The following is a 55,286-nucleotide window of genomic DNA, read 5'->3' as shown; positions in this document are numbered from 1 at the left end:
CATCGTTCACACGCTGCAGGACGTGAACGACCAGCTGGCACGCGGACGGCCGTTCTTTATCGACCTCATCCGCGACGGCATCATGCTCTACGAGAAGGAAGGCCATCCCTTCGTGGCACCGAAGCCGCTGGATCAGGAAGATGCGAAGATAGAAGCAAGGGGATATTTCGATCATTGGTATCCAAGTGCGGACGCTTTTAAAGCATCGGCAGAATTTTTACTGCAAAGAGGCAATGTGAATGAGGCCACCTTCAATTTCCACCAAGCCGCTGAACGCCTCTATCACTGCGCGCTACTTGTCCTGACCCTCTACTCGCCTAAGTCGCATCGCCTGAAATTCCTACGCTCTTCGGCCGAGCGGATCGACCCGCGACTGATCGAGGCATGGCCGCGAGACACCAAATTCGCCCGCCGCTGTTTCGAACGGCTCGATCGCGCCTACGTAGCTGCGCGATATTCGCCGCATTTCGAGATAACAGAAGAAGAGCTTTGCTGGATCATCGAACGCATAGAGGTGCTTCAAAAATTGGTTCGCCTCATCTGCGAAGAACGTCTCGCAAGGCATTCATGATCTGCCAGATCCGCGGAAAGTCCGACGCCAGCCTCTCGCGGCGTCCGCAGTGCATGCGTAATCGGCCGGTGAGATTCCTATCATCGGCTGGCCGCTATGCCACGCCTAGTTCCCTTAAAACGCAGAGAGCCGCCGTTCGGTCGTCAAGAGCCGCTCGAAGGCGGCCTCGTGTTTTTCGACGGGCGGAGGATTGCAGTGCTTTTGAGCGAACGTTCCATCGATGCGCGGTTTTGCGACCCCATCGCCTTCGCGCTCTCGGAGCGGTCATTGGTACCGTTAATGCCAGAGCCCGAGAATGGTACGTCTTTAATTGTATATTAATCGTGTAGCGATCGTTTCTGGCGGGTTGCTCTCCGCTCATTGCCGCGAGCAAATCGGCATGTTTATTAAATTTTTAGCAACGGCATTCTTCGCCCATTCCAGACTATTGCGTTAAATGGATTTCCTCAATGATTTCCTTTGTCGTTCGATTGAAGAGGCGCGCTCATTTTATAGTGAGGCGGCGGGACGCCGAAGGACGCGGAGAATTCATTGGCACCGGTGTCCGCCGGAGGAGGCAGGCACGTCAGCGACTGGGGATTTTGATCGCAGGTTTTTCGGTCGTCTTCTTCCTCATTGGCGCTCGGCTTGTCCAATATGGTATCGCTGATCCCCCAACCACCAGTTCGCTCGGCAGCCCTACTGTGGTTGCATCACGCCCCGACATAGTCGATCGCAACGGCGCACTTCTGGCGACTGACGTCAACATGGTGTCGCTTTATGCGGACCCGCGGCGCATCGTCGATGCGGACGAGGTCGTGGAGAAGCTCGCGCAGGTTATTCCGAACCTGGATTGGGGCGAAACACACAAACGGCTGCGTTCGGGGACTGCCTTCCAGTGGTTGAAGCGGCAGCTGACGCCTCGGCAACAGGCGGCTGTTCTCGCGCTCGGCATTCCCGGCGTCGGTTTTCGTCCGGAGAAGCGGCGCTTTTACCCCGGCGGTGCTACCGCATCGCATATCGTGGGCCATGTGAACGTTGACAATCAAGGTCTCGCCGGAATGGAGCGTCACCTGGACCAGCAAGGCTTGTCGGATCTCCGCGCGGCCGGAATGACAGGCGATACGCCGCTGGAGCCCGTTAGACTTTCGATCGACATTCGTGTCCAGAACATCGTGCGTGAGGTGGTCGCAACTGCGATGACCACCTACAAGGCCGAAGCCGCCGGTGCGGTCATTCTCGATGTCGACACGGGTGAAGTGCTCGCGATGGCCTCGGTGCCCGACTACGATCCGAACGAACCGTCGCGAACGCTTCCTGATGGAAACGTGGACAAGGAATACGAAAAGGGCTGGTTCAATCGGGTGAGCAATGCGACCTATGAGATGGGCTCGACATTCAAGAGCTTCACTTTGGCGATGGGACTAGACGAAGAGAAGATAACCTTGAATTCCGTTGTCGACGCATCCCGACCGATCCGAATGGGCGGCTTCACGATCAGGGATTTCAAGGGCAAGAACCGGGCACTGACAATCCCGGAAGTCTTCCAGTATTCATCAAACATCGGTACGGCCGCAATTGCCGATATGGTCGGCATCGAAGGGCATCAGCAATTTCTGGCAAAGCTCGGGCTCCTGTCAAAGATGGAAACCGAAATGCCTGGTGTCGCAACGCCGACCCAGCCGCGCACATGGAAGAAAATCAACTCCGTGACGATCTCGTTCGGCCATGGCGTGGCGACCACGCCGTTGCAGACGGCGGTCGCCGCCGCTTCATTGATCAACGGCGGAAGTCTTGTCCCTCCGACATTTCTTCGCCGCAGTCGCGAGCAGGCGAAACTGCTGTCGCGTACCGTCATAAAGGACAAAACCAGTGCGGACATGCGTCATCTTTACACCTGGAATGGCCTGAAAGGCTCCGGCCGGAGCGCCCAAGTCGAAGGATTCAACGTGGGCGGCAAAACGGGCACCGCCGACAAGGTGATCAACGGGCGGTACGCGAACGATATCAACTTCAATGCATTCGTCGCAGCATTTCCGATGGACAGGCCGAAATATGTGGTGCTTTCGATCATCGACGCTCCGAAGACAGGTGAACATGGCGGCCGAACGGCAGCATCCACCGCCGCGCCTATGATCAAGTCGATTATCAGCCGCGCTGCGCCTCTTCTCGGCGTGCAGCCTCGTTTTGGTTCCCCAAACGCAAGATACTCTTTGTCGGACTACTGAATTCTTTAATCCTACAACGGAAGATTTGCTCCGACATGACGAGTGTCCACTTATAGCCCCGTACGGCGGTCGGTAATGCCCCCTTTTCGGTGACAGAGGCAGGTGTTCGCCTGCCGAAGCAGACATCGCGTTGGTTTTGAGGCGATGGCATCTGTGGGCCAGTTGTCAGGTCCGGCACGTTGGCCGTTGGCGGCATTCTGCCCTTCCCAGTCTGAATTGTGTCGTTTGCGCATCACCTTCCGCCAGGTTGTGGTGACCGCTTGGCAATACCGAATTGCTCGGGTATAAACCGCTCACCGCTTAGGATCGAACAAAGGGAGGCGTTGGAATGACAGTATCGATCGTCGAAAACCTCCCGTGCGGAATGACCCGACACTAGGTCATTTCCATTCGCGGCCCTCCTCGGGCGCGACCAGCGGTTTTCTCTTTTGTCACAGCCCGATTGATTTCACGGGATTATTTCGTCTCCCGCATGGGCTGTGTACCTCTCAACTCTCGATTTGAGGACCGGCGCCGACACGGGCCGGGCTGAAGTCAATGACTCGCAAGAAGCTCGATTTTCGTGCCGACGCCTATCGCCAGGTGCTCGGCTTTGTTTTTCATCATTGGAGCTATCGACCTGTTTTCGTGGGCGCCATCATCGTGTTGGTGATCGCAAGCACGCTGACCGAAGTCATGGTGCCAGTATTTTCCGGCCAGATCGTCGATGCCATTGCCGGCGGCAATGGAGCCGATCGTGCGCTCAGCGCCTTCGTCATCGTTGTCGTGCTGGGCCTGACCAGCGTGGCGCTGCGCTGGTTAATCTTCATCGGCATTATCCGGCTGACGTTGCGCACCATGGCAGATGTGGTCAACAACGGCTTTTACAGGGTGCAGCGGTTCTCGACCGACTGGCACGCCAACAGCTTTGCCGGCTCGACAGTTCGCAAGATCACCCGCGGCATGTGGGCGCTCGACTCGCTTAACGATCTGCTGCTGGTCGCCCTGCTGCCGTCCATCGTCATGCTGGTCGGCGCGAGTATCGTACTCGGCAGCTATTGGCCGATCATGGGTCTGGTCGTGGGGGCGGGCTCGTTCATCTATGTCGGCGTCACCGTGGCGCTTTCCATGGGGTTCGTTTCGCCGGCCGCAAGACTTGCCAACGCCTGGGACACCAAGCTCGGCGGTGCGCTGGCGGACGCCATCAGCTGCAATGCGGTGGTCAAGGCCTTCGGCGCCGAGAAGCGCGAAGAGACGCGGCTGAGCCAGGTGCTGGCCAGATGGGACAGTCGCACACGGCGGACATGGAAGCGCGGCACTACGAGCGGCACGATCCAGGGTTTAATGATGGTCACAATGCAGGCGGGCATTTTGGGAACGGGCCTGATCATGTGGCGGCAGGGGCTGGCCACACCCGGTGACATCACGTTCGTGCTGGCAATGTTCTTCGTTCTGCAGGGTTATCTTCGCAATGTCGGTCAGGACATCCGTAACCTGCAGCGGGCCGTCAACGACATGGAAGAACTGGTGCTGCTCGACAAGATGCCGCTCGGCATTGAGGACAAGCCACACGCCGTGCCGATCGAGATTGGCGCGGGCGAGATTGTCTTCGATCGCGTCACCTTTCAATACGGCGCTCATCCCAACCCTCTATACGAGGACTTTTCCGTCACCATCAAACCGGGCGAGCGCGTCGGTCTGGTGGGGCATTCGGGCTCGGGTAAGACAACCTTCGTCAAGCTCATTCAGCGTCTCTATGACGTGAACTCGGGCTCGATTCGTATCGATGGACAGGATGTCGCCGAGGTCTTGCAATCGAGTCTGCGCGGGCAGATCGCCATCGTGCAGCAGGAGCCCATCCTGTTCCACCGGACGCTGGCGGAAAACATCGCCTATGGCAGGCCGAATGCTTCGCGGCGCGAAATCGAAAAGGCTGCGAAACAGGCCAATGCGCACGAGTTCATTATGGACCTTCCCAAGGGCTATGAGACGATGGTCGGCGAACGTGGCGTCAAGCTATCGGGCGGCGAGCGTCAGCGTGTCGCCATCGCCCGCGCCTTCCTGGCCGACGCACCGGTGCTGATCCTGGACGAGGCGACCTCGAGCCTTGATAGCGAGAGCGAGGTGCAGATCCAGCAGGCCATGGAACGTCTGATGGACGGCCGCACAACGCTGGTAATCGCCCATCGTCTCTCCACGGTGCGGGCGCTGGACCGGCTGCTGGTCTTCGATAAAGGCAAGATTGTCGAAGAAGGCGACCATCAGGCACTGATCCGGCTCAACAAGGGGATCTATCGCCGGTTGTTCGAGCGGCAGGCGCTGGAACTGACCAAGGGGTTGGTGGCGTAGGCCGACATCTCAACAAACGAAACGCCAGGGCCGACTCATCTGGCGTTTCCAACGCGCGACGGCAGGATTGCGCCCTCTGAGCGGACGACACTCCCCTCAACCACTTTAGGTCTACCTCAGCCGGAAACGCCCGCTTTCCACTGCCTGACGGATGGAATCGCAAGTTTCGTCAGCGCTCATGCCTGCGACCGACAGCGAATGGCCTTCCAATACGCCCAAATTCGCGAACTGCTGGTGGAGCGCGGAAATTGGAATGGGATCAGAAAGGGAGGCGCCGCCTCGTTGGCGGCATCGTCTGATTGCCTCCTCCAGATCCGGACGAAGGACGATATAGTGCAGGACCGCTCCGATATTTCGGAACGCGTCTAAAAACCAGGGCCCAATGATGCCATCCACCAGCACGAAGTAGCCGCCCTTCGCATAGCGGGCGGCCGCCCCGGCCAGCACATCGATCACTGTTGCATTCTGGGCATGGGCCTCGGGATGCCACGGTGGAATCGAGCCTGCCTTGATGAAATGCCAGAAGTCGTCCGAATGCAGGTGGACCTTCGGGCTGCCGGGCAGTTGCGCGATGCTGTTTGCCGCGGTCGTTTTGCCTGAACCAGGTGTTCCAGTCAGGATAAGAATTTCTCCGGATATGAACATCTCACGCTCGTGGTCTGGTCTTTTAGCAGCATGGGACGGCTTTGTACGCGAACATGCCGCTGCGCCCGACTTTACCATGCAAAGAGACTCGCAGAGAATTATTCCCGTTGACAAATTTTAAGCCTAAAGGATTATACCGCAATAAACATGTCCAGTGGGTGAACCTGTTATGATCGGCGCTCGGTTCAGAGCGGCGCTGAGTGGAGTTATGGCGTTCGCCGGGGCGATCGCAGCACTCTGCTTCGGCTTGCTCGCTCTTTCAGTTATCCTAGACGTTCTCGGACGCAATCTCGGCCTTTTGAGTTGGCCGTGGCTTAACGAGGTCACCGAATATCTCATCACAGTCGGCACCTTCGCGGGAGCGCCCTGGGTGCTGCATCACAGTGGGCATGTGAATGTGGACGTCCTGCTGCGGGTCGTGAGCAAGGACACAGCGTCGGCGATGGTCAAGATCTGCTTCGTAGTCGGAATCGTCATCTCGCTCGGCCTCACCTGGCTCGCCGTCGCCACTCTTCTCGACAGTTATAAGGCCGGCGCCTTGGTCTTCAAAACCCTCGTTTTCCCGGAATGGTATCTCATGCTGCCGGTGATTTGGTGCTTTGGCCTCTGCGGTCTGGAGTTCCTTGCGAAGCTGCTGCAAGCAGGAGAAACCGCATGATCTGGTGGCAGACACTTCTTCTACTGATTGGCCTACTTGCTCTACAATTTGCCATCGGTACACCGGTTGCATTCGCATTTCTCGGCGCAAACCTCGTGGGTGCATGGATATTCCTGGGCGGCGAAGCCGGCCTGATGCAATTGACGCGCAATGCCTCGCTCGCAGTGAACTCCTTTGCGCTTGCCCCGATTCCACTCTTCATTTTGATGGGCGAGCTGCTTTTCCATACGGGTCTTGCCTATAGGGCGATCGATGCGGTGGAGAAGCTACTCGTCAGACTTCCCGCGCGTTTGTCTTGCGTCTCCGTCGTGGGCGGAACGGCATTCGCTGCACTTTCCGGTTCTTCGATTGCCAATACAGCGATGCTGGGCGGTACGCTGTCGCAGGAAATGATCAAGCGCGGCTATTCGACCACGCTTGCCCTCGGGCCGACGATGGCAGTGGGCGGTATCGCCGTCCTTATTCCGCCGTCGGCGCTCGCGGTCATGCTAGGATCGCTCTCGGGCATTTCCATATCCCAATTGCTGATCGGTGGGATCATGCCCGGCCTCCTGATGGCGGTGTCGTTCCTGGCCTTCGTCATCATCGTGGCACAGATGGTCCCATCTTCGGCGCCGCGCGAAGATGTCAGAACGATCCCTCCGCTTAAAGAGCGGATCATGCCGTTCGTGCGTGATGTCCTGCCGCTCTCGGGCATTTTCATTGCCGTTGTAGGCGGAATGCTTGCCGGTATCGCAACGCCCACGGAATCGGCGGCGCTGGGCTCGGCGGCCGCCTTGATCGCTACGATGGGCTATCGCACCCTGACCCCGGCGAACTTCATCAAGTCGATGGTCGAAACGGCCAAGGTTTCCATCTCGATCCTGTTCATCATCGTGGCGTCGACGACGTTCTCGCAGATTCTATCCTTTTCTGGGGCAACCACCGGCTTCATCGGGCTGATCGAAGCTTTCGACCCAAGCCCCGCCATTTTAGTGGCGATGATGCTGCTCATCATCCTGATCCTTGGCTGCTTCATAGACCAGATCTCGATCATGATGATTACGCTTCCTTTCTTCATGCCGCTGGCGCAAGCGGCGGGCGTCGAGCCGGTCTGGCTCGGCTTGATGATGCTGGTGGCCATTGAGCTTGGATTGCTGACGCCACCATTCGGCATTCTGCTGATGGTGATGCAGGGCGTTAGCCGCGATACGGCGCTCCCCAAGATCTACCGTGCTGCCGCTCCTTTTATCCTTATCGAACTCGTCATTCTGGCACTTATGTTCATGGCGCCGGACCTGACGCTTTTGCTGCCCAATCTCCTCAAATAGAAAACAAGGGAACCCTCCATGAGAAAACGCGCACTGTCCGCTCTCTTTGCAATGATGGCCACTCTGAGCGCCGCCGTGCCCGCCGCGGCAGACGAGGTCGTGCTCCGTGCTATCTCCGCTTTTCAGAAGGGCACGACTTTTTTCACGCCTTTCGACGCCTTTGTTAAGAGCGTGAATGAGAACGGGAAGGGCAAAGTTCGCATCAACCTGGTTGGCGGTCCGGATGCCATGCCTCCCTTCGAGGTTGGCAACGCGCTTCGCGGCGGCGTAATCGACCTTGCCAACACGACTGCCGTCTATCACGCAAATCTGGTTCCGGAAGGTCTGGCGATGACGCTGACGGATCTGTCCATGGCCGACTTGCGTTCAAACGGCGGCTACGCCCTGCTGGACGAGATCCATATGAAAAAGGCCAATATCCACTGGTTGGGCCGGCTGGTTCAGAACATGAACTACCATATCTACATGTCGAAATATCCTGACAATCTGGAGTTCAAGGGTCTGAAGATCCGCTCGGCGCCGACCTACAAAGCCTTCTTTGATGGCCTTGGGATCGCTCCGATGCAAACGGCGGCCGGCGAAGTCTTCACCGCACTGGAGCGCGGCACGATTGATGGTTACGCTTGGCCGTCCGTCGGCGTGTTCGATCTCGGCTGGCAGGAGAAGACAGCAGCGCGTATTGATCCGGGCTTCTATCAGGTCGAGACGGGTATCTATATCAGCGGCAACACATGGAAGAAGCTGACCGCTGAGCAGAGGGCAGTTCTTGAGGAGGAAATGCTCAAGGCGGAAGCCGCGTCCGCTGCATACAGGGATATGGCGAAGGAAGAATTCAAGCGCCAAGAAAAGGCTGGAATTCGCACGTTCGCGCTCGACGAAACCAAAGCCAAAGCTTTCACCGACATGGCTCAGGAAGAGGGGTGGAAGCCCGTCGTCGCCGCCAGCCCCGTTGAGGGCGCCAAGCTGCGTGAGTTGTTCGCCAAGTAAGCGAACGCCCAGAAAAAAGGACGAGACATCGTTAATGCTCTCGTCCGGTAGCTGGATTGCTTTGAAAGGCAAGCCTCAGCTTCTCGGAAACACCGCCAGGCATAGGAAGGCAAGGGCTGCCGCGAGGCAGCTTGCCATAGCGAGCGGCCACCAACCCAAACTGAGGAAGGAGGCTGTGGCAGCGGTACCCGCTGCCGTGAAACCGAGAATCGCCGCCACGACCAATGCGGCGCCGCGAGAATGATCGCCCTTCGAGGCAAGGATGGCTTGATGGAAGCCGATCGGCCCCCGGATACCAAATGCCCCGTTCGTCAAAATCCACAGGGGCACAAGTACGATGAGACCGCCTCCGCCGATTCCAACATAGGCAAGGATCAGCAGGAAGCCCACGAGAAGCGCCGCCGTCCCAATAAAGATCATGCGCTCTGTTCCGAACTTGCTGGCAAGCGTGCTTGACAGGTTCGACGCCAGGATGAAGGTCGTAATGCCGCAAATCTGCAAGAGAATGAAATCTCTGATGTCTCCGCCCAGAACTTCCGTCATCACCGCCGGTGCGCCAAAGACAAAGATAAGGATTCCGGCCAGCGAGAAGGCCTGACTTAAGGCGTGCCGAAGGAAGTCGGCGTTGCGCACGATGGATAGATAGCTACGGTGCGTTTTGAAGGTATCCTGCCGGTCCGGGAGCAATTGGGCGTAGACGCCGCTGCCAACGGCACAGAAGACGGCGAGGCCTCCGAGCACGAGGAAGGATGTTTCCCAGCCCCCCAGCTGCAGGAGGAAGGCTCCAGCGATCGGGGCAAATGCGGGTGTCAGGGACTCAATCGAACCGAGCCGTCCGAACATGGCGGCCGCTTTGTCACCAGAGTAGAGGCCATGAATGAAACCGGGCGCAAATACCGCGGGACCGGAGCCAAAGGCCCCTTGGGCGAACCTGAAAGCGACAAGCCACTCCAGTGTAGGCGAGAATGCTGCCAGAATGGAAATGAAAGCAAACAGGCCCAAAGACCAGATCAGCAGTTTGCGAGGCGAGTATCTGGCGCCGAGTTCACCGAAAGTCAGCAGCCCCACAAGCGTGCCTGCGGCATAGGCCGCAAGAACCATCTGCGCCAGAGCTGGTGTGCCACCCAACTCGTTCGGCATCGTCGGGACAGCAGGGAGCACCAGATCGGTGCCTGCGATCCCAAGGATTGTACCGAACGCAATGAGCGGAAACATGAAGGTGGGGGATGCAGATAGGGTCATGGCCGCGAGTATCACGCCCGCATATTCGGACCTAGCGCCCTACGCTTATGGCACTTAACAATTTTGTTGATGTTTTTGTCGGACGACAGGATAGTAAAGGCACTACCACCGCATTTGTCTGCGTAACGGCAAGCCCGGTTTGGGGCCGACTGCGGTCGACGGCTGTCATGGCGCAGAAGCGCTTCCATGTCGGTCATGGAGGCAGTTATCGCGCATGCCTGAACGCAGACATGGTCTTCGCAGCGGCGTCGGGTCCTTTGTGCGCCATAAGGCCAGATTGCTGCCGCCGGAAACCTGGTTGATCATACCGATTCCCCTTCTGAACGGGAAAACGGGCGGCGAAGACCTCCTTGGCTGCAAACAGCCCGTTGAGAGCCGCAGGAAAGCCGGCATAAACCGCCATCTGTATGATGACTTCGGTGATTTCGTCCCTGGTCAACCCTACATTCAGACCCGCCTCAATATGGATTTTCAATTGTGGGGTCGCTGTTCCCATCGCCGTCAGTGCCGCGATGGTCGCAATCTCACGGGCGCGCAGATCAAGGCCGGGGCGGCTGTAAATGTCGCCAAACGAAAACTCGAACACGTAGTTTGCGAAGTCGGGGGCAATGTCAGCCAGAGCGGCAATTACATTGTGGCCGGCGTCGCCGTCGATTTCAGCGAGTGCCCGCTTGCCGCGTTCCAGCCGGCTTTCGCCGACGTTCGTGGATTGGCGCGTCATTGTCTTTCATCCTTTGTTCCTTGCCGGCATATCCGGCAATCTTGGTGTCGAGGACTTCAAGGCAGGCTTTTAGTTTGGCCACGTGCGCACGTACACGCTCGCGGTGCTGTTCGAGCAACACGCCGCGCTCCGCTTCCGTATCGACGCCGCGCTCCCGCAAGGCCGCGTAACGCAGCATTTCCCTAATAGGCATTCCGGTCGTTTTGAGACGATCGATAAATTCTATCCAGGTCAGGATTGATGCGTCGTAGTCACGTTGGCCCGATTGGTCTCTGTCGGCATGGGGAAGCAGACCGATCCGTTCATAGTAACGGATAGTGTAGGCAGTCAGTCCCGAACGCTTCGCCAACTCGCCAATCTTCATCAACGCCATTCTTTCGTCACGACGCCCAGAAAGCTACGGGTTAGAGTGTGCTCTAAGTCAATAGGGAAATGACGCGTTTTCGTGTCGCGAAAATGCAACCTTTCACGACCGCGTTTTCCGAGATATCTGATGCCCGTTTGGGGCCGACAGGCGCAATCCGCTTCGCGCCCCCATGCCGGTCGTTCACACCACCCGCATTAGTTCCTGGAAGCTGTCGGCCTGCTGTTCGAGCGGTCTCCGGAACGCGGCCGATAGGTGATTTCGACAATGATAGAACGCCCAACAATGAGCCTCAGACAGCCTCAATAGCCTCGCAAGCATCCGTAGGACGAGCGTTTCCAGCGAACTCGTTTCGATTTCGGCGCGCCGATCTCCAACGGCCTCGGCATTTCGCTGCATTGTAGGAACAACAGCGACCGACTTCACGTTTTGAAATGAACGGTCACCGAAAATGAGTTCCCATTCTGTGCCGGTGCGGTCATGTCTTTGTGAAAGCTCGTATGAGCCATCGCTCGACGAGACACGAATCAAAGAGCTGACAGCATGGAAAATCCGGTTGCACTGAATCGTCTTTCCGAGAACACGGTCTTCCGTAAAGGCGATGTTTTCGTACTCTTCGGCGAACTGTTCGGCCGCGGATACGCCACCGGCTTGCTCGAGGAAGCCAGACGCGCTGGAATGGAGATTGTGGGGATCACCGTCGGGCGACGCGACGAGAACAATGCGCTGCGGCCGCTCGATGCCGAGGAACTGTCTTCGGCGGAGGCTCACCTGGGCGGCAGGATCATCAACATACCTCTTATGGCGGGTTTCGATCTCGATGCGCCCGCAGACGGCCCAACTCCCACCGATCTCCTGGCAAAGATGACGCTTGAGAGCTGGGAACACGATAAGCTCGACTGGGACTATGTCGGGCAATGCCGCGACATCGCCACTGCGCGTTTTACGGAGTCGCTTTCAAAAGTCATGACCGTTCTCGACGGAATGATCGCCGCTGGCCGCAACGTTTTCTTCGCCCACACAATGGCCGGGGGCATCCCGAAGGCGAAGGTATTCTTGGTCGTCGCCAATCGAATCTACAAGGGGACCGGAACCCGCCACATGTCGTCGCAGACCTTGCTCGACAGTGACCTGGGAAAACTCGTCCTGCAGAATTTTGACGACGTCTCCGCAAACACCTTTCGCCATCTCATTGATTTCAGCGCTGCGATCCGCGAGCGCGTGGAAGCTTCGGGCGGTCAAATACGATATACGGCCTATGGTTACCACGGATCGGCGGTCCTCATTGACGGAAGCTATCGTTGGCAGACCTACACCAACTACACCCAGGGTTATGCGAAGATGCGGCTCGAAGGCATTGCAGAGGAAGCCTGGGCGACAGGGATCAAGGCAACTGTCTATAACTGTCCCGAAATCCGGACCAATTCGTCCGATGTGTTCACGGGTATCGAGCTGCCCCTGATACCGCTGCTGCTTGCGTTGAAGAAAGAAAACGGTGGCCAATGGGCAGACGAACAGTGGCAGGCCTGCCAGCAGCGTCTGGCCGACGGCTTAACCATGAAGGATGTTTTCCGGAAGATCACCGACATGCAGGCCAGCGAGGTCATGCGTCCGTTCTATGACTTTTCGGCATGGCCCATGGCAAACAGCCAGGCACAGGCCGATTTGACCATCGGCACGTCCAATGAGATCACCCAGATGCATCGGGATAGCAAGTTGATGATCAGCGACCTCCTGAGCGGTCTCGTTGTGAAGGCAACCGGGCAGCTAATTTTTGGCGAATCTTCCGAACCCTCCGGTCCCGTCCTGTGGCTCAACCACGATATCGTGGCTCGGCGACTTAACGCTTCCCACCCGCATTCGAAGTCTCCCGCGCCGCTTATCGCGCGGGGAATGGAATCCTCGCACCTTGAGATGGCGTGAAGGCTTCCTAGCTTAGCTTGGAAGCTGGGTGTTTTGGCCATGAAACGACGAATCTTGCGACAGGAATGCGCCCCTATTCCGGTCGTAGGGCCGGCGATGGCGTCTTCCCGAAAGCAGACGTCGATCAAGCTAAGCTTCGACGACATCAATACGCCATGGGCGGCAGTCGCCTAGACCGCTCGAACTTCGGCAAGTCGCTGTTTCGCGTATTCGTCATCCCAACAGACGGCGGCTTCCCATGCGGCCGATGCTTGCGCGGCGATGTCATACGCCCCGGCTTCCAGATCGGCAGCATTATGGGGCAAGACGAGGTCAAGGTCGTGCACGTCGATATGCGACTCATCCCAGTCGATCAGAGACGAAACTTTATCACCAGATGCGCCACGATGGCCGCTATGGTGCCGTGCCCAACTCTTTGAACAATACACGTGCGTAGAAATCCACGCATTCTCCAACCCGTGCGGTGACCTCCTCATCGCTGTCGTTCCACGGTGTTTCAAGGCCGATAGCGGCCCTGCGCAAGGGCTCAGCAACAAGAGCGGCAAGGATCATCCGGGCAGATCGGTTGACATCAAATGATGGGACATCGGCTTGGTACTCGCGCAGCCAGGTCGCCACGGCCAGCACTCCTCGCTCGACCCCGTTTCGATTATAAATTTCTGCGAGCCGTTCTCGACCTTCTTTGTCAGCGCAGATGAGACGGAAAAGGGCTACAGCTTCCTTGGATAGGGCGATTCGGTAAATCCTACTCAATAGCGCCCGCAAGCTCTCCGGATCAGGACGCGGCTCGCCCGGCCGGTGATCTCCACTGGTTTGGAGTTGCTCAGTCCAGGACGCTACGATTTTCCCGACCAGTTCCTCACGGTTGGCCGCCATAGCGTAAACAGTCTTTTTGGCAACTCCTGCGCTACGCGACACCGCTTCGATGCTGAACTTGGTAAAACCCTGGTCAAAGAGAAGCTGTGTTGAGGCTTGGAGAATTTTGCGTTCCACCTCAAGCCGATTACGGGCCGGGCGCCCTCTCGCTCGCTTTTCCAAATCTTGATCTCCTTGACCAACGTCGTACGAAGGGTATACCCATCATATTTAGGAAACGTAGATAGTTTCCTAAATATAGGAGATTGGAAATGCAACATGATTTGGAAGCAGCAATCCCTGTCGCACTGCTGCACGCCGACCCAATTAGACTCGAAATGGGGATCGAGCGCTTCGGCTCCGGCACCCTCACGGTCGCCTGCAGAACGATAATGCCAGGGTGCAATGGAGCGATGCTGGAATGGTGGTTTAAGTATTTTGAAACCGACGAGCATCTTCGCTGGTGGCATCCGATTGACCACAAGCGCCATTTCGGTTGGGACGAGCTTTGGAAAAAAGGTGAGAACTACATCGGCGCGACAATCAGGGCGACGGAGTCGCTAGGAGAGGTTCCTCCGGTCAAAGCAACCATCAAATTCCTAAGCCCAGCCGCATACTTCAGTGCCACGGACATCGATGCCGCAAAGCAGGTGGGCGGCGTATCCGCACTTTTCTACGCCGGAATTGGCTTTGGCGATGATGTTGAGATTGACGAGCATGGAATTCCAATAGGCGGCCGGATGATGCACGTCACACGGGACACGCCCGATGGCCTCGTTCTGCGAAGCAGATTCGTTCTTGGTCTCGATAGCGACAAGGGCGGCCACGCTGTCCCGGACGAGATCGGACTGGGGCTGATGCGCCATTGCCATTCGGAGTTCTCGTTCCTCGCGAAGGCACTTCCGTCTGCATATTATGGTGATCTCGCAAATTCTAGACCTGCCGACAACTGGTAGCTTCGCCCGACTGGAATAACACAAGATACCTGACCAGCACGTTGACCGTCATTGTCAACGGTCACAAGCAAAGTCGGATTAAAGAACTCCTACCGTGGAAGTATGCGGCAACGTAATCTGCGCCAATCGGAACGCTATCCCCCGACCCAATATGGGCATCGGGCCGGGGAGCCTTTTCAACTATCGAGGAGAGCCGTGCCGTAGGAATTGTCTACAGCGCATAACCAGTTCCCAGGCGAGTCTCTACGAAAGACATAGGTGGCACGTCGTACCGTCGATGTCCCAATGCCGCTTTCGTCGACGGCATCCAACCAGGTTTCCATGATGGCCAACGCTGTGTCCCCGCCCTCGATCACCTCCATCCTCCCTTGGCGGACTTTCAATTTGCCTTGGAAATGAGCAGAGATTGCTTCGAACGCTTTCCTGATCTGGTCTTTGCCTTTGGCGTACATGCCTGCCTTGACCACCAAGGTGGCATCATGGGTGTAAAATCGCATCAAGCCGTCGAAGTCTTTGGCCGATATGGAACGGTCTGCAGATTCGATAAGGGCTTTCAAGGGATGGTCGGACATTCTGGACTCCAAAATGGCCGCGAGCGGAAAAACAAAACCCGCCTCGCGGCGGGTTGCTTTGTCTGGAAATATGACGTGCTTAACCCACCACTCGATGAATGGTGATAATAATCAAAGTGAAAGCGCGTACAAATTCCATAGTGCGTCTTTATCACCAGCATTAGCGGCTGGCAAATGATCACGTCCAATTTTGAGCAAGCTAGTCAAGGTGCCAGCGGCACACCGTTTACGATGAACGAACCCATTTCAGACCTTCAAACTTGGCCAACCCCAACGCGGATGCTCATTTCACGGTAATTAACGGCATCAAAAGCTCTTTGGTCCAACATGGACTGATGAATTCGGGTAATCTTCGAGAAAAACTTCGGGCGGCTTTTCTGCTTCTTTTGATGCTGGCGTACTTCAACGCCGGATCGACCAACGCGGCGGATTCTAGTGGCATTCGCAGTTCCTGCTTGGCGTCTGGCAGCATGTCGGAAGATGTGATGACGATAGCTCGGAAGGCAGAGCGATGGTCTTGTGCCGACCCGAAATTCTCAATTGACGCCGAGCGAGTGCTGCTTCGCTTCGACATCAGCCCGAACGATGTCCTTCCCCGATATCTGCTCTCAAGGCGGAGCGCACTCGAGGTGGTGCATCTGCTCGCAATCGATCACGACGGCGCGGTTCGGCGCTCCTCCATCCCTGGCACAGCCTTGGCCAGTTCGATGGCGGGCGGGTACTTTAAGGCTTCTCTGCCGGACGTGACGGATGCGACCCGACAGATCATCGCCGCGATTGACCTGCCGAGCCATGAAATGACCCTGGAGAGGGCATATTTGGCACCCACGGACGCGACTGACGGCGACATGCGGTGGCTGCTCATTCTGGCCGGGCTTGCGGGCATGCTCGTCACGCCCATGATCCTCAATACGGCGTTCTATCGGGCGCTTCGTGAACCATTCGTTCTCTGGCACTCGGCTCTGACATTTTCGCTGCTGATGACTATCCTGGTTTCATCCAGCCTATCGGTCATGCTTTTCAACCCTCCAGCAATGACGCTCAGCTGGATGACGACATTGATCTTCGGGATGACGGTCGGGGCAGGAACGATGTTTACCTACAGCTTCATCGAGCCGGGACTGATGCACCCGCTTCTACGGCGCCTGCTGCCCTATTGCGCGGCGTGGGCAGTGTTCCTGAGTGCGTTTCATGCGGCGTTCCCATTCGTTGCACGGCCTATACAATCGAGCGCTTACACGGCGGCGTTTGCGCCGGTCCTTGTCGTCTTCATATTGTCGATGTTCGACTCATTGCGTCGCGGAAGCCGTGCCGCAAAGTTCCAGGCAGTTGGATATTCGCCAATGGTCCTTGTCGGCTTGATCCGACTGGTCACCGGCGTAGCTCCGTGGTTATACAGCGTCGACGCCATGTTCCTGTTCTATGTCGGCTGTATGTGTGAAGTCTTCTTTACGACGCTTGGCGTGGCAGACCGCTTCGTAAGCATGAAGCGCGAGCGAGACCGCGCCCGCAACGAGGCCGATCTACTCGAACGGCTGTCCGAAACAGACCCATTGACCGGGTTGCTCAACAGGCGTGCGATCGAGCGGCAGTTCGAGCAGCTTCGAAACGAAGGCTTCGCCACACTGGCTATCCTTGACATAGACCACTTCAAGGCGATCAATGACATTCACGGGCATACCGTCGGAGATGCGGTGCTCAAGGCTGTGGCCAATGTCCTCCAGGCTGCCCCGAGCGTTCGCGCATTCCGTCTTGGTGGCGAAGAATTCCTGCTTCTCTTGCGCGGCGACGACGCTGATGGACAGGCCGAGATCCGGCGGCAGGCGATCCCCACAATTGTCGCCAATACGGTTTCCGGTCTTGGACGACCCGTTACTGCCAGCATGGGTGTGACGGATCTCTTCGGGAATGAGGGTTTCGCAAAACCCTATGAGCGAGCCGACAAGCTGCTTTACGAAGCCAAGACCGCTGGGCGGAATCGAACCCGGAGAGCAGTCAAGGCGGCGCCGACGCCAGAGGTCTTTTCCCGCGACCGGGCGATCATCGCATAGATCAGACGAGGCTTGTTTGCATGGTCCCGGCCGCCGACAGATAGGCGGGCCAGGATTCGCCGTTACAATTTTGGCGATGATCCGGAAAAATGATGCGAACGACTGTTCCGGGTCGTATCATGCAAGAATAATTAAGTAGTTGAAAAACAACAAGGAAGTGACGCTGGCTGGGAAACGTTTATTCTCACATGATTTCAATGGCTTAGCGGAAAAGCCTTGAAATGCCCTTTGTTTCCCCTCGCGAGCGACCGTGGATGCCATCTTTGTGCCCTGGCCTTGAGCATCAGTCAACAGGACGGGCGAGCGGCAATAATTTCCGCTTTCGGACCTCACGTTTGCGGTGCCGCAGCGCTGAAGCGCCCGGCAGCTTTGCGCCTGCATGTCGGTCATGGGGGACGTCATAATGCTTGCCTAAAGCAGACATCGCCCCGCAGCCGTGTCACGTTGCCTGCGCACAGATAGGAGACAATCCTCCGCTGCCAATGAAGATCGTATTCCAGCCCCATCGCGAACCTGCAGTGGATCTTCAGCGCTCGTCAAAATCCGACGGACATGCGTGTGTTCCAAGCCGATAGGCTCCCCGAATGTCAATCCTGTGCGGTCGGGCGCACCACGATGCTGCCGATTTCGACGTCGCTGGGTTGTTCGATCGCGAAGGCTATCGCCCGTGCAATCGCTGTCGGGGAAATGGCGAGCTCGTCCTTGCGCTTTAAAATAGCCGCTCTGATGTCAGGATCGGCTATGCCGGCATCCGCAAAGGTCGTGTCGACGAAGCCTGGCGATATCTCCGTCACGCGCAGGTTTTTGCCCGACTCCTGTCGCAGGGCTTCGGTCGCTGTCCGCAGTGCATTCTTGGTCGCTGCGTAGACGCCCATCGTCGGCACGATCTTGAGGCCAGCGGTTGATACAACGTTGATGACGTGCCCGGTGTCCTGGCGCGTAAACACGGGCAGAGCCGCAGCGATGCCGTAGAGCGCGCCCTTCAGATTCACGTTAATCATGGCTTCCCAGTCATCGACCTTCAGCGCGTCGAAACGCGAGAGCGGCCCGATGCCCGCATTGTTGATGATGACATCAAGCCGCCCGAAACGCTCGCAAGCAAGTTTCACCAAGCCTTCCCAATCCGCACGTCTGGTAACGTCGATGGCCCGATAGACGGCTCCGCCACCCGCCGCCTCGATCTCTCCTGCTACAGCGGCGATTTCCGCTTCGCTTCGTGCACCGAGCACAAGACGCGCGCCTCGCGCGGCAAGGTGAATAGCGGTGGCCCGGCCAATGCCGCGCCCGGCTCCGGTGATGGCGACGATCCTGTTCTCTATAGTCACGATATTGGCTCCATTTTTTGCATGAAAAGACAGACCTATGCGACGCGGGCCGGATGATCTATGCTCGATTGGTCATGTCTTTGTCGCGATCCGCCGAAATCACCCCCGATCCGTTCTCCGAGGTTCTTGCCGCGCTCGGCGCGCGAAGCGTTCGCGGGACCGGCCTCGAAGCGGCGGGAGAGTGGGCACTTTCCTTCGATGGGCGAACACGATTGAAGTTCGTCGCCGTCACGAAAGGCCGATGCTGGCTTCTGCTTCCGGATCATTCCCCGACTGTGCTTGTGAAAGGCGATGTCGTTCTCATCAGCAACACGCGCTATACGGTGGCGAGTGACCCGGCGGTCGAACCGGTCGATGGCATGCCGCTCTACGCTTTGCCAGGACACGACATGGTACGCCTAGGCGATGCAACCGAGACGGCCCTGATCGGCGGCGGCAGTGGCTTTGCGGATGGCAGCGCCGCGTTTGTTCTGGATGCGCTTCCGAGCTTTCTGCGTGTCGACCGGACCTCGTCCACCGCCGAGGCTGTCGCAAGGACGCTGAAATTCCTGAGATCGGAGGTCTCTAGTGCGGAACTTGGCGGATTGCTCATGGCCGAGCGACTGGCGGAAATCCTGGTCATCGCAGCCGTCCGGGCTTTCGTGGCCACCAGCCCGACGACCAGTGTCGGCTGGATCACCGCGCTGGCGGACCCACGGATCGGCAAGGCCCTCAGACTGCTGCACGCCGATGTCGCTTACCGTTGGACAGTTCCAATGCTGGCGTCGGAGGTCGGCATGTCACGCTCGGCCTTCACGCAGCGCTTCACCGAGCGTGTTGGCCGCCCACCTCTCGACTACCTGACCCGCTGGCGCATGGTTCTGGCGCAGCGAAAGCTGAACGCGGGCCAGACCGTCGCGGCAGTTGCCGCCGCAGTAGGTTACAACTCGCAAAGCGCCTTTTCTCATGCCTTCAAGCGAACCTTTGGGCGTACGCCACGGTCGGATGGTTGTTGATTGGCTTTGCGATTGTTGTCGGGGCCATGGCTAATGTCCGACGTCGTCGGTCGTGGGTCAGGAAATCTTTGCCCCGCTTGAGTGCGACTGCTTTCATCGTCCTCACCCTGCAAGCGGCGCACTGTTTTCCACCCCATCTCAGTCATGGTGGGGCACTCCTTCAATGACCCCTTCGGGCCGAACTCGGACCACACCGCCAGATGTTTGGATGTCGGCTATCGCCTCTTGGTACCCCAACATCGGACTGCCCCCTCGCGGCCCCAAAAGCGGAGCTCAGGCTGGCAATTCTTATTTCCGTCCAATCTTCTATCGAAGCAGCCATCGAGCAGGGAAGATAGCGTGTTGTGTTGGTCGTGGGCGATGCGATCGGCCACCACGCCGCTTGCGATCTGGTCGCAACGAATTTTTAGGCGGCCAACTTTTGCTTGCCGCCGGCAGACGTTGTCTACGCGCTGCTACCGAAGTCGGTGGCGTGGTCCTGGCGATCGACGCCAAAAATGATCGGGTGGCTGGTTGGTACAAGACACTCGGCGCGCTTCCGCTTCTCGACACGCCACGCTCGCTGCTGCTTCTGCTTACCACGATCGCGGCGGCGCTAAAGGCTGCCGGCCACACATTGTGATCGTTAACTATTCTGCTGCTTCCGACTGTAATCGTCGATGCTATTGTCGAACGGGACGGAGAATGCCATGACGCGGCAAGTTTTCCCGAGGAGAGCCGCGAAACTCAGCTGTGACGTATCTGGAAACTCGTCGCTGTCGGCAAATAATTGCGTTATTCCGCATCAAGATGTCAAAAGTAGCGGAATTCCGCTTGTGAAGCTGAAAATTAAGGTATAGCGATATTCCGCATGTTAATTGGGAAATGATCGGAATGCCGCATGCCAGAGACAATCTTCAATATCTTGGGTACTCAGCTTCGGGCCGCCCGGATGCGACGTGGTTTGAGCCAGCCGGAAATCGCTGCCCGGCTTGGCCGTAACAGGGCGCGCATCTCCGAACTCGAACGCGATCTGGCCAGCAATCGATGGGGTCGCGACCGCTTGACCCTTTTCGCCGAGATCTGTGATGCTCTCGATTTGATACCCGTCTTGGTTCCCCGCTCGCGGATTGCCGAAGTTCGCCGATTGATCGAGGAAACCAGTTCGGAGAAGCGGCAATCGAAGCAGACGCCCTCAGCCTTCGACGAGTTGTTCATCGATCTCGGCGAAGAGGATGAGGAGGATAACTGATGGCGAAGGCCTCCGCTATCCTCGGTGTCTATCTTCTCGATCGTGCGTTCGGCACGGTGAGGGTAGGGACGTTGACACGTGATGCCGACGGCGGCATCGCGTTTGTCGTCGCGGAAACCTATCTTAGAGAGTCTGAGCGTCCAATTCTAAGCCTCGGCTGGTATGACCCTGAAAACGATGAGGGCACGCGCGACCGGCTTTCGAACAGGGGGGACAAGATCGGTCTGCACGGGACATTGCCACCTTGGTTTTCCGGCTTGTTGCCGGAAGGTGCTCTTCGAGAGCTGGTCTTGGCCGAAATGGGGCCTGGCGATCACGACGAGTTCGACGTGCTGACCAGGCTCGGCGCGGATCTTCCGGGTGCCGTTCTGATCGTGCCGGAAACCGGGGTGCCATCGTCCGCAGGTCCGCTTACTCTGGAGAATGTCCAGGGCTTCCAGGCACCGCTGCCGGAAGGGGCCGTCAAATTCTCGCTTGCCGGCATTCAGCTGAAATTCACGGTCAATCCGGATGGCGAACGTTTGACCATGCCTGGACGCGGCGATACCGGCCGTTGCATAGTAAAAGTGGCAAGCGAGCGCTTCCCCGGCCTTCCCGAGGCGGAATATGGCGCGATGCGTCTAGCCGAGATGATCGGAGTCCGGACCGCCAAGTGCCGACTCGTCGCGCGTGACGCGATAGAAGGTGTGCCTGCCGAGTTTCTGGTGCACGGTGAAAACGTCCTTGTCGTCGATCGGTTTGATCGCACAGCCGATGGGCAGCGCGTTCATATCGAGGATGCAGGGCAGATCATCGGGGCAGTTGGCGATCGCAAATATACCATGGCTACCACCGAGACGATCATCAATATGGTTCGGCGCTTCAGCACCGATCATCGCGCTGATCTATCGGAGGCTATTCGCCGCGTGGTCGCGGATGTCCTGCTGGGAAATGGCGACAATCACCTCAAGAACTGGTCTTTTTGCTTCCCGCAGCCGGGCGAAATCCATCTCTCGCCGGCTTACGACATCGTGCCCACAGTGCTTTACATGCCAAGCGACACGATGGCCCTGAGGTTCGTCAAAACACACAGTTTCGAAAGCGTAAATCTACATCGCTTTGAGCGGGTGGCGAGTTTTCTCCAGGTCGATCCGAAATGGATCGTTCGTGAAGTGACGTTAGCCGTGGAACGCGCGTTGGAGCTATGGCCGTCAGCGGCTCCCGAATTGCTTGGTGAGGAGCGGGCAAAACGGATCATCGACAGGCTTAAGACGCTAACGCTGGTCAACGAGGTAATGGGCTGAGCTTTCGGAGTGAATTCAGGCTGGACAGGGGCCAAGGGAAATCGTCATCCATTCAGGCGACGCATCATGATCACCTCCTCAATTTCTTTACCGTCATCCAGGAAACCGCCGGGGATCCGGCCAACTTCGGCAAATCCCTGCCGTTGGTAGAAACGCATCGCCGCCGGATTCTCGACGCTGACCGCCAGCTCAAGCTGCAGAACTCTGACGCTTGTTGCATAATCCGCAATCGCTTTCAGCAGGTTTGCGGCGATCCCCGTTCCACGTTGACTCTTGCGCACATAGACGCCGATGAGGGTAGCACGATGTGCCATTTTGCTCGGACGCTGACGCAATATCCCCATCATGCCGACAGGCTGGTCATTCAGGAAGGCGACGAAGACAGGATTATTCAGCCGTTGACGCCATTCCTCGTCGGGCAGATAGGCCCAATCCTCAAATCTGCTTGCAAATGAGGATGGCTCGCGGGAAAGCGCTTCAAGGCGAATGCTGCGGAAGACGTCAATCTCGTCCGCTGAGAGGCGTTTGATCAGGACCCCCTCCTTGTTCGTTGACACATTCACCTCCGATAAGTTTCGTAGAGTCACTGCGCTTGAGCGTGAGGACTTATGCGCCTTCACGAATTGGCCGGGTTTCTATGAGAGTTGCGCCCATTGCCATTCGGGCGACCGGGAATGAATGGTCCCATTGCCGATGCACGTCGACAGCTCTGCCCAGACCGGATCGCTCGTGAAGCTGGCGAGGTCCCCGCACGCCTGTGCCAACGGTTGCTCACCGTAGTTCGACAGCAGATCCAGGACGCTTCCGTTCTTTTCGATCTCCAAGAACGGATATCCGTGACTCGGCTTCAGAACACGATGCCCCCATACCCCGGGACGGATATCGGCGCCGAGAGCGTTCAACAGGTCGCGTTCTCCCAATCTTTCCAGTGCGGTGGCAACAACGTAGCGCATGAGGGGGTAATAGACCGTCTGCCGGCACCCGCCGAGGACGCGCACGCCCGGCAAGATGGATGTCACCAGAAACGTCGTGAGCAGGCTGGGAACGATTTCCCTCCGACGAAGCGCGGCAGCGATGCTCACGGGCTCGAACCCGACTGCGAATTGTGATCCATATCCACCCGAAAGAACTTTGTCCCGCAATCGCAAGGGAAAGATCTTTCCCTCTACCAGCTCCCAGAAGAGATCAGTCGTGCGGCGGATCCATCCCGCCCATGGACCGGCATTGAGATTATCGATTTCCTCGAAAATGCAGTGAGCAAACAAACCGTCGCCGACGAATCGCGTCGAAAACCACGATCCTGGATCCTCAAGATGGTCGGCCACAAGATCTGCGACATCGATATCGTCGAGTTGGAGAAGCCGGACCTGCGGCGGAAATGCCTTCCCCCAGAGTGCCTGGTTGCCGGCCTTGATTGCGTTTGCGGCCGACGCGAATTCGGTGTTCGGCAGGATCGCCTTGAGCCTTGCGGCAGCCTCGTTCGCGGGCTCCCCGCACTTCTGACCCGACAGCATGAAGCGATAGGGGCCATTGAAGCCGCAAATGTTGTAGGAGTCCATCCGGCTTCGGGGAAGTCCGAAAACATTGACCACTTCGCCTTCAAGGTGAAGCCAGCCAGGCCCCTTTTTCGTTCTTTCTATGAACTTCACAGTCGAGGCGCTGTAGCAGACATGCCACCGGAGCCCGTGCGCGCGAAGGCCGAGCAGGCTGAACAGATGCGTATAAAAGGCGTCCGGTTCGATCAGCAGATGGCAATGCGGCCCGCTTTGAATGATCGGCGAGGCGGCCAATTGACTTGCGGCCTGCTGAGCCTCCTGCTGGTCCGCTCCCGATCGAAGGGCAGCTCGTTCGACACATTTCTGCAGGAGGGACATGGCCTCGCTGCGAGCGGTATAGCCATCTCGGTAGCTTTCGACATCATGGATGGCGCATGCATAGTCCTTGAGCGGGCTTGTCCAGAACCGCCCGAGATGCGGCATGAGATGTGACAAGGTGTTTTTTACGTCGCCCGCAGCGCTCAGATGACTGCAGTTGTCACCGGTTTCCGCATCGAGCTGGTGGCTGTCCATCGAACCGTTTCCTCCACGCCTGGACCCGAACGCTACATTGTCCGATCTCATCATTCAGGTTCCGGAGCTACCGATCGTGGAGCCCGCCACGTCCAGTTTGCCTGCGCCGGCGGCATTCCTTCGCGTACGAAAATGCGTGGCAGTAGCTCATAACAGTAGTCTGGCGGTATAGCCGGCTTCACCATGGACGTGACGAAATCCCGCAAGGAGGCGAATGAGTTGGAGGAGATGATCGTGTAAAAATTGCCGCTATTCCACGTAATGGCGGAATAGTCGAAATACGATCCAAGGGCGGAAACGGAACTCTCCAGATCGACCTGGAAATCCGCCATCGTGTCGAGAACATCGCGTTTCTTGGCGACAATTTGCGACTTCGAAAAGTACCGTGACTTGAACTGTTCGTCCTTTTGACGTTCGCGTTCAAGGTACGTTTCGACATTCGGGTTCGAGATTTTTTGCACCTGTATCAGAAGACCTCCAGCCCGAATGCGAGGTGCTATGACGGCGAGCTGACTATTCCTGTCCGGGCTATACATTTGGAAGGTCGTATCCTCCAGCACCACATCGTATCCGTCCCGGAATGCCTGAAGATTTTCATCGGTGGCATAACGTTCGTCGTCCAGTTCGAAAAACGGGCCATGATGGAAATACGCGTCCTCGCTTCCTCGCCGGGCGAAAAAACTTATACGATTGCCGTCTGTAGGGCTGCAGTTCAGGGTCTTGAGCCGGCCATCGCCAAGCCTTGCCAGTGCTCTAGCCAGCGTACCCGCTCCAGCCCCGAGCGTATAGATTGTTGCGGCTTGCCCGCTGCGTCCCCATGCTGCCAGTCCAAACGAGAGTATCGCCGCGGCTAAGCGGCATTCCTCTTCAAGCCGGTAGGGGATGCTTGCAAAATAGTGGTTGTCAAAATGGCCCCACAGACGCCAATGAGTGTCCCAGAATGTCATGCAATCGAGATCGAACCCCAGCAGGCTCAGTTCTGTCGCAGAGGAAACAGGAGCGTTGGTCCTGGTCCTTTCAAATGCAAGCCTCACACCGAATGACGGGTCTCACGTTCTGATCCTATCAAAAGCTTAAGTTGTTTTAGGCCTACCTTGCGTGTGAGACAGCAGTCATTCAGGAGGTGCGGCGTTTCAACCAGGCAGGCGGATGCCCGTGAAAGCCGCCATCCAATGCCGTGCGGCAATTGCAGTTTCGTTCGCCGATCAGGCCGGAGATAGCGTCGATGAGGGTTTTCTCGATGAGATCGTGGAGACCTTCCTTATAGTAGATTTCGTTCATGCTACCCGGTCCGAAATGCACCACGGCCGGGGCCATGCCGGCGCCGAAATTGATGACCGGCGCGATGGAGGCGAAGCACATTTCCGCCTCGCGGGCGAAGATCACTTCGGGGACCAGCGGCGTGCCGACAATATCGCCGCCTTCATGCGCATAGGCGCGGATTTCCGCCGGCGTCTCGAAGCGCGGGCCTTCGGTACAAACGAAGGTGCCACGTTCGATCACGCGGTTGCTGTGCCGGTTGGCGGCAGCGATCAGGTCGGCGCGCAGGCGCGGGCAGAAGGGGTCGGTGAAATCGACACGCACCCAGCATTCGCTTTCATCGAACAGCGACTGGGCGCGGGATTTCGTCTTGTCGAGGAAATCGTCGGAAACGACGATATCGCCCGGCCGGATCGCCGGGTTGACCGAGCCGATGGCGTTCTGGGAGATGATCGATTCTACGCCGAGCTCGCGCAGCGCCCAGATATTGGCGTGATAGTTGATCTTGTGGCTCGGCAGCGTCAGCTTCTCGCCGTAGCGCAGGATGACGGCGGATTGCCGTCCGCCGATATCGCCGATCAGCACTGGGGCGTCGCCCCAAGGGGTCGAGACCATTTCCAGCCGGCGGTCTTTCAGAAGGTTGTCGGAGGCGGCGCTGGTGATGAGCCCGACAGGTGCGTCCGTCATGGTCCTGATCCTTTATTATGCTTGATGTCTGTAATGTTCGTGAATGGATCGGCGGATGGCCGGTTCGTCGACATTGAGAAGCCGCCCGTCCTCGAAGATCATGCGGCCGGCCACCATGACGCCGCACACATGCTGCGGCCCGGCATGGTAGACGATATCGGAGAGCACGCGTTCGGCCGTCAGCCCGAGCGGATGGCTGACGTCGAGAACGACGAGGTCCGCTTCCTTGCCCGTTTCGATGCTGCCGATTTCCGCATCCCAGTTGAGAACGCGGGCGCCTTCGAGCGTCGCCATGGTAAAGGCGTCCCGCGCGCCCATGATCCGGCCGTCGAGGCTCGTCGCGCGCTGCAGGAGCACCGAGAGCTTCATTTCCTGGAAAAGATCAAGGCAGTTGTTGCTGAGCGTGCTGTCCGTGCCGAGCCCGACCGGCACGCCGCACCTGCGCAATTCCGGCACCGGCGCAATGCCGCTCGCAAGCTTCGCATTGCTCGCCGGGTTGTGGGCGACGCCCGCACCGGTTCTGGCAAGGATGTCCATGTCGTTTTCGTCCACCCATACGCAATGGGCGAGCACCGCGCGGCTGTCCAGGACGCCGAGGCCGTTCAGCCAGGCGGTCGGCGACTGGCCGTATTGCTCCATCACAATCTCGTTCTCGCGGCGGTTTTCCGCGACATGGATGACGAAGGGCAGGTCGAGGCGATCGGCCTCGCGCTTAACGTCCTTCAAAAGGGAAGGGGTGCAGCTATAGGGGGAATGGCCGCCGAGATAGAAGCGGGCAAGGCCGTTGCCCCGGTGCATCTCGATCGCTTCCATGGTCTCCTCCAGGGCGAGCGGCCAGTTCGGCCGGCCGTTGCGGCGCAGTTCCGGCGAGTTGGCGAGCGCGCCGCTCAGCGACCGCATGCCGATCTCGCTCGCGACCGAGGCGAAGACGCCGGCGCCGTAGCGGGTGCAGTCGCAGGCGGTGGTGATGCCGTTCCTCACCATGTCCATAATCGCGAGATAACAGCCGCGCTGGTTGTCCTCGACGGTAAGGTGGGAGGTTTGGGGTGCCAGCGCCGCGGCCCATTCGAAGAGGTTGCCCTCGTCGCAGCAGCCGCGATGGGTCGAAAGACCGCCATGCGCATGGGTATTGATCAGGCCGGGGATGACGACGCGTCCGCCGAGATCCCGTCTTGCGATGTGCTCCGCCTGCGGTGGCATCTCCGCCAGCGGGCCGGCCCAGACGACCTTGCTGCGGTGGATCAGGACGGCACCGTCCGGATGGAAACCGCCGGGCAGCCCGGTGCAGAGAAAGGCGTTGTACAGAAGTGTCAACATTCTCAGACCTCCAGCAGGAAACGTCGGCCATCCAGCGTCAGGCTGACCTCGGCGCAAACGGAAGGGGCTGCGGCGACACGGCCGTTTTCGATGGTCAGCGGACCGTCGTGACCAGGAACGACGATATCGGCCATGCCTACGATGCGGCGGATGCTGGCGCGGGCCATTTCCTCGTCGAAGGCGCCGGCGGGGGCGCCGGTTTCAATCTCGCCGCGATGTTTGATCGCGTCCTGGGCGAGGACCACACGTTTGCCGTCGACGGTCATCACCAGCGAGACATGGCCGCCGCTGTGTCCCGGCGTCGAAATCATCCTCACCCCCGGCAGCACTTCGAGTTCGCCGGAGACGAGGGTGAGTTGCGGGCTCCGCAACAGACTCTCGACCTGGAAGCGGGAGATGGCCGGGTCATCGAACCTGTGGTCCTGGACATAGGCGAATTCGCTTTCGTGAAGCACGATCTCCGCCTTCGGGAAACATTCGACATTTGCGATGTGGTCGAAATGGAGATGCGACAGGATGACGGTGCGGATATCGTGGCGGTCGATGCCACGCTCGGCGAGTGCCGCCATCAGGCCCGGGCGGTCGCCGCTGCCGCCGGTATCGAACAGCGCGTGACCTTCGTACGTCTTCAGGAGAAGGATCGTGCTCCAGCCGAGGAAACCGCGCGAACTGCGCCCCGGAAAGCCGGGCATCAGAATGTCGTAGGAAGCAGGGTTCGGCATCGATCAGCCCTCCATCTGCCTGAGCCGCGGATCGAGCAGGTCGCGCAGCCGGTCGCCGACGAGATTGGTGCCGACCACGGTGAAGAAGATGGCGAAGCCGGGAATGGTCGCGACCCACCAGGCATTGCCGATATAGTTGCGGCCTTCGGAGATCATCGTGCCCCAGGTCGGCGTTTCGGGCGGGACGCCGAGGCCGAGGAAGCTCAGCGAGGATTCGAACAGAATCATCTTGGCGACCAGCAGGCTGGAAATGACGATGACTGAGGACATCACATTGGGCAGCAGATGGCGCGTCAGGATGTGGGGAGAGGAAATCCCCATCATATACGCCGCCTGGATGAATTCCCGCTCACGCAGCACCAGGCATTCGGCGCGCACGACGCGCGCATATTGTACCCAGTTCGTCAGGCCGAGGATGGCGATGATGTTCCACAGGCTCGGTCCGACGACTGCGGCGACGGCGAGCGCCAGCACTAGGAAGGGAATGGCGAGCTGGATATCCGTCAGCATCATCAGCACGCGGCCGGCATATTTGTCCTCGTAGCCGGCGATCAGCCCGAAGGTGACGCCGACGGCACCGGAGATAACGACCGAGCTGACGCCGACCAGCATGGAGACGCGGGCGCCGACGACGATGCGGCTGAAGATGTCGCGGCCGAGCGCGTCGGTGCCGAACAGGTGGATGCCTTCGGAACCCTGCCAAAGCGGTGGCTTGAGGCGCTGAAGGATGTCCTGTGCGCTCGGATCGTAAGGTACGAACCAGGGGCCGAAGAGGGCCGCGAACAGCGCGACCAGAAGGACCGCCAGGCCGAAGGCGGCGAGATGGCTCGTCAGGTAACGTTTGAGAAATGCGCTCATTTGCCCGTCCTCAGACGCGGATCGAGCAGGCCGTAGGAGAGGTCGACTAGGAGATTGATGACGACGATGACGGCGGCCATGAACAGAACGAAGGCCTGCACCACGGTGAAATCGCGATTGGCGATCGCCTGGATCGCCAGCCGGCCAATGCCAGGATAGGCAAACACCTCCTCCGTGATCACCGCACCTCCGAGCAGCGCGCCAACCTGAAGCCCGATAACGGTCAGTGTCGGGATCGCAGCATTGCGCAGGGCGTGGGAAAGGAGGATGCGGCTTTCGCGCACGCCCTTTCCGCGGGCGGTGCGGACATAATCCGATTGCAGCACCTCGATCAGCGAGGAACGCAGCAGGCGGGTTATGATCGCCGTCGAATAGGTGGCGAGCACGATCGCCGGCATAACGAGGTTCTGCCAGCTTCCGCGGCCGGAAGGCGGCAGCATATGGAATGTTTCGGAAAAGAGCAGGATCAGCATGATTGCCAACCAGAAGGCCGGAAAGCTCTGGCCGATCAGCGAGATCAACAGGCTTGCGCGATCGATAATCGAGCCGCGATTGGCGGCGGCCAGAATGGCGAGCGGAACGGCGAGCACGATCGACAGCACGAAGGCGGCCCCGCCAAGCTGTAGCGTCGCCGGCACGCGTTCCAGCACGAGCTGCATCGCCGGCTGCTCGTATCGCAGCGACATGCCGAAATCGCCCCTGGTCGCGCGGCTGAGAAAATCCCAGTACTGGATGACCAGCGGCCGGTCGAAGCCCATCAGGTGACGGAAACGCTGGATGTCCTCGATCGAGGCCTCTGGCGGCAGGAAAAGCGCCGACGGATCGCCGCCGATCCGAATCAAGAAAAACACGGCGACCGATACGCCGAGCAGCACGATGGCCGCGTAGAGCAATCGGGATATCAGAAAATTGGCCAAGACCTGCTTCGCTCCGTCAACGTTGGCATCCGCGGCCCGGCCGGAAGCCGGCCGCGGATGCCGTTTCTATCAGAAATGCGCCTTGCGCAGGTCGATCATGCCGTCCGGACGCGGTGTCCAGGTGAGCCTGGCGTCGAGGCCGTAGATCAGCGGCGGCTGGATCATCGGTAGATGCGGCGCATCCTCCTTGATGATGGCGGCCGCCTTCTCGTAGATCGACTTGCGTTCCGCCTGGTCGATCGTGCCTGCGCCGGCATCGAGCAGCTTGTCGAGCTCCGGATTGCTGTAATAGCTCTGGTATTCGCCCGTGTGCAGCAGCGGGTACCAGACGAGGTTCGGGTCGCGGCCGCTCCAGCCGGGGAAAGTGATGCCCTCACGGCCCTTCTTTTCCGAAACCTGACCCCAGACGCCCGGCTCGAGATATTGGATGTTCACCTTGATGCCGACCTTCGCGAGGAAACCGGCCGTCGCTTCGACGATCTCGCTGTCCTTCATGTAACGTCCCTTGCGGGTCATCAGTGGAACGGTGAAGCCGTCCTTGTAGCCGGCTTCGGCGAGCAGCGCCTTGGCCTTGGCCGGATCGTAGGGGTAGGGCTTCCAGGCCTGATCGTAACCGAAGGCGTTGGCCGGAAGGGTGAGCGCGATGCGCGTGCCCATGCCGTTCAGCAGCGCCTGCTGGATGGCATCGACATCAACGGCGTAGTTGATCGCCTGGCGGACACGCTTGTCCTTGAGCGGCGTGTCGCGGGTGATGTCGAAGGCCAGGAAATAGAGCGAGTCGCTGGCGACCGTCGAAATCTTGGTCTCGCCGCCGTCGAGCGAGGCCATGTCCTCCGGCGGCACATCGACGGCGATATCGACGCCACCGCTCTTCAGTTCGGCGATGCGAGTACGAGTTTCCTTAATAGGGCGGAAGATCACTTTTTCGACTGCTGGCTTGCCGCCCCAATAATCCGGATTGGCTTCGAGCACGACGCGCTCGTCCTTCTTCCACTCCACGAAACGGTAGGGGCCGGTGCCGACCGGCTTGGCAGCGAGATCGGCGCTGTTGTTTTGGGCGGTGTAGGACGGCGGCACGATCAGTGCCGGGAAGCTCGCCTCATACAGCGACAGCAGCATGGTTGGGAAAGGCTTGTCGGTCTTGATCTCGACCGTGTAGTCGTCGACCACCGTGACCGACTTGATTTGCGAGATGCGCGAGTAATAGGGCGCCTTGAAATTCGGATCGAGGGCGCGGTCGAGGGTATATTTCACCGCGGCCGCATTGAAGGGCTCGCCATTGTGGAATTTCACGCCTTCGCGCAGCTTGAAGCGCCAGGTCAGCGGATCGGGATTGCTCCAGGATGTCGCAAGCGCGGGAACGATGTCGCCCTTTTCGTTCTGGCTGACGAGACCGTCATAGATCTGGAAGAGGATATTGGCGGTCGGGAAGGCGGAATGTTTCGCCGGGTCCATCGAATATGCGTCGGCGGCCTGGGCGACCACGATCGTCGAGGAGTTCTGGGCCGAGGCGCCGAGCGGAAGAAGCGCGAGCGCGGCAGCACCCAGCGTGCCGGCCACAAAATGTCGTCTCAGGATATCTTTCATCTGTTCACCCTTTTCTGTTCTGCGATGGGCCGAGCGGCCCGTCGGATCTGTCGTCTTCCTCAAGCCTTCTTCCTCCCGGCCGAACCCTTTACCAGAGCTATGGCCGCAAAGTGATCCAGGCGCCCGAGGCGCAGGACCATCATTTTACCTGCCCTTGCAGCGGGCAGTTCCGTGTCGTCGTGAAGCGAGAGAGCGGTATCGGCATCGGTTTCCACCGAGACCTCGAACCCGGCGAGCGGCGTCAGTTCGGTCAGCCTCTTGGTCTGCGAGGCGGCGCCGTTGAGAAGATGCAGGACCATGCCGTCCGGATGGCCGTAAAGGATGGTCTCGACGGCACTCGATGCGGTCGTGCGGACGGGCGGCGGGCCGATCTTGGCCTCCACCAGCGCGCCGAGGATCCGGCGATATTCCGGCATCGAATAGCGGTGATAGAGCGCGCCGATGCGCCAGGGAAGCCAGATCGCCCGACCTTCGCCGAAGCTGCGCTCGATCAGACCGGGTTCGCTGCCGTCTCCTTCGACGGTCGTGAATTCCGGAGAGTTGTTCGCGAACGGGCCAATGATGCGGAGGTCGTCCTGCGTCTCGCCATCGCCGAAGGGTGCCCAGAACGGACCGGCGGCCGGGATATGCGGGATGCCGTCCACAACGCTCCCGAGGTCGGCCCGCCTCAGCGCGAAATAGGCGCCGACCACCGAGCGGGCCTCGCCGGGAAGGGCCGGCAGGCAGCGCAGGGCAGGCGTTTCCCGCCGTGTTCCTATGTCGGTTGCAGCTGCGAGATCGGCGGTGGCGACAATCTTGCCGCCCTGTTCGACATAGGCGTCGATCGCCGCCGCATCGGTATCGGACAGGCAATCTGCCGCCGGCAGGATCACAAGATCGAAACAGCCGAGCTCCATTGCATCGAGACCCGGCGCAACAACAACGGCGAAGGGATAACGCAGATCGGACAGTAATTCACAGGCGCCGCGGAATTCCGCGACATGGCCATTGCCGTTCGGCGCCCCGGCCATCCGGCCGGCGTCCTCGCCCCACAGCCGGCTGTGCTCGGAACGGACCACGGCGATGCGGGCGAGGCTCTTCAGGCCACGGTACCAATGGGCGTTCTTCTGTTGGTAGGCACCGAATTCCCGCAGCGCCGGAACGAAGCGTGCGTCTTTCTGCTCGAGCAGGCCGTTCACCGCCGGCGCCGTACTGGCGCCATTCGCCGCCGCCTGAACGAGGTTGTGGATCAGCCGCGCCTTCGGCATCGCCGACTGGCGGCTGGCGAAGACTTCCGACGTCGTCTGGATGAGGAGCGGCGGACGGCCGGGTTTCAGGGCGCCGGCCGGGAGCGCCTCTTCTGCGGCCCAGAGGTTCCAGATCGGCTGCGGATCGATCGGATTCGGCATCACGGGGTTGGAGACCTGCGAGCCGATGATGTCGCTGACCTCGGCCATGCGACGGATGTTCCAGCCCTCATGGACGTGATGGTAGGGTACGATCGCCGCACCCGGATTGCGCTGCTGCACGAAACTGCGGACGCGGCCCATGTAATCGGCGAGGAAATCCTGCCGCCAGGCCTCATAGGCGGGTTCTCGACGGTCGGAAGCGGGAACGGGCTTGCCCGTCGCCGCCTGCACGATGCCCCTGCAGCGGCCGCAATAACAGCGCGGCACGTGCAGGTAGTTGAAGAAGAAGCCGTCCGCGGTGGGGTAGCGGCCGAGGATCTCGTCGAGGATGGAAAAGACCTGCGCTTGCCAGAACGGGCCGGTGGCGCAGATCTGCGGCATGGCCCAGACGCCGGTGACCGCGCCGTCCGGTTTGCGGACGAACCAGTCGGGGTGTTTCGCCTCCATGCCTTCGCGGCCCTTGGAAATGTCCATCCGCACCAGGACGCGGATGCCTTCCGCCTTGGCGGTATTCAGGAAGTCGCCAAGGAAATCTCCCTGCAAATGCGGGTTGATCGTCTGCGAGGCGAGTTTCGTCGGATACCAGGTGGAAAAACCGCCGCCCATAACGATGCAGGCATTGGCGCCGGCGCTTCTGATCTCGCCGACGAGCTGGTCGACAGTCGATTTCGCGGCATCGGTCTCGCGCAACAGGTGCTGGAAAAAACGCAGCGGCTCTTCGGTCCAGGCCAAAGGCGAGGTCAATGGCATGCGCAGCCTCCTGCCCAAAGCTTGGCGTAGCGCTTCCGCATCCCGCGGATCGGCGCTTCCAGAACATGAGCTGCGGCCCGTGCGGCCGCGCCTTCGGTCCGCCGCCGGTCGGCGAAGACTTGGGCCTCGCTCCAGATCGCCGCCTCGTCGATCGCCGTGGCACGGCCGTTCGAAACGACGATGCGCCCGGCGATCATGACCCGGTCGATGGCGCTGCCGTTTTCTGACAGGACGAGCTGGCGAGGTGCATCGTTCAGCGGCCGAAATGCCGGTGCGTCCAGGCGGAAGAACGTGATGTCCGCATCGTATCCCGCTTCCAGGCGGCCTGTCGTCTTTAGGCCGATGGCATCGGCGCCGCTGGACGTGCCGAGCTTCAACGCGGTCTGCGGGCCGATCCAGTCTTCCTCGTCGTCGGACTTGAGATTGTGTAGGAGAGCGGCCCATTTCATCGTTTCGAGAAGATTGGCGCCGTCGTTGCAGCAGGCGCTGTCGGTGCCGAGCCCGACCCGAATGCCCCTGCCGAGCAGGTCGGGAAGCGGGCAATAGCCGCTGCCGAGCCGGGCGTTGGAGACCGGATTGTGGATGATCGTCGCATCGGCGGCGGCAATCCGCGCGGCATCGTCCGGCTCCAGCCAGATCGCGTGAACGAGATTGGTGCGCGGAGTCAGCAGGCCAAGGCCTTCGAGATGGGCGATCATGCCGCGGCCGTAAAGCTTCAGGCCCATCTCACGCTGCAGCCGGGTTTCGAGGATGTGGGTGTGCAGGAGTGTTTCGTGCCGCCGGCTGAAATCGGCCGCCGCGACAAGCAGTTTGTCCGAGCATCGCTGCGGACCGGATGGACCGATCGCGACGCTGATCCTGGCGCCCGCTTCGCCGTTCCAGCGGCGGAAAAAAGCGTCGACGATCGCCATCTGCTCGCAGGCGGGCACTGGAGGACGGCTTCCGTAGGAGCCAAGATCGAGGCCGACGAGGTCGCCGGCATCGAAGGGCAGAGTGTCGATAATGCTCCGGTCCGAAACGATCGGCGCGATCACCGCCCGCATGCCGCTGTCCCGCCAGGCCGAGGCGACGGCATCGAGCGCCCCGGCATCAATATCGGGTGAGATGCGCACGTGATCGAGGACGGCGGTCGTCCCGGACCGCATCATCTCGATCGCGCCGAGCATCGTCGAGATGTAGATCTCCTGATGGCTGCGTCTTTCACGCGCTGCGGAAGAGGTCAGCGACCAGAGTTCGAGCGGAAGGTCGCCGGCGATCCCCCGAGCCAGGTTGTCCGGTGAATGGCTGTGGCAGTTGACGAAGCCGGGCGTAGCGAGGAGGCGGGAGGCATCGATGAACTGTCGCCCGGTAGGGACAGGCGTGCCTGCGGGATGCAGCGCTGCAATCCGGCCGCCCGCAACCTCGATCGACCACCGTTCCGTCTTGAAGCGGCCGGCGTCTTCCATCAGGCATAAAGTGTTTTCGAACCAGTATCCCGGCACAGATTTTCCATTCGATGCGTTCCCCGGCGCCTTTGGCATCCTTGGCCCTAGTGTTCCCAGCTAGCGGCGAAGGAAAATACGCAGTTTTGGAAAAAATCATTTTCCGGATAGAAACCCGGCGGATGGAGAGGAACGGCACGCAAATTGCTGCTGGAACCTGTCTGCTTGCGATTGCCCCTTTAATGCGTAAGCTGTCGATTAACGGCGCGTCACAATGCGCAAGATGTGAGCAGTGAACGAACCGAAGTGAACAGGTTCCAGGACATATTGTCATTCGTGCGGGTGGCCGAACTCGGCGGCTTCACCGCAGCTGCCAAGGCACTGTCATCCTCCACATCGGCGGTGACCAAGAGCGTGACCCGGCTCGAGGAAGGACTTGGCGTACAGCTTCTGCACCGCACCACCCGGCGCATGCATCTGACCGAATACGGGGCGGAATATTACGAGCGCTGCCGCCAGATCCTCATCGATCTTGATGAGGCGGAAGGCTCCATTCGTGAGGCAAATATCGCCCCCAGTGGGCCGGTCCGGATCGCGCTGCCGCCGTCCTTCGGCCGCATGACGGTCATTCCCGCGCTGCCGGAATTCTACGATCGTTATCCGAACGTCGTGCTGGACCTCTGCCTCAAGAGCCAGACAACGAATCCAATCGAAGGCGGCTTTGATCTTGTCGTGCATTCCGGCCGGCTCGCTGATTCCCGGCTGATCAACCGTATCCTGGTGCGCGGCGCCCAGAAGACGGTGGCAGCTCCGAGCTATATCGAGCGCTATGGCCGGCCGCAGACGCCGGCCGATCTCGTTCGGCACAACTGCATCACCGGCGCCTTCGGACCAAACTGGCATTATCGCGGCAAGGACGGCAGCGAAGAGGTAATCCGCGTCTCAGGATGCCTGACGACAGACAGCGGCGACATTCTGCGCGAGGCGGCGATGACCGGTCTGGGGATATCTCAGGCGACATGGTGGCTGTTTCGTGAGGAGATGCAGCGGGGCCTTCTGGTGCCCGTTTTGGAGGACTACGAGATCGAAGCCGATCCAATCGCGATCGTCTTTCCCGCGAACCGCCGCACACCTGTAAAGGTGCGCGCTGTCGTTGATTTCCTTCTTAAAATTACACGAGGTCACGCACCGTAGGTTCCAATCGGTTCAAGGCGAGTGGTCTCGCTTAAGTCTCGGTTGGTGGCTCAGGGCCACAAATGGTCTCTAAAATCTCAATCGTCATCTGCTGCGCTTGCGATGGTATCCTAAAGTATTTCGACTGGTACAGAAGCTTAGACATAACAGCCTCGGCGAGCCGGGCGTCCATCATACGTGCCGTTTTCAGGGCCCGTGCGCATGATTCCTTGAACGGAATGAGCGCCTCTACAAGGTAATCATGGCCTTCGCTCTCGCGGACGCAGGCAATATCGAACATGTCGCGTGGCTGCACTGAGGCCCCGCGATAGAAAATCTTTTTCGCAACGATCTCGGCTGGCGTCTCCAGGTAAACCTTCTGCCCTCGTATTTCTCTTTCCCTCGTGGGCTCAGACGTCAGGTGCGTTGCGACGATAAAGTCGATCTCTCCGATATCCTTGAACACGATTTTGAGCGCACGCGTTCCGTCGAAGGTATAAGCCTCGGGGTGTATGTCGAGAGCAAAGCCCTGCGTTTGTGGATTGAGATAAGGCAGCACCTGAGGATCGTCGATGAAGATATCGACGTCGAAACTCTGCCGGTGGCCGATTTGAAGCATCAGCGCAGTGCCGCCACCGAAACTCCAGCTGTCGAGAACGGTGAACTTTGAATTAGCTTGGCTGATTATCTTCTGGGCCTGGTCAAAGAGCTCGGCCCAATGACTATTTTGAGATTGTGCCACTAGGCGGCTCGGGCGAGCGGCAGTTCGTATCCGGCCATATCGGAAAACCGTCGTGCAACGACAGAGGCATCAGCAAGGTTGACATGCATTTCATCGAGAAACGAATGCTGAAGGCTTTCGCTAACATCAGAAAAGAACGCAAATGCCGATGCGTCGTAATGGTCGGCGCTCGCCGGGTCGGCAATCTTCGACGCCAACTGCTCAGCCGAAAGGCTCGTCCCATAAGGGGCGTTTACCGTAGCCAACACTGTCGTAGTGACGAATGTCATCAATTTTCACCGCAGTTAATACATTGCCATATATAGCGTCTTGCGACGCGGGAGACAAGGAGCGAGCCGTTTGCCGGCATCCGTTCGTCTGGCTCGATTCCCTTCAACGGCAGGCCAGACATCGAACGACGGGGTCTCAGGTTCTACTCTCATCAACTGGAACGATTGTGAAATAGCGGGATCGTCGGTTCGAACCCATTCAAGAGCTAATCCATTCAGATGAACCTGACATCCCCTTGATTAGGAAAGACCGTACCAGGCGCCGCGGCCGGCACCGTGGAGGACGAGGTGCCCTTGATCCACGAGTGCCTTGAGATGATCCTTGATGGTGTGACGGCTTGCATCGGTGATCCGTGCAGCCTCCGCGACCGTGATCCGTCCGTGCTCGCGCGCCAACTCGAGCAATGTAATGGATAATTCCGGCATGTCGGCGAGAATAATACGCTCGCGCTCCATTTTCTTCTCAAGCCGCGTCTTCTGCCGATGCAGGGCTTTCAAAAAGAACTCGATCCAGGGGTTCCAGTCTGGTTCGGTGCTGCGGATCGTTCCCTGCGTGCGCCGAAGCGAGACGTAATAGCTCTCCTTGCTTTGCTCGATGATGCTTTCGAGCGAGCTGTAGGGGACGTAAGCGTAGCCGGCCCGCAGGAGCAACAAGGTGGTCAGAATACGCGATAGGCGGCCATTACCATCCTGGAATGGATTGATTTCGAGGAAAACGACAACGAAGATCGCGACGACTAAAAGTGGATGGAGCCGCTTTTCTCGCCCTTGCTCATCCAGCCAGGCGATCAGTTCTTCCATTCGACGCGGCGTATCGAACGGCGATGCCGTTTCGAAAACTATGCCGAGGCTCTCGCCTGTTCGTTAAACGCTTCCACGTTGTTGGAGAGGGTTTGTATGCGCCGCGATGCCGCTCGTCCTTTGTCGAATTCGCAAGAAGGTCGCGGTGGAACCGACGGATATGATTCTCGGTGAATGAAATAGCTTCGTAAGCACTGAAGATGGGCTCCATCACCTCCGCATAGCCGGCAACCTCTTGCTCGTCGCGTGTCGTAAACGACCTCTGGCCTGCTGTCGGTTTCGTGGACACCAAAACGGTGACCGAAACAGCAAGTTACTAACAATAGCTTGGGTTTCGCGGGTCTAGTCCGTTCAGGAGCAAGGCACCATTCCCGCTGAGGTCGCGCAGCGTTTTTAGCCGTGATCAATGGTGTGCGAGGGCGGCGGGAGACAGTTCTGCCACTGTCGAGCAGCCGAGATGGCCGAGCGTCGTCCAGAATTCCCGCTGCAACAGTTCCAGCGTTCGCCGCACCCCGTTTTCGCCGTCGGCCGCAAGGCCGTAGGCAACGATGCGGCCAAGCGCCACGGCATCGGCGCCGAGTGCAATCGCGGCGGCGATGTCGCTTCCCCGGCGGACGCCGGAATCGAAGATCACAGGAACGTCCTTGCCTACCGCATCGCGGATCGCCGGCAGTGTTTCCAGTGTTGTCGGCGTGCGGTCGATCGTCCGGCCGCCGTAATTGGAGACATAGAGACCGACTGCACCGGCATCGAGCGAGGCCTTGGCGTCGCGCACGCTGGAGACCCCCTTGACGATGCAAGGAAGAGGAGCCTTCTTGATCACGCTGGCGGCCTGAGCCCAGCTCCAGCGCGGCCTGGTGAAATCCAGAAGCTCAACAAGGGCTGCTGCGTCGGACTTGCCGGGACCGAAGTTCGACGGACCTTCCTCGCCGCGGATCGAAAACCGGTCCTCCATCATCCGCTCCCGCCACTGGCGTATCGGTGAATAGGTGACGCAGATATATTGATAGCCGGCTACCTTCGCTCGCTCGATCATCTCGAGCACGGCACCTTCATCTCCCACGAACGTCATCTGGAAAATGGAGGCGACCGGCGAGGCCATCGCTACCTCCTCCAATGAATGGGCCGCCGCGACCGGCACCATCTGCTGGATGCCCGCCGACGCTGCGGCGCGGCCGATCGCAAGATGCCCTTCCGGATGGAATACGGCCTCGCCGCCGCCGAAGGGCGCGATGAAGGCGGGGAAGCTGAGGTCGAAGCCGAGGACTTTCGTGCGCGTGTCCGGATTGCTGATGCCGGCGAAAAGCGGCACCTCGAACCGGATGCGGTCGAAGACGGCGGTGTTTTCGCGGAGTGTCACCTCATCGCCGGTGCCACAGGAAAGATAGTTCCAGTCGACCTCCGAGAGCCGGCGTTGCGCATCCTTGTAGATGCCGCGCAACGTCGTGTATTTCTCACGGGTCGCATAGCGATCGTCGATCCGGTTCGGCTTGTCCGTCATGTACGTTTTCCAGTCCGTGAAAGCGAACGTGCGGACCAAAATCCGCCCGTGCCATCGAGGTTATTTCTTGGCGGCGATCAGCACGATTTCGATAAGCCGTCTGGGATCGCCGAGATCGGCAACGCCGATCGTCGCACGCGACGGCAGATCGTCGCCGTCGAGCCATTCGAGCCAGGCCTCGTTCATCTCCTCCTTGCGCGACATGTCGGAGAGATAGATGCGCGCCGACAGGATGTGATGCTTGTCGGAGCCGCATTCGGCGAGTATCTCTTCGAGCTTGGCGCAGGTCTGTTGTGTCTGCTCCTTCATGCCGACGGAAATGTCGCTTGCGGCATGGCCACCGAGGTAAAGCACGCCGTTATGTTCGACGGCGCCGTGCATGATGCGGTGCTTGCGGTGACGTTTGATCATTCTGAGTTCCTTTGACAAAGGGAAAGGGTGCCCGCCGCTTGGCCGCGGCAGGTTGGGTTGGTACGTCTTGAGCTGGGGTCAGCCGCGTCCTTGCGGGGCGTATCTGTCGAGCGGGATTTCGGCTTTCTGGCCCGTTACCAGCTTAGCGAGCTGGGCGCCTGCAAACGGACCGATCGTCAGGCCGCCGGCCCCAAGCCCGTTGCCGATCGTCAGGTTGGCGATATCGGGAACCCGACCGAGGGTCGGGTTCATCGTCTCGCCCGCCGGGCGAAAGCCGATGCGCGTTTCGATCAGCGTCGCATTGGCAAGGCCTGGTGCGATATTAAGGCCGGCGGTGAGCACTTCCAACTCGCCGGCGGCGGTGACGCGGTAGTCGAAGCCGGTGTCGTTCTCGCGGGTCGCGCCGACGACCACGCGGGAATCGTCGAAGGCGAGCATGTAATGGCTGCTCATCGGCAGGACGACGGGCCATTTGGCCGTTGCCACGCCTGGCAGGCGCAGGTGGATGATCTGGCCTCTCTGCGGCTTAACGGGATGGATAAGCCCGAGCGGTCCAAGGATCTGGTAGGCCCAGGCGCCGGCGGTCACGACGATTTCATCTGCTTCGATGACGGCGCCATTGCTGTCGAGGCAGCGGGCGCGATCGCCGTCGAGCGTCAGGGTGACATGTTCGCTGCGGAATCTTGCACCCATGGAGACGGCTGTGCGGACCATCGCGGCGGACAGCAGGCGCGCATCGACGCGGGCACCGCCGGGGATGTAGATTGCATCGAGATCCTCGCGCAGCGGCGGGAAGAGTGTACGCGCTTCCGTCGGGGTCAGGTGCCGGACATCTCCGGCCTCAGGCGCATCCTTGACCCGGCGCGCCACCCGTTCGGCCGCGGCATCGAATTCGGCGCGGTCCTCGGCGACCACCAGGGCACCGACCTTGCCGTAGCCTAGCTCGGTCTCGCCCTTCGCCTTCAGACCCTCGATGAGGCCGTCATAGAAGCGGGCGCCAGCGGCATACATCTTGTACCAGTCCGGCTCGTCGGCCTTGGTGGCCCAGGGGCAGACGATACCCGCACCGGCCATGGTGGCCTTGCCCTGATGGGCTTCGTCGACGATTTCCACCTCCACGCCCTCGCGGGCGAGATGGTAGGCGGCACTGGCGCCGAAAATGCCGGCGCCGATGATCAAGACACGCATTTCAAGAATCCCGTATGTTTTGACTTTGGGCCGGCGGATGCCATCGATTATCACCCGCCGGAATGCGAAGGCCTATTCGACTGTTACGCCGGAAAGGCGACTGGTGCCGAAGATCGCCGGCGCATAGCCTTTGACGGTCTTGGCGACGGCGGTGATCGTGTCGGCGCCGCCGAGGATGACGGCGGGCACTTCCGCGTGAAATTCCTCCTGAGCCTTTTTGTAGAGCTCGATGCGCTTGGCCCGATCGGTCACCGTGCCGGCCTCGTTCATCAGGCCAATGAATTCCTTGTCGCACCAGGCACCGATATTGGACGGGCTCGGCTTGCCGGAGGAATCGCACGTGAAGTAGTTGTTGGGGATCTGGCTCGGGTCCGGGAAATCGTAGATGCCGCCGAACATGCCAACCTCGGCCTCGCCGTTGCGGGCGCGGGTAATGTACTCGCCCCATTCGTATGAGACGACCTCGGCCTTGACGCCGATCTTGGCCCAGTCGGCCTGGATCATCTCGGCTGCGCGGCGGCCGTTCGGCATATAGGGACGCGAGACCGGGACGGCCCAGAGCTGGGTGGAGAACCCGTCGGGGAAACCGGCCTCCGTGAGCAGCTTCTTGGCGAGGTCCGGATCGTAACTATAGGCGCCGACATCCTTGTCGTGGCCCCAGAGCGACGGGGGAATGATCGCGCCGGTGACGGTGCCCATGCCGTCATAGACAAGGTCGACGAGTGGCTTCATGTTGATCGCATGCGCCAGAGCCTCACGGACGCGCCTGTCCTTGAACTTGTCCTGCCTGAAGTTGAAGGTGATGAAGCCGGTGGAGGCGACTGGCGTCTGGACGAGATTGAGATTAGGGCTTTTCCCGATCATCTCGCGGTCGGCGAGGTTCGGATAGAGTGCGATCTGGCACTCACCGGCCATGGCGCGCTGCAGGCGGACGGATGCATCGGCGCCGATCGCCATGACCACGCCGTCGACCATCGGCGTGCGCGCCGGATTGTTGATCGCCGCCCCCCAGGTGTCTTTGAAAGGCACCAGACGGACGACGGCATCCTGCTGGTAGACCTGGAGCTGAAATGGCCCGGTGCCGATCGGTTCGCGGTCTATGAGTTCCTGTGTGCCGGCCTTGGAAAGCATGGCGGCATATTCGGCGGAGGTGATTGCCAGCGACTGGTGCGCCATGATGCCGATGAAGGGAGCAAGCGGGCTCTTCAGAGTGAAGGCAACGGTGTAATCGTCGATCTTCTTTACCGATTCCAGCGCGTCGGCGAGCTTGGTGTTGAAGGTGATGAAGTTTCCGCCGTTGACCTTGGCATAGGGATGGTCGGGCTTCATCATCCGCTCGAAGGTGAACATCACGTCGTCGGCGTTGAACTCACGGGTAGGCGTGAACTTGTCGTCCGACTGCCACTTCACGCCCTGGCGCAGCTTGAACGTATAGGTGCGGGCATCGTCGGAGATGCTCCAGCTCTCGGCCAGCGCCGGCTCGATATCCGACGATCCGGCTTTCACGGAAACCAGGCCGTCATAGATCTGGCCGAGCACGTAGGAGGTCGTGCCGTTGCTGGTGAGTTGCGGATTGAAGACTTCAGGCGAGCCTTCGATGCAGACCGAGAGCATCGCGGCATTGGCCGGTGCGGCGGCCGTCAGGACCAGGATGGATAGGCCGAGGATTTTCTTCATATGTCGTCGTTCCCTTCTTCTTTCAGCCGCTTGCCGCGGCCTTGGCGTGATCAAGCTCCGGCCGGCCTCGAAGAAGCCGTCCGCCGGACCGGACCGGTCTGCAGAATGATTGTTTTGCGGAGTTCGGACGTCCCCTCACTCGTTCGAGTTTCGCCCGTTCACACCTTCACTTGCATGTTAAAGCGCTTCGGCAATATGATTGTCAAATAGCTTGTTCTCCCTTCATTATAACCAAAACTCATGTCGGAAAATTTGGCATGAGGGGATCCCGCCGGCCATGAACATCAGACAGCTTGAAGCCTTCCACACCACGATCGAAACCGGATCGGTGACCCTTGCCGGTGAAAGGCTCGGTATTTCCCAGCCGGCCGTCAGCAAGCTGCTGCGCAGCCTGACCGAGGCTTGCGGTTTCCAGCTTTTCACACGCAGCGGCGGGCGCCTGGTGCCGACGCTGGAGGCGCGCATGCTGGCAGTAGAGGTGGAGCGGATGTTCTCCGGCGCCAAGCGAATAGCCCGGCTTGCGGAAGCCGTACGCAATCGAGAATGGGGCGAGGTGACGATCGCGGCGCCCCCGGCGCTTGCCACCCTCTACCTCTCCAACGCGCTTTCGCCTTTCCTTGCCGAACAGCCTGACATCCATTTCACGTTGCAGAGCAAGACGTCGCCGCGGATCGGCGAACTGGTGGCGGCCGGGCAGATCGATATCGGTCTGAGTGTCCTGCCCTTCGATCACCCGAATGTCAGCGCCGAAGTGATCATGCGCTTCAGCATGGTTTGCATCCTTCCCGCCGGACATCCGCTCACCGGAAAACAGGTGATCGAGATCGACGATCTTCGCAATGAGGCCTTCATCTCGCTCTTCCGCGACGACTGCTCGCTGATGACGATCGACCGGGCCTTTCAGCTCAAGGGCGTTCAAAAACGCAACCGCATCGAGGTGCCGCTGTCGGAAACTGCTTGCAGCTTCGTTGCCAACGGCGTCGGCGTATCGATCGTGCCGCCCTTCGTCGGGCTGGACTATCCAGAAGATCGCCTTGTCCGGCGGACACTGCTGCCGGAAACCTTCATGGATGTCTGGCTCTTGACGCCAAACGGGCGCCCGCTGTCGCTCGCCTCGCAGAAACTGGTGGACTTCATTCGTGCGGCTGTCGCGCCGTTCGACCAACGGGATGATATGCACCGAGGCTCACAATGAGGTATGCATGCGACGTTGGTTGCGGGATTTTCGCGGTCGTGTGGGATAGCATTATATGATGGAGATCGACGAGGACAAAATCGACGACGCGGTGCTGGCGCTGTTGTGGCTGACGCTTCATAACGAGCGTCGCGCCTGGAAGGGTTTTGACTGGGCGACGACGGATCGCCTGCACCAGAAAGGGCTGATCGGCGATCCGATGAACAAGTCAAAGTCGCTGGTGCTGACGGACGAGGGTCTGCGTCGGTCGGAAGAGCTGTTTCAGAAGCTGTTTACGCGGCAGCCGGTACTGCCGCCGTCTTGATCGCTCCCACGGTAACAGGTCGTGCAGGCGGGAGGCGGACAAATCGGCGATGCGAGCCAGCACGTCCGCAAGCCAGGCCTTCGGGTCGATGTCGCTGAGGCCGGCCGTGGTGATCAGTGTCAGCATGATGGCAGCCCGGTCGGCGCCGCGATCGGAACCAGCGAGGCTCCAGTTTTTTCGTCCGCAGTCCACGCCGTGCAGGGGCTCTTTCCGCCGTAGCGAGGCGGCACCGGGTTGGCTGGTGACAAGGCACGATCGCGGAGCTGCGGTGTGTTTTCTGAATAGCTGTATTCTAACAGAGGCACTCGTAGAGCGCATTTGACCTGACGCTTTTGGCTGTCGCGTATAAGGTCACGGGCCGAACGTGCCCTCCCACGCCGCCGAAAGCCTTTGCGCAGCCGGCGGTTCGATTCATCAAGGTATCAGCAGCCAAAGCTGATGCTTGCCCGTGCCATGCCTTCGGAGCATGTTAAATAACAGATGCATTACAGGACTATCATGGATGGAACGTCCTCGTCTGCTTCCGGAAAGATCTTTTCCAGCCTATGCTTACTTGCCCGGGCGGCAGCCACATCCGGTGCGGGATCCTGCGGGACATAGCTACCAGATCCAGCCGGTGCAAGTTATCCCATCGCTCGGGTCGGACGAGTTCGTGTGGGGCGAGGATCTCTTCAATCATGGCTACTACTGGGAAGCGCATGAGGCATGGGAGGGGCTTTGGCATCTTGCCGACAAAGGAAGCACGCTGCGCGCTTTGCTAAAGGGCCTTATCCTGCTTTCTGCCGCCGGGGTGAAGGTCCGCGAAGGCAAACGGGCCGCAGCGAGACGTCATGCCGGGCGCGCAGCCGGGCTGCTTCGACAGTTGCCAGATCAAGCGTTTTCGGGTGAATTGGGCGTGTCGCCCGCACTGCTTGCCGATCTTGCCGAAGTCACCGCCGACGCCGCAACGCTTCCTCGAACTGCGGAAAACGGCAAACCTGAACCGGTGTTTGCGTTTTTCCTCGGGCGTGCATGAAAAATCCCTTCGACGGTGCCTCAGCCTTTAATCTGATTTAGATGGGTTAAATATCAGTCTTTAGCCTGATTTCGGCTTGACGAACGTGGAGTTCGGATGCGCCACATATCTTTATAGTGGAAGATCCAGCTGCGGTGACATTTGCTCTGCGCCTTGCTCCAATGAAGACAATGTGACGCCGAGCAGCCGGATTCCCTTGCGGGCCGGAAAGACCGGCTGCAGCAAGAAGGCAACGATCTCCTCCAGCTCAAAAATCGAGGTTAACGGAACCGGTACGGTCTTGCTGCGGGTGATCTGCTGAAAGTCCGAATATTTCACCTTCAGGGTTACGGTCTTGGCGCCGATCGAGTTCACCTCGCAATAGCTCCAGACCTTGTCGATCAGCGGCTGGATTCCTTCGCGCGCCGGCTCAAAGGCATGAACGTCTTCAACAAAGGTGTCCTCGGCGCCGACCGACTTTCGGACGCGATCCGGCTTGACCTGACGATTGTCGATGCCCCTGGCGATGCCATAGAAGTAGGGGCCGGACTTGCCGAAGTGGTTGATGAGGAAATCAAGTTCCTTGCCAAACAGATCAGCACCCGTCTCGATGCCGAGACGGTGCATCTTCTCGGCCGTGGCTGGACCGACGCCATGAAACTTCTTGACGGGTAAGCCCTGCACAAAGGCTGGACCATTCTTCGGCGTGATGACCGCCTGGCCGTTCGGCTTGTTGAGATCGCTCGCCATCTTCGCCAGGAACTTGTTGTAGCTGATGCCCGCCGAGGCATTCAGGCCTGTCGCCGCCTTAATCTTCGCCCGGATTTCCGTGGCGATCTCGGTTGCGATCTCCATTCCCTTGAGGTTTTCGGTGACGTCGAGATAGGCTTCATCCAGTGAGAGCGGCTCGATCATTGGGGTGTATTCAGCGAAGATTTCCCGGATCTGCATCGAGACGGCGCGATAGATGTCGAAGCGCGGTCGGACGAAGATCAGCTCGGGGCATTTGCGCTTGGCTGTCACCGACGGCATGGCCGAATGGACGCCGAACTTGCGGGCTTCGTAGCTCGCCGCGGCCACGACGCCGCGGGCAGCCGAGCCCCCGACGGCGACCGGCTTGCCTCGAAGCTCCGGATTGTCGCGTTGCTCGACCGAGGCATAAAACGCGTCCATGTCGATATGGAGAATCTTACGTGGCCGGTTGGCGTGCTCGTTCTGGTCCATGGGGCTCAGTCTTCGTCACAGGAGGATATCCTCTCCATCAGACATGGGAAATAGGTGGCGCATTGGTCGCCTTCCGCTGTGTTCATCCTCTCGCAGCCCACCGTCATGCGCCGCCTAAGTTCCGCGAAGCTGAAACCCGCTCCGAAGGCCTTTACCAGCCGCGTCCGCTCGTGTCCGCCGCGACGCCGGCACAGCCGGCAATCGAGTTCGATGACCGGCTCTCGCAGATCCACCCTTGAGCTTCAATGGCGTGACGCCCACTGGGCGATCGAAGCGCGGCGCGATGAGCCCCTCCCACTGTTCCTGGCCGCGGCAGAGCGCGAGGCGCGGGCCATCGCCGAGCAACAGGAGGTCAAGCTTCGGCAGATGACGGAAGGGCACAACGTGGTGGACGATTACAGCCACATCAGCCTGACGCTTCGGCACCATCCGTTGAGCTTCCTGCGCCACGATCTCGCCCGGAAGAGGATCGCCACATGCAGCGACGCGATGAGGCGCGAAACGGCCAGTGGTTGACGGCGGCCGGCCTGGTTCTGGTGCGGCAGATGCCGGGCTCTGTCAAGGGGTTCGTCTTCGTGACGAGCGAGGGCGAGACTGGCGTCGCCAATGTCGTGGTCTGGCTAAAACTCTTCGAGAAGTCGCGCCGCGTTCTTCTCAGCTCCAGCATGCTGGGGATCCACGGCAGGATCCATAGGGAAGGGGAGGTGGTGCCCGCGTGGCCCAGCAACTGTTCGATCTGTCGGCGGACCTATCGAGCTTGGCTGCTCGTGATGGCACCTTCCGCCCGCCGACCGGCCGCGGCGACGAATTCGTCCATGGGGCGCCAGCGACGCCCGATCCCTGCGGAAAGCCACCAGCGCCGGTCAGGTCGAAGGACATCTTCGAGCCAGATCGTCATATCGACACGCTGAAGATAAAGAGCCGGAATTTTCAGTGACGGAAGCGGCGCTTCCAGCTCGATCAAACCACGCCGACGTTTTCGGCCTTCGATTTTCCGGTCTTGCGGTCCTGGCCGAGATCATAGCTTACCTTTTGTCCCTCTCTCAAAGAGCCACCTCGTTGTAGAGCGGAGACATGTACGAAGACATCAGCCCCGCCATTGTCTGGAGTGATGAAACCAAAGCCCTTGTCTTCGTTGAAAAATTTAACAGTTCCCGTCGGCATGAAAGCTCCTGATCGCTTGGCGGCAGCTTGCCGCGCGGCGACCTTATCGCCCATTCGATAAGCCATCAATAGCCTGTCGATTTCGCGGCCGATCGATTATTGAGCTGAGCTGGAGCGGAAGAGGATCCATCACTTGTACGAAGCGCGCGTCCAAGCGCAACGCCCGGTATGGACGCGACGTCGGGCACGAGCAACGCCTTCGCCATCAAGACAATGTTTCCCACCAACAAAAAAGGCCGGGGCGAAACCGCACCGACCTTCCTCATCATCGCTTACCCACCAGTGCCAGTACATCCGTGGTCAAAAGTCTCGAAGCGATGGCGGCGATTGCGAGCGGCGAATTCATCAGCGCTCATCAGCAATGCCGATGACGGTTATATAGGCAGTCATTGTGTTCAAAACAAGTTTGCCGGCGATCAAGCCCTCCATGCGGCCAAGTTGAATGGCCGGGACAGGGGGCGCGTAGCGTAGAGCGCACATCAGCGCGGCCAGAAGCTGTCGGAAAGGAACACAGAGATCAAAACCTGCGAGGTCATGCTGGCGACCGCCTGTCGTATCTGCAACCGGCCTTGGCGATGTGCTTCATCGACGTGCTCTGCATTTTCCTCTTCGTCCTCATCCTCATTTGCGTCCTCCCCCGCTCCCCAGACCTCCCTCCAGTAGCTCTCCTGTGCTGCTGCGAGCTCGGGATCAAATTCCGGATAGGGCCGAACATGGTCAGGAAGTTCCACCTCAAGTAATAACGCTCCCGCGAAGAAGGAGAACATGAGCCAATCCGCTTCCAATGCCGTCCTGTCCGACCTGCGCGACCGCATCGCGCATCTGGAGAGCGGGTCCGCCCACAGACAAGCCGCTCTGCCGTTCGGGGTGCCGATCTCATCGTCCATCGCGTCGACAGCACGACCCAGGCGCTTCGAGCCGGGACGGCGAGTTCCAGCATCTCACCTTCGATTTTCAGGTCGGGCATCTCATCGAACGCTTTTTCCGAGGAGCGGACCTCATCCCTGCCACTGCAGCAAGGTCACCACTGTTCCAGGCTCGCACAGGGGCATCATGCACTGCCACCAACGCCCGGTGTAACGAGGGATGGGACAGGCCCGCAAGCAAGCCGAGTCCGGTCGCCCCGCCGTCAATCGCCGACCTCAGGATAAGCAGAACGATGACTTCGCAAAGCCGGTTGAGGGCAGCCCCGGCTGCGCTCGCTTTGTCCCGGGTGACGCAGCCCTCGGAGTGATCGTTGATCAGCCCCATCGCCTGCATGAACGCAAAAACGGTTGTGAGGCCGACGAACGACCATCCACGTTTCTTGAGGTCTTTTGACATGGCGATGGACGGCGAGACAGACGCCGTCTGTGATCTCGCCAGCTCGCTCGCCGTCGGTCCGAAGCGCTACCCCCGGAATTCCTGGACTATGCGCCTCATGCCTCTGGGCTCCACCGCCACGACGACGACGACGGTTATTCGTCGAGGCGGGGCGAAATCGAACTTTTCCGTGAATGCTTCGAGCGGTTCGGGAGCTTTCTCGCAAAACCCAGCAGTGGCTCGAACGTGCTTAACGTATAACCATCCTGTCCGGTGACCCTCATGGTCCTGCCCTCGCATTCGCGCAAACGATGCGCATAGCTGTGGCTGGTTTCCCTCTGCTCAACATCATCGCGAATGCTGCCATGGTGATACCAGATCGTGGCGTCGTAACGCGCGGTGCCTTGGCCTATGCGTCGGATTCCCCCAGTGATCAACTCCACTTCCGAAGTTCTGCCATCAGCCTTGGCGCTCTTCGGCCTGACCTGCTTCTGGTCTTCCTTGTGGAGGGCATGGAGGGCGGCGACGCAGGCACCGTGAGACTTGAATTCCTCGGTGGTCGGGGGCATTGGCAACTGGCCGCTGGCATGCGCTATCGTCGACAGGCATAGAGCCGCAACACAGAACGCGGCTATTCCCGTTTGAAATTCAGGATTTGGCATCGTGTCCTCTTAAGGAGCTTCACAAGCATCTGAACCGGGTTTCCCTTTCGAACGCCAAATCGCCCAAATCTGCCTGTTTGGCCATCTCGCGAAACATCGTTCGGCAACTGAGCGCGAACCGCCGGAGGTCCCAGGCGGCGGTCTGCGCGATCATCCTGCCGAAGAGACGCTGCGCCGGTTCGTTTCCCCTTCTTCTGGAGGGTATCGTGCCACCTCGGGCACCACGATAGATATCCCGATGTTGCCTGCGAGGACCATTAGTACAGATGACCTACTGTGTTACAGCACGGCCCTGTGTTAGGGAGAATGGGGCTCAGTGTTGCACCCAACCGATGGATTTTCGCCTCCGGAGAAGCGGTTGCCCAAGGAACGCATCCTTCTTGCTGACGACCATCCGGTTTTCCGCGACGGCCTACGACGGCTTATTCAGCGCACCATACCGGACGCGGAACTCGCCGAGGCCAACAGTTTTGGCGAACTTCTCGCGCTGGCCCGTACCGGACCGACACCGAGCATCCTCGTAGTCGACCTCATTTTTGCGGGAAGGAGCATCGAAGGGGCTCTGTCCGGATTGAGACAGGAATTCGTCCGTTCCTCAATCATCGTGATTTCCATGATTGACGAGCGGGCTGCTGTCGAACGGGTCATGGCACGGGGCGTCAACGGTTTCATCAGCAAAAGTCTGCCGCCCCGCGAGATCATTGCGGCTCTTGCAGCTGTCCGCGACGGTGATCTGGTCCTCCGGCTTGATGCCTCGGGCGCGTCGATTCCCGAAGCCGATGATGAGAGGTCAACGCTGACGCGGCGCCAGCTCGAGGTCCTTCGCATGCTCTGCGAAGGAAAGACCAACAAGGAGATCGCAGCGGCTCTCCGCCTCTCGCCGTTCACGGTCAGGATTCACGTCTCCGCACTGCTGAGATCGCTGGGGGTCTCCTCCAGGACCGCGGCGGCTGCCAAGGCGGTGGCCGATGGGCTGTGCCCATGACGTTTTCTTGCGACGGCAATGAGATAGACGCATGGGCCGCCCTAACTTCTGCAATATAACAGGCTTATCGTGCAACGAGTTCCCTGCGCTGCAACACCTGAGCTGTCAGAACCGATCGCAACTCGGCCGGCCGGACCGGCTTCGACAGGATCGGAATAGTGGGATCATCCAAATCCGCGCGCACGCGCGCTTCATCATGCCCGGTCATGATGATCGCCAGAACATCCCGCCCGGTCTGCTCCCGCACGGCTGCGATGCAATCGGTTCCCGTCTGCCTCTGGCCTAGATCGAAATCGGTGATCAGAATGTCGCATTCCGTACCTTCGGCTGGCGGTGCTGTTTCGGCTTGCACGAGGCAGCCCCATTTCTCCAGCAGCATTGCCGTCGCAAGCAGCACGTCTTCGTCGTCTTCGATCAGCAGAATACGGAGCCCCTCAATAACAGATGGCAATTTGGGAGCCGCGGACGTAGCCCGTGCGGCCGGCGCAGGCACGATCTGCAGCCCCTCGATAATCATCGCCGTTCCTTTACCTTTCACGGAACGCATTGAGATCGACAAGCCCATCAATTGACCGAGGCGGCGCACGATTGGCAACCCGAGCCCGACGCCTTCGACATCTTTATCCCCGCGTTCGCGAATCTGGTAGAACTCCTCAAAGACCCGGGGCAGGTGCTCTTCGGCTATGCCGTCGCCGCGGTCGTAGATCTCGATGGCGAGCTTGCCGCCACGCCGGCGGCATCCCACCAGAACTGGCCGGCCAGAGGCGTATTTCAGGGCGTTCGTGACGATGTTCTGGATCATTGTCGTCAACAAGGCTTCATCCACCCGCACGTAACATTTGCTAGGGACAGCGCGCAATGTAACCTTCGCCCACTGCGCCGACTGGGCGTTCTGCTGGCCAATGTTCTCGATAATCGCTGCGATCGGGATCGCGTCGATCCGCGGGGTCACCTTGCCGCTGTCGAGTGTCGAAATGTCGAGCAGCGAACGGAAGAGATGCGAAAGGCCTTGCAGGGAACGATCGATGTTCTCGACCATCTGCTGTTCCTCGCGGCCAAGACCGGCGTCGCGCAGACAGGCCGTAAAAAGGCTGATGGCATGGATGGGTTGCCGCAGATCATGGCTTGCCTGCGCAAGGAAGCGCGACTTCGCAAGGTTCGCCTCATGAGCAAGAGTGTAGGCTTTCTGCAGGCGCTTGATCAAAACCAGGACATATCCCGGCACCAGGATTGCTGTGACGACCAAAGTGAGCACCAGATAGGGGTTTGTCTGCCAGTACTCATTGAGAAGCGTCGTCACCCCAATTGCAGCAAGGGCAGCGGCAGTCGCAGCAGCAAGGTAGGAGGAGCCGAACCGCAGGCCGTATCCCACGGTCACCCACAACAATGTCGCATAAACCGGAAGGGTGGCGGCGTCTCCCGCGGACATTGCGAATGTCATCGCGACATAGTCGCCCGTCATCGCCGCGATGCGCCGCCAGAGATAGTTTCCCGGATGCTTGATGATGTCGTAAAGCAGGAGCCACCCCAACGGGAAATAGAGTGTGGCGTATATGGCAAACACCGTAACAAGCGTGCCCGTGCTGTTCGTCAGGATGAGCGCAGGAATTGCGTAGAGGGAAAAAAGTGGAACGAGGACGATCCGCACGATCGCCTGTCCGCGCTCGGCGTCATAATGCTCCCCATCCTTTTGCCCAAGCAATAAGCTAATATGCGCGCGAAGCGATGCTCGTGGCGCCTTGCTGGATCCCGTGCTGGTCGAAATCATCAATGTGTCCCTTCGGTGGAGGACGTGGCCAATATCGTGCCTTCTTGAGCGGCTCAATTTAACCGCCGGTCGGCATGGGACTGCGCGGACCTCGCAAATCATTTCAGCGATCTTTCAATGACCGTCAGGGCACTAAAGTTATGAATCTGTCCGACATTTGGGAAGGTCGCAGGAACTCGTATTTCTTGGCGCGTCCGCTGTTAGTACAGATGACCTACTGGGCATAGTGCTGGTTTCCCGATAATCAATGCCGGCGGCCAGACGCAGGAATTTGCCGCTTCTCAATGGGCCGATTTGGATGATCTCTATCTGCCTAATATCACGCTGAATCGACAAAAGGATTTCAGATGTCTCTTTGCCATTCGGTTGTAAAGCTCATGCGATTGATAGCCACCGCCGCTGTTTTTGCATACTCTTCATCGTTTGCCGCCGCTCAATCCGTCCCGGCGTCAGACAAGCTTGGCGTTCCCGGGCCCATCGTATTTGAGGGCATCGAATACAGACTGGCGTGGACCTCGCAACCGTCTGCGGGGTATGTCAAACAGGAATATCTTCCTGCCGGTGAGCGTTTGGATTCTTACGCCAGCATGATCATTCTGGAACGTGCTGGCGGTACGGACGTCGAAAGCGCCGTTGCTGGTCAGTTGGAGATGCTGGCCAAGCGCAAGGGGAGCGATCCTCTGCTCAGGGTGGACCTGCAGGAACCATCCGAGAACGGGCAGGTTCTTCTCGATTTCATGCTGAGCGACAGCAGCACGAGTACGCTGATCGTTGAGTGGAATGCCTACCGCTATTTCCCGGTCTCGATGAGCGATGGAACCCGCGGGGTGGCACTGTTTGCGATCAGCCGCCGCGGCTACGGCAAGGCCGCCCGTGATTTCTTCACCGATCTCACGAACACGCGCATGGATACAATTCAAGCGCTTCGTGTCTATGACTTACGCGCGCTCTCGGGAACCCAGGCGGCCCAAGGCGGTAAGCAGGTCGATCCATCGGCTTCGAATGCAAGCCCTGGCGCATTTGCGACGGTGTTGAAACCGGGGATGAGTTACGCTGAGTTTCGCGCCGCTGCCCTTAACGCAGGTTGGACACCGCACGTCGAGCCTGAGTGCCGCGCGAATGTCTATGGTCGCAACGGCGGCCCAGATGATGGCACGAACATCTGCACACAACTCCCCGAGCTTGAGGCCTGCTCCGGGGATGGTCATTGCAGCATGGTTTTCGAGGACGGCGGTAGCGGCAAGCGAATGGGGGTAACGACCTACGGCGACTATCTGAAATGGAATGTTCCAGGCGAAGAGTCTGAGTTGGCCGTCATTGATTGGAACTACAAATAGCGACATGAAGTCCAGTGGCAGGTCTGGTTGCATTATCCGATCTACCGCTCCCTCAGTTGACCATCGGCGGAGCTTGATGATCGGCGCAAGTCGTTATCGGCCAGTCGGTCAGGGCAAAGAGCGGGACGATCTTTTACGAGCGAGCGATTTCCACCTGTGAAGGCGCGGCGGCGTATTTCCGCGTCGAATACGATAGGGCTGATTGGAAAGCTTTCGATCCAATCATCGGCAGGCTCGTGAAATAGGTCATGAAACTGCCGCACCGGACGTTGTTGGCGGCACGTCGAGCCTGAGTGCTGCGCAAATGTCTATGGTCGTGACGGCGGCCCAGATGGAGGCACGAACATCTGCACGCAACTCCCCGCGCTTGAGGCTTGCTTCGGAAATCGGCGCGCTGCAACGGGAAGATAGTCAATCAACAATAGACCTTGAGCAAGGGAAAAATGACGGAACAAAAGACATTGGCGACGAAACCCCATCCTGCAATCGCATTCTTGGCAGCTCTGTTTTTTGTCGCCTGCGCCCTCTTCGTCTCATGGATCGCCGTGACGAATGAAAAAGCGTTGGTTCTGAACGGTCTTCTCCACCTTTCCCCGGACGAAGCCACGGGACTTTACTGGGGCCTTGCGGCTGCATCGATTGGATTGGCGATATCTGGCTTCCGTCGATTTTACAGACTGCTCACCGGCCGATAGCTGGAACTCATCGGCGGCGGCAATAAAGTGACCAGAGGTTCTTATGATTCGAGTGTGACTGGAGCAATCACTTAGCGGGAAGGCCGTTGATACGGCCTTTGCGCCCTATGCGGTTGATTGATACGATTCGGCGCGCTTCTGATCGGGTAGCATGGAGGTAACCCTTACTTCCCGATGCCGAACTCGATGCCCGCGATAGTCTGGCAGAGACCTGACTGAAAATCATCACGATTGAGGACGGCGTGCTTTTCCCGGACTGAAACGGGTTCGATAATATTTCCAGGTTGGACATTTCAACCATCGGACATGGACCACCCGGCGCCGGATTGCTCGTATGGCGTCTGTTCGACCTTATTGAGCAGAAGGGGCGTAAGGCGGATATGGGTTATTGCACCGCACCCGAAACCAGATGATTTTAGGCTGCCTTACTCGTTGACCAAGAGGTGCGCTCCGCGATGAACTCCGCGAACGGTTTGATGTTCATGTGGACGCTCGCCTGTTCAAGGCCAGCCAAATAAGTCGACCGATCCTTATACGTATTTGATGTCGTGCGCCCTCGCGTTTTAAATGGAAAGGCGCTTGGCTGACCTTTCGCGTGGAGCCAGGCAGCCTGCAGGTGACTGCCGCTCGGCGTCATCAGCCTAGTGTGACGTCTCAGAGATTATGACGGGTTGTTCTATGCCCAGAATTGGCA

Annotated in this window: 49 protein-coding genes and 7 pseudogenes; 22 read left to right on the top strand and 34 right to left on the bottom strand. The window is 59.3% G+C overall.

The features are described from left to right. The 3 genes from JL39_RS22760 to JL39_RS22750 form a co-directional block, all read left to right on the top strand. Positions 1-571: HEPN domain-containing protein (locus tag JL39_RS22760; protein ID WP_037156252.1), on the top strand; the 571-nt coding region annotated here is incomplete at its 5' end. Between the two features lie 449 nt (positions 572-1,020). Continuing rightward, a complete protein-coding gene (locus JL39_RS22755) occupies positions 1,021-2,778 on the top strand; it encodes a penicillin-binding protein 2 (protein ID WP_037156251.1) in 1,758 nt (585 codons plus the stop codon). A gap of 537 nt (positions 2,779-3,315) precedes the next feature. Further along, on the top strand, positions 3,316-5,106 hold the full coding sequence (locus tag JL39_RS22750; protein ID WP_037156250.1) for an ABC transporter ATP-binding protein: 1,791 nt from the start codon (positions 3,316-3,318) through the stop codon (positions 5,104-5,106). A gap of 111 nt (positions 5,107-5,217) precedes the next feature. On the opposite strand, the gene JL39_RS22745 is transcribed toward JL39_RS22750, so the two are convergent. Next, on the bottom strand, positions 5,218-5,751 hold the full coding sequence (locus JL39_RS22745) for an AAA family ATPase (protein WP_037156249.1): 534 nt from the start codon (positions 5,749-5,751) through the stop codon (positions 5,218-5,220). A 208-nt stretch (positions 5,752-5,959) separates the two neighbouring features. On the opposite strand from JL39_RS22745, the gene JL39_RS22740 reads away from it, so the two are divergent. From JL39_RS22740 to dctP, 3 genes are read left to right on the top strand one after another with little or no spacing between them, the layout of a single operon-like run. Beyond that, a complete protein-coding gene (locus JL39_RS22740; RefSeq protein ID WP_052183064.1) occupies positions 5,960-6,409 on the top strand; it encodes a TRAP transporter small permease in 450 nt (149 codons plus the stop codon). Next, positions 6,406-7,719, top strand: a complete 1,314-nt coding sequence (locus tag JL39_RS22735; protein ID WP_037156247.1) for a TRAP transporter large permease — start codon at positions 6,406-6,408, stop codon at positions 7,717-7,719. The genes JL39_RS22740 and JL39_RS22735 overlap by 4 nt, the downstream gene beginning before the upstream one ends. A gap of 18 nt (positions 7,720-7,737) precedes the next feature. After that, positions 7,738-8,706 (top strand): TRAP transporter substrate-binding protein DctP, encoded by a 969-nt coding sequence (gene dctP / locus JL39_RS22730; RefSeq protein ID WP_037156246.1) that lies wholly within the window; start codon positions 7,738-7,740, stop codon positions 8,704-8,706. Positions 8,707-8,781: 75 nt separating this feature from the next. Here dctP and JL39_RS22725 read toward each other — a convergent pair whose 3' ends face one another. The 3 genes and pseudogenes from JL39_RS22725 to JL39_RS22715 all read right to left on the bottom strand — a co-directional run bounded on the left by JL39_RS22725 (position 8,782) and on the right by JL39_RS22715 (position 11,033). Continuing rightward, positions 8,782-9,963, bottom strand: a complete 1,182-nt coding sequence (locus tag JL39_RS22725; RefSeq protein ID WP_037156245.1) for an MFS transporter — start codon at positions 9,961-9,963, stop codon at positions 8,782-8,784. A gap of 316 nt (positions 9,964-10,279) precedes the next feature. After that, a pseudogene (locus tag JL39_RS22720) lies at positions 10,280-10,669 on the bottom strand (carboxymuconolactone decarboxylase family protein); the annotation flags it as partial. Continuing rightward, a complete protein-coding gene (locus JL39_RS22715; protein ID WP_037156268.1) occupies positions 10,605-11,033 on the bottom strand; it encodes a MerR family transcriptional regulator in 429 nt (142 codons plus the stop codon). The pseudogene JL39_RS22720 and the gene JL39_RS22715, both read right to left, overlap by 65 nt. A 543-nt stretch (positions 11,034-11,576) precedes the next feature. On the opposite strand from JL39_RS22715, the gene JL39_RS22705 reads away from it, so the two are divergent. After that, positions 11,577-12,956 carry a hypothetical protein gene (locus tag JL39_RS22705; protein WP_037156243.1) on the top strand — a complete coding sequence of 460 codons (1,380 nt, stop codon included), beginning with the start codon at positions 11,577-11,579 and terminating at the stop codon, positions 12,954-12,956. Between the two features lie 170 nt (positions 12,957-13,126). Here the strand turns inward: JL39_RS22705 and JL39_RS32635 are convergent. Both JL39_RS32635 and JL39_RS22700 read right to left on the bottom strand, forming a co-directional pair. After that, a pseudogene (locus JL39_RS32635) lies at positions 13,127-13,327 on the bottom strand (aminoglycoside phosphotransferase); the annotation flags it as partial. A gap of 22 nt (positions 13,328-13,349) precedes the next feature. Continuing rightward, positions 13,350-13,994 (bottom strand): TetR/AcrR family transcriptional regulator, encoded by a 645-nt coding sequence (locus JL39_RS22700; RefSeq protein ID WP_037156242.1) that lies wholly within the window; start codon positions 13,992-13,994, stop codon positions 13,350-13,352. Positions 13,995-14,083: 89 nt separating this feature from the next. On the opposite strand from JL39_RS22700, the gene JL39_RS22695 reads away from it, so the two are divergent. Both JL39_RS22695 and JL39_RS31985 read left to right on the top strand, forming a co-directional pair. Next, the gene (locus tag JL39_RS22695; protein ID WP_052183063.1) at positions 14,084-14,767 is read left to right on the top strand and encodes a hypothetical protein; all 684 of its coding nucleotides are present in this window, start codon (positions 14,084-14,086) and stop codon (positions 14,765-14,767) included. A 26-nt stretch (positions 14,768-14,793) separates the two neighbouring features. Next, a pseudogene (locus tag JL39_RS31985) lies at positions 14,794-14,883 on the top strand (transposase domain-containing protein); the annotation flags it as partial. Between the two features lie 60 nt (positions 14,884-14,943). Here the strand turns inward: JL39_RS31985 and JL39_RS22690 are convergent. After that, on the bottom strand, positions 14,944-15,339 hold the full coding sequence (locus JL39_RS22690; protein WP_037156241.1) for an SgcJ/EcaC family oxidoreductase: 396 nt from the start codon (positions 15,337-15,339) through the stop codon (positions 14,944-14,946). A 260-nt stretch (positions 15,340-15,599) separates the two neighbouring features. Between JL39_RS22690 and JL39_RS22685 the strand changes: the two genes are divergently transcribed. Further along, positions 15,600-17,390 (top strand): diguanylate cyclase, encoded by a 1,791-nt coding sequence (locus tag JL39_RS22685; protein WP_244446949.1) that lies wholly within the window; start codon positions 15,600-15,602, stop codon positions 17,388-17,390. Positions 17,391-17,507: 117 nt separating this feature from the next. Here JL39_RS22685 and JL39_RS31765 read toward each other — a convergent pair whose 3' ends face one another. Then, positions 17,508-17,780 (bottom strand): hypothetical protein, encoded by a 273-nt coding sequence (locus JL39_RS31765; protein ID WP_152601237.1) that lies wholly within the window; start codon positions 17,778-17,780, stop codon positions 17,508-17,510. A 197-nt stretch (positions 17,781-17,977) separates the two neighbouring features. Beyond that, positions 17,978-18,718 (bottom strand): SDR family oxidoreductase, encoded by a 741-nt coding sequence (locus JL39_RS22680; RefSeq protein WP_200883996.1) that lies wholly within the window; start codon positions 18,716-18,718, stop codon positions 17,978-17,980. 71 nt (positions 18,719-18,789) lie between these two features. On the opposite strand from JL39_RS22680, the gene JL39_RS22675 reads away from it, so the two are divergent. From JL39_RS22675 to JL39_RS22660, 4 genes are all read left to right on the top strand, one after another. After that, positions 18,790-19,710 carry an AraC family transcriptional regulator gene (locus tag JL39_RS22675; protein ID WP_200883994.1) on the top strand — a complete coding sequence of 307 codons (921 nt, stop codon included), beginning with the start codon at positions 18,790-18,792 and terminating at the stop codon, positions 19,708-19,710. Between the two features lie 472 nt (positions 19,711-20,182). Continuing rightward, on the top strand, positions 20,183-20,332 hold the full coding sequence (locus JL39_RS31760; protein WP_200883993.1) for a hypothetical protein: 150 nt from the start codon (positions 20,183-20,185) through the stop codon (positions 20,330-20,332). Between the two features lie 258 nt (positions 20,333-20,590). Then, complete coding sequence (locus JL39_RS22665; protein ID WP_037156231.1) at positions 20,591-20,941, top strand: helix-turn-helix transcriptional regulator; 351 nt, start codon at positions 20,591-20,593, stop codon at positions 20,939-20,941. Next, the gene (locus JL39_RS22660) at positions 20,941-22,224 is read left to right on the top strand and encodes a type II toxin-antitoxin system HipA family toxin (RefSeq protein ID WP_037156229.1); all 1,284 of its coding nucleotides are present in this window, start codon (positions 20,941-20,943) and stop codon (positions 22,222-22,224) included. Before JL39_RS22665 ends, JL39_RS22660 begins: the two co-directional genes overlap by 1 nt. Positions 22,225-22,268: 44 nt before the next feature. On the opposite strand, the gene JL39_RS22655 is transcribed toward JL39_RS22660, so the two are convergent. The 11 genes and pseudogenes from JL39_RS22655 to JL39_RS22605 form a co-directional block, all read right to left on the bottom strand. Next, positions 22,269-22,811, bottom strand: a complete 543-nt coding sequence (locus JL39_RS22655; protein WP_200883995.1) for a GNAT family N-acetyltransferase — start codon at positions 22,809-22,811, stop codon at positions 22,269-22,271. Between the two features lie 48 nt (positions 22,812-22,859). Further along, positions 22,860-24,098: a hypothetical protein gene (locus JL39_RS22650; RefSeq protein WP_052183067.1), complete on the bottom strand. Its 1,239-nt coding sequence runs from the start codon at positions 24,096-24,098 to the stop codon at positions 22,860-22,862. A 245-nt stretch (positions 24,099-24,343) separates the two neighbouring features. Next, positions 24,344-25,273, bottom strand: a pseudogene (locus tag JL39_RS22645) (class I SAM-dependent methyltransferase); the annotation flags it as partial. A 136-nt stretch (positions 25,274-25,409) separates the two neighbouring features. After that, complete coding sequence (locus tag JL39_RS22640) at positions 25,410-26,240, bottom strand: hypothetical protein (protein WP_052183061.1); 831 nt, start codon at positions 26,238-26,240, stop codon at positions 25,410-25,412. A gap of 15 nt (positions 26,241-26,255) precedes the next feature. Further along, positions 26,256-27,557 (bottom strand): amidohydrolase, encoded by a 1,302-nt coding sequence (locus JL39_RS22635; protein ID WP_052183060.1) that lies wholly within the window; start codon positions 27,555-27,557, stop codon positions 26,256-26,258. A 2-nt stretch (positions 27,558-27,559) separates the two neighbouring features. Next, positions 27,560-28,279 carry an MBL fold metallo-hydrolase gene (locus JL39_RS22630; protein WP_052183059.1) on the bottom strand — a complete coding sequence of 240 codons (720 nt, stop codon included), beginning with the start codon at positions 28,277-28,279 and terminating at the stop codon, positions 27,560-27,562. Between the two features lie 3 nt (positions 28,280-28,282). Then, entirely contained in the window at positions 28,283-29,137 is an 855-nt protein-coding gene (locus tag JL39_RS22625; RefSeq protein ID WP_037156222.1) for an ABC transporter permease, read from the bottom strand. Then, entirely contained in the window at positions 29,134-30,054 is a 921-nt protein-coding gene (locus tag JL39_RS22620) for an ABC transporter permease (protein ID WP_037156221.1), read from the bottom strand. Before JL39_RS22620 ends, JL39_RS22625 begins: the two co-directional genes overlap by 4 nt. A 69-nt stretch (positions 30,055-30,123) precedes the next feature. Continuing rightward, a complete protein-coding gene (locus JL39_RS22615) occupies positions 30,124-31,704 on the bottom strand; it encodes an ABC transporter substrate-binding protein (RefSeq protein WP_052183058.1) in 1,581 nt (526 codons plus the stop codon). Continuing rightward, a complete protein-coding gene (locus JL39_RS22610) occupies positions 31,701-33,779 on the bottom strand; it encodes an alpha-amylase family protein (RefSeq protein ID WP_037156220.1) in 2,079 nt (692 codons plus the stop codon). The genes JL39_RS22615 and JL39_RS22610 overlap by 4 nt, the downstream gene beginning before the upstream one ends. Next, a complete protein-coding gene (locus JL39_RS22605; RefSeq protein ID WP_052183057.1) occupies positions 33,770-35,224 on the bottom strand; it encodes an amidohydrolase family protein in 1,455 nt (484 codons plus the stop codon). Before JL39_RS22605 ends, JL39_RS22610 begins: the two co-directional genes overlap by 10 nt. A gap of 282 nt (positions 35,225-35,506) precedes the next feature. Between JL39_RS22605 and JL39_RS22600 the strand changes: the two genes are divergently transcribed. Continuing rightward, positions 35,507-36,394, top strand: coding sequence for a LysR family transcriptional regulator (locus JL39_RS22600; RefSeq protein ID WP_037156219.1), 888 nt, complete (start codon positions 35,507-35,509; stop codon positions 36,392-36,394). A 31-nt stretch (positions 36,395-36,425) separates the two neighbouring features. Here the strand turns inward: JL39_RS22600 and JL39_RS22595 are convergent, their stop codons facing one another. The 7 genes from JL39_RS22595 to JL39_RS22565 all read right to left on the bottom strand — a co-directional run bounded on the left by JL39_RS22595 (position 36,426) and on the right by JL39_RS22565 (position 42,962). Then, positions 36,426-37,115: a nucleotidyl transferase AbiEii/AbiGii toxin family protein gene (locus JL39_RS22595; RefSeq protein ID WP_081952952.1), complete on the bottom strand. Its 690-nt coding sequence runs from the start codon at positions 37,113-37,115 to the stop codon at positions 36,426-36,428. Beyond that, positions 37,115-37,384 carry a hypothetical protein gene (locus JL39_RS22590; protein ID WP_037156217.1) on the bottom strand — a complete coding sequence of 90 codons (270 nt, stop codon included), beginning with the start codon at positions 37,382-37,384 and terminating at the stop codon, positions 37,115-37,117. Before JL39_RS22590 ends, JL39_RS22595 begins: the two co-directional genes overlap by 1 nt. Positions 37,385-37,624: 240 nt before the next feature. Further along, entirely contained in the window at positions 37,625-38,185 is a 561-nt protein-coding gene (locus JL39_RS22585) for a DUF977 family protein (protein WP_052183056.1), read from the bottom strand. 403 nt (positions 38,186-38,588) lie between these two features. Continuing rightward, entirely contained in the window at positions 38,589-39,686 is a 1,098-nt protein-coding gene (locus tag JL39_RS22580) for an alpha-hydroxy acid oxidase (RefSeq protein WP_037156215.1), read from the bottom strand. 60 nt (positions 39,687-39,746) lie between these two features. Next, entirely contained in the window at positions 39,747-40,097 is a 351-nt protein-coding gene (locus tag JL39_RS22575) for a RidA family protein (RefSeq protein ID WP_037156213.1), read from the bottom strand. Between the two features lie 78 nt (positions 40,098-40,175). After that, positions 40,176-41,285 (bottom strand): FAD-dependent oxidoreductase, encoded by a 1,110-nt coding sequence (locus JL39_RS22570; RefSeq protein ID WP_037156257.1) that lies wholly within the window; start codon positions 41,283-41,285, stop codon positions 40,176-40,178. Positions 41,286-41,357: 72 nt separating this feature from the next. Continuing rightward, entirely contained in the window at positions 41,358-42,962 is a 1,605-nt protein-coding gene (locus JL39_RS22565) for an ABC transporter substrate-binding protein (protein WP_037156207.1), read from the bottom strand. A gap of 277 nt (positions 42,963-43,239) precedes the next feature. Between JL39_RS22565 and JL39_RS22560 the strand changes: the two genes are divergently transcribed. Further along, positions 43,240-44,157, top strand: coding sequence for a LysR substrate-binding domain-containing protein (locus JL39_RS22560; RefSeq protein WP_037156205.1), 918 nt, complete (start codon positions 43,240-43,242; stop codon positions 44,155-44,157). A gap of 58 nt (positions 44,158-44,215) precedes the next feature. Then, complete coding sequence (locus tag JL39_RS22555; RefSeq protein ID WP_037156256.1) at positions 44,216-44,461, top strand: DUF6429 family protein; 246 nt, start codon at positions 44,216-44,218, stop codon at positions 44,459-44,461. Here the strand turns inward: JL39_RS22555 and JL39_RS31245 are convergent. Beyond that, positions 44,366-44,656 (bottom strand): annotated as a pseudogene (locus tag JL39_RS31245) (transposase domain-containing protein); the annotation flags it as partial. The gene JL39_RS22555 and the pseudogene JL39_RS31245 overlap by 96 nt on opposite strands. A 457-nt stretch (positions 44,657-45,113) precedes the next feature. Between JL39_RS31245 and JL39_RS22550 the strand changes: the two are divergent. After that, a complete protein-coding gene (locus JL39_RS22550; protein WP_244446948.1) occupies positions 45,114-45,476 on the top strand; it encodes a DUF309 domain-containing protein in 363 nt (120 codons plus the stop codon). Between the two features lie 111 nt (positions 45,477-45,587). Here the strand turns inward: JL39_RS22550 and dinB are convergent, their stop codons facing one another. Continuing rightward, positions 45,588-46,679 (bottom strand): DNA polymerase IV, encoded by a 1,092-nt coding sequence (gene dinB / locus JL39_RS22545; RefSeq protein ID WP_037156201.1) that lies wholly within the window; start codon positions 46,677-46,679, stop codon positions 45,588-45,590. 231 nt (positions 46,680-46,910) lie between these two features. Here dinB and dnaE2 point away from each other — a divergent pair. Then, positions 46,911-47,616: pseudogene (dnaE2, locus tag JL39_RS31235) on the top strand (error-prone DNA polymerase); the annotation flags it as partial. Between the two features lie 23 nt (positions 47,617-47,639). On the opposite strand, the gene JL39_RS22530 reads toward dnaE2, so the two are convergent. The 4 genes and pseudogenes from JL39_RS22530 to JL39_RS22515 form a co-directional block, all read right to left on the bottom strand. Continuing rightward, a complete protein-coding gene (locus tag JL39_RS22530) occupies positions 47,640-47,843 on the bottom strand; it encodes a cold-shock protein (protein WP_037156255.1) in 204 nt (67 codons plus the stop codon). 479 nt (positions 47,844-48,322) lie between these two features. After that, positions 48,323-48,610: a hypothetical protein gene (locus JL39_RS22525; protein WP_152601236.1), complete on the bottom strand. Its 288-nt coding sequence runs from the start codon at positions 48,608-48,610 to the stop codon at positions 48,323-48,325. A gap of 424 nt (positions 48,611-49,034) precedes the next feature. Beyond that, positions 49,035-49,232: pseudogene (locus tag JL39_RS31750) on the bottom strand (DNA-3-methyladenine glycosylase I); the annotation flags it as partial. A gap of 68 nt (positions 49,233-49,300) precedes the next feature. Next, positions 49,301-49,807 (bottom strand): hypothetical protein, encoded by a 507-nt coding sequence (locus JL39_RS22515; protein ID WP_037156190.1) that lies wholly within the window; start codon positions 49,805-49,807, stop codon positions 49,301-49,303. 358 nt (positions 49,808-50,165) lie between these two features. Between JL39_RS22515 and JL39_RS22510 the strand changes: the two genes are divergently transcribed. Next, entirely contained in the window at positions 50,166-50,792 is a 627-nt protein-coding gene (locus tag JL39_RS22510) for a response regulator transcription factor (RefSeq protein ID WP_037156189.1), read from the top strand. 64 nt (positions 50,793-50,856) lie between these two features. Here the strand turns inward: JL39_RS22510 and JL39_RS22505 are convergent, their stop codons facing one another. After that, on the bottom strand, positions 50,857-52,560 hold the full coding sequence (locus JL39_RS22505) for a hybrid sensor histidine kinase/response regulator (RefSeq protein WP_152601235.1): 1,704 nt from the start codon (positions 52,558-52,560) through the stop codon (positions 50,857-50,859). Positions 52,561-52,907: 347 nt separating this feature from the next. Between JL39_RS22505 and JL39_RS30615 the strand changes: the two genes are divergently transcribed. Continuing rightward, positions 52,908-53,897, top strand: a complete 990-nt coding sequence (locus JL39_RS30615) for a hypothetical protein (RefSeq protein ID WP_052183055.1) — start codon at positions 52,908-52,910, stop codon at positions 53,895-53,897. A gap of 202 nt (positions 53,898-54,099) precedes the next feature. Continuing rightward, positions 54,100-54,453, top strand: a complete 354-nt coding sequence (locus JL39_RS31745; RefSeq protein WP_152601234.1) for a hypothetical protein — start codon at positions 54,100-54,102, stop codon at positions 54,451-54,453. The last annotated feature ends 833 nt before the right edge of the window (positions 54,454-55,286 follow it).

Source organism: Rhizobium sp. YS-1r (assembly GCF_000757525.1).
Taxonomy (GTDB): Bacteria; Pseudomonadota; Alphaproteobacteria; order Rhizobiales; family Rhizobiaceae; genus Neorhizobium; species Neorhizobium petrolearium.
The sequence above is the reverse complement of the archived record's forward strand: the minus strand, read 5'-3'. Positions and strand labels throughout refer to the sequence as shown.

Excerpts from the sequence above, each read along its gene's own strand:
- JL39_RS22755 (WP_037156251.1), top strand. The coding sequence starts at position 1,021 with ATGATTTCCTTTGTCGTTCGATTGAAGAGGCGCGCTCATTTTATAGTG.
- JL39_RS22750 (WP_037156250.1), top strand. The coding sequence starts at position 3,316 with ATGACTCGCAAGAAGCTCGATTTTCGTGCCGACGCCTATCGCCAGGTG.
- JL39_RS22745 (WP_037156249.1), bottom strand. The coding sequence starts at position 5,751 with ATGTTCATATCCGGAGAAATTCTTATCCTGACTGGAACACCTGGTTCA.
- JL39_RS22740 (WP_052183064.1), top strand. The coding sequence starts at position 5,960 with ATGGCGTTCGCCGGGGCGATCGCAGCACTCTGCTTCGGCTTGCTCGCT.
- JL39_RS22735 (WP_037156247.1), top strand. The coding sequence starts at position 6,406 with ATGATCTGGTGGCAGACACTTCTTCTACTGATTGGCCTACTTGCTCTA.
- dctP (WP_037156246.1), top strand. The coding sequence starts at position 7,738 with ATGAGAAAACGCGCACTGTCCGCTCTCTTTGCAATGATGGCCACTCTG.
- JL39_RS22715 (WP_037156268.1), bottom strand. The coding sequence starts at position 11,033 with ATGAAGATTGGCGAGTTGGCGAAGCGTTCGGGACTGACTGCCTACACT.
- JL39_RS22705 (WP_037156243.1), top strand. The coding sequence starts at position 11,577 with ATGGAAAATCCGGTTGCACTGAATCGTCTTTCCGAGAACACGGTCTTC.
- JL39_RS22695 (WP_052183063.1), top strand. The coding sequence starts at position 14,084 with ATGCAACATGATTTGGAAGCAGCAATCCCTGTCGCACTGCTGCACGCC.
- JL39_RS22690 (WP_037156241.1), bottom strand. The coding sequence starts at position 15,339 with ATGTCCGACCATCCCTTGAAAGCCCTTATCGAATCTGCAGACCGTTCC.
- JL39_RS31765 (WP_152601237.1), bottom strand. The coding sequence starts at position 17,780 with ATGACCGACATGCAGGCGCAAAGCTGCCGGGCGCTTCAGCGCTGCGGC.
- JL39_RS22675 (WP_200883994.1), top strand. The coding sequence starts at position 18,790 with ATGTCTTTGTCGCGATCCGCCGAAATCACCCCCGATCCGTTCTCCGAG.
- JL39_RS22665 (WP_037156231.1), top strand. The coding sequence starts at position 20,591 with ATGCCAGAGACAATCTTCAATATCTTGGGTACTCAGCTTCGGGCCGCC.
- JL39_RS22660 (WP_037156229.1), top strand. The coding sequence starts at position 20,941 with ATGGCGAAGGCCTCCGCTATCCTCGGTGTCTATCTTCTCGATCGTGCG.
- JL39_RS22650 (WP_052183067.1), bottom strand. The coding sequence starts at position 24,098 with ATGTCCCTCCTGCAGAAATGTGTCGAACGAGCTGCCCTTCGATCGGGA.
- JL39_RS22640 (WP_052183061.1), bottom strand. The coding sequence starts at position 26,240 with ATGACGGACGCACCTGTCGGGCTCATCACCAGCGCCGCCTCCGACAAC.
- JL39_RS22635 (WP_052183060.1), bottom strand. The coding sequence starts at position 27,557 with ATGTTGACACTTCTGTACAACGCCTTTCTCTGCACCGGGCTGCCCGGC.
- JL39_RS22630 (WP_052183059.1), bottom strand. The coding sequence starts at position 28,279 with ATGCCGAACCCTGCTTCCTACGACATTCTGATGCCCGGCTTTCCGGGG.
- JL39_RS22625 (WP_037156222.1), bottom strand. The coding sequence starts at position 29,137 with ATGAGCGCATTTCTCAAACGTTACCTGACGAGCCATCTCGCCGCCTTC.
- JL39_RS22610 (WP_037156220.1), bottom strand. The coding sequence starts at position 33,779 with ATGCCATTGACCTCGCCTTTGGCCTGGACCGAAGAGCCGCTGCGTTTT.
- JL39_RS22605 (WP_052183057.1), bottom strand. The coding sequence starts at position 35,224 with ATGGAAGACGCCGGCCGCTTCAAGACGGAACGGTGGTCGATCGAGGTT.
- JL39_RS22590 (WP_037156217.1), bottom strand. The coding sequence starts at position 37,384 with ATGACATTCGTCACTACGACAGTGTTGGCTACGGTAAACGCCCCTTAT.
- JL39_RS22585 (WP_052183056.1), bottom strand. The coding sequence starts at position 38,185 with ATGGAAGAACTGATCGCCTGGCTGGATGAGCAAGGGCGAGAAAAGCGG.
- JL39_RS22580 (WP_037156215.1), bottom strand. The coding sequence starts at position 39,686 with ATGACGGACAAGCCGAACCGGATCGACGATCGCTATGCGACCCGTGAG.
- JL39_RS22575 (WP_037156213.1), bottom strand. The coding sequence starts at position 40,097 with ATGATCAAACGTCACCGCAAGCACCGCATCATGCACGGCGCCGTCGAA.
- JL39_RS22570 (WP_037156257.1), bottom strand. The coding sequence starts at position 41,285 with ATGCGTGTCTTGATCATCGGCGCCGGCATTTTCGGCGCCAGTGCCGCC.
- JL39_RS22565 (WP_037156207.1), bottom strand. The coding sequence starts at position 42,962 with ATGAAGAAAATCCTCGGCCTATCCATCCTGGTCCTGACGGCCGCCGCA.
- JL39_RS22560 (WP_037156205.1), top strand. The coding sequence starts at position 43,240 with ATGAACATCAGACAGCTTGAAGCCTTCCACACCACGATCGAAACCGGA.
- JL39_RS22555 (WP_037156256.1), top strand. The coding sequence starts at position 44,216 with ATGGAGATCGACGAGGACAAAATCGACGACGCGGTGCTGGCGCTGTTG.
- dinB (WP_037156201.1), bottom strand. The coding sequence starts at position 46,679 with ATGGACCAGAACGAGCACGCCAACCGGCCACGTAAGATTCTCCATATC.
- JL39_RS22530 (WP_037156255.1), bottom strand. The coding sequence starts at position 47,843 with ATGCCGACGGGAACTGTTAAATTTTTCAACGAAGACAAGGGCTTTGGT.
- JL39_RS22525 (WP_152601236.1), bottom strand. The coding sequence starts at position 48,610 with ATGTTCTCCTTCTTCGCGGGAGCGTTATTACTTGAGGTGGAACTTCCT.
- JL39_RS22515 (WP_037156190.1), bottom strand. The coding sequence starts at position 49,807 with ATGCCAAATCCTGAATTTCAAACGGGAATAGCCGCGTTCTGTGTTGCG.
- JL39_RS22505 (WP_152601235.1), bottom strand. The coding sequence starts at position 52,560 with ATGATTTCGACCAGCACGGGATCCAGCAAGGCGCCACGAGCATCGCTT.
- JL39_RS30615 (WP_052183055.1), top strand. The coding sequence starts at position 52,908 with ATGTCTCTTTGCCATTCGGTTGTAAAGCTCATGCGATTGATAGCCACC.